Origin of the sequence: Hoylesella timonensis 4401737 = DSM 22865 = JCM 15640 (assembly GCF_000455445.1) — a bacterium.
In the GTDB taxonomy this organism is placed as follows: Bacteria; Bacteroidota; Bacteroidia; order Bacteroidales; family Bacteroidaceae; genus Prevotella; species Prevotella timonensis.
Genome location: NZ_HG417090.1, coordinates 245,172 through 302,842, shown reverse-complemented (window position 1 = coordinate 302,842; position 57,671 = coordinate 245,172). Strand labels below are relative to the sequence as shown.

The following is a 57,671-nucleotide window of genomic DNA, read 5'->3' as shown; positions in this document are numbered from 1 at the left end:
GGCGGACATCAATAAAATCATCAAGGAGATAGAGGCATGACATACATAGAACAACTACTCAATGGGGAAAACGTGGAGTGGACGGTTTTGGGAGATGCAAGGTTTATTGAGATTGCAAATAATAATAGGAAGCCTGTTAAATCTTCAAATCGAACACCTGGCAACATTCCATACTATGGGGCAAACAATATCCAAGATTACGTAGATGGTTATACTCATGATGGGACATATATTCTTATAGCAGAAGATGGAACAGCGAGTATAAACAATTATTCTGTTCAATGGGCTACTGGTAAGTTTTGGGCAAATAATCATGTACATGTAATAAAAGGAATCTCTTTTATAGACAGCCGCTTTATATTTCATTATCTACACACGGTAAACTTTATCCCCTTTTTAACTGGTGGCGGACGAGCCAAACTGACCAAAGGAAAGCTTCAAGAGATTCCAATCCCCATTCCCTGCCCCGACAATCCTACAAAATCATTGGATATTCAACATAGGATAGTGGAGATTCTTGATAAGTTCACAGAGCTGGAAGCGGAGCTGGAAGCGGAGCTGGACTGCCGCAAGCGGCAGTATGAGTATTACCGCAACCAACTGTTATCTTTCGATATGTTAAATAGTGGGGGCAAAAGTTAAATGATGTAAAGATAATGACATTGGGCGAAATAGGAACGTTTGTAAGAGGAAGCGGTCTTCAGAAAAAAGACTTTACGCCTACAGGTGTTGGCTGTATCCATTATGGTCAAATTTATACCTACTATGGCACATACGCTAAGAAAACAAAATCGTTTGTGTCTCAAGAATTTGCCTTAAAAGCAAGAAAAGCCAAACATGGCGATTTGATTATAGCAACAACAAGTGAGAACGATGAAGATGTTTGCAAAGCTGTGGCGTGGCTGGGTGATGAAGATATTGCCGTTAGTAGTGATGCGTGTTTCTATGCCCATACGATGAATCCAAAATATATTGCATACTATTTTCAGACAGAGCTATTCCAAAGTCAGAAAAGAAAATTTATCACAGGAACAAAAGTAAGGCGTGTGAATGCTAAAGATCTTGCAAAAATACAAATTCCCCTCCCCTCTCTATCCGTTCAACGTGAGATTGTGGAGATATTAGACAAGTTTGACACCTTGTGTAACTCTATCAGCAAGGGACTGCCCAAGGAGATTGAGCTGCGGAGGAAGCAATACGAATATTACCGCAACCAACTGCTGACGTTCGCGCAATAAAAGAAAAATATCATGGCTAATGAAACTACGGTTATTAGAAAGTACAAGGATTACAAAGAATTGTTTTTCTATCAAAAAACGGACACCATCTATCAGCTGACATACATCTTCTGCACAAGGTTCTTACCTAAATACGGTGACAGAACGGTAGACCAGATGGTGCAAGCGGCTCGGTCGGGAAAACAAAACATCGTAGAAGGAATTGAAGACGGGAACACTTCCTCCGAAATGGAACTAAAACTGCTGAACGTGGCTCGCGCATCATTGCAAGAACTGCGCGAAGATTACGCCGACTACTTGCATACACGCCACCTCGCACTATGGAACGAGAAGCACGACAGATACAACGCCATGCTCTCTTTCTGCAAGACGCACAACCAGCCCAAAGATTATCTGCCTTACGCCCAACGCTGGACGGCAGAAGAGTTTTGCAACGCATTGCTAACACTCTGCCATATTACAGACAAACTTATGTGTTCTTTCCTCAAGAGCTTGGAGAAACAGTTTGTGGAGCAAGGGGGCATCAAAGAACGAATGTATGCGGCACGCACGGGCTACCGAAAGCAGCAAGACGAGGAAAGGCGGCTCCTGCTGAGAGAAAATGAACAGTTAAAAGCCGAGCTAAAGGCGCTTAAAGAACGCCTCAAACGCTTAGAAGGAGAGACTAGGGAAGACTAGGAGAGACTAGGAATGACTAGGGATGACTAGGAAAGCCTAGGTAAACCTAGGGACACATAGATACACATAGATACGCCTAGATACACCTAGATACGCCTAGATACACCTGCCCCAGCTAACAACAACAAAAAAAACATCATCATCATGACCACCTACAACACCATTGCAGAATTGCAAAACTTTATTGTCTTAGATAGCTACACCAAGCTGTCACAAGCCTGCGAGCAACCCACAGGCTATCAAACAGAGGCTGCCTTAGAGCGTGAGCTGATAGAAGATTTGGTGAACCAAGGCTATGAATATCTGCCACAGCTCGTAACACCACAGGCTTTGTTGGTAAATGTGCGCAAACAGCTGCAAACGCTCAACAACACTGTCTTCACCGATAAAGAATGGCAACGCTTCTTGGACGAATATTTGGACAAAGCCAGCGACGGCATCGTGGACAAGACACGCAAGGTGCAGGACGATTATATCTACGACTTCGTGTTCGACGATGGGCATATTCAGAATATCTATTTGGTGGACAAGCAAAACATTGCCCGAAACAAGGTGCAGGTCATCAACCAGTTTGAACAGACGGGCACGCAAATGAACCGCTACGACGTGACCATCTTGGTGAACGGACTGCCCATGGTGCAGGTGGAACTGAAGAAACGTGGCGTGGCAATTCGCGAAGCGTTCAACCAAGTGCATCGCTACAGTAAGGAGAGCTTCAACAGCGAAAGCTCGCTGTATAAATATTTGCAGATATTCGTCATCTCTAACGGAACCGACACCCGCTATTTCGCCAACACCGTGAAGCGCAACAAAAACTGTTTTGACTTTACGATGAACTGGGCAAAGGCGGACAACATGCTCATCAAAGACCTGAAAGACTTTACAGCCACCTTCTTCCAAAAGAACACCCTACTGCAAGTACTGCTCTCCTATGCTGTGTTTGACACCAGCGACACGTTGCTCATCATGCGCCCCTATCAGATTGCTGCCACCGAGCGGTTGATATGGAAAATCAGAAGTTCGTACCAAGCAAAGGTGTGGAGCACCCCCGAAGCAGGAGGCTACATCTGGCACACCACTGGTTCGGGCAAGACGCTCACCAGCTTTAAGGCTGCTCGATTGGCAACCCAGCTCGACTTTATAGATAAGGTGTTCTTCGTGGTAGACCGCAAGGATTTGGACTTTCAAACCATGAAAGAGTACCAACGGTTCTCGCCCGACAGCGTGAATGGATCGGAAAGCACGGCAGGACTGAAACGGAATATTGAAAAAGACGACAACAAGATTATCGTGACGACCATTCAGAAGTTGAACAACCTCATGAAGAGCGAGGTGGCATTGCCCGTCTATGGGCAGCAGGTGGTGTTCATCTTCGACGAGTGCCACCGCTCACAGTTTGGCGAGGCACAGAAGAATCTCAGAAAGAAGTTCAAACGATATTACCAGTTTGGATTTACCGGCACGCCCATCTTTCCCGAAAACGCTTTAGGATCGGAGACCACCGCCAGCGTGTTTGGACGTGAGCTGCACTCGTATGTCATCACCGACGCCATACGCGATGAAAAGGTGTTGAAGTTCAAGGTGGATTATAACAATGTGCGTCCTCGCTTCAAGGCGTTGGAAACAGAGAAAGACGAACTGAAACTGACGGCAGCAGAAAACAGAAAACTATTGCTTCACCCCGACCGTATTAAAGAGGTGTCACAATATATCTTGCAGAACTTCAAGATAAAAACTCACCGAAGTCAAGGAAACGGCAAGGGCTTCAATGCCATGTTTGCCGTGAACAGTGTAGAAGCAGCCAAACTCTATTATGAAGAACTCAACGCTCTACAACAAGATAGCGACAAGAAACTGAAGATTGCCACCATCTTTTCTTTCGCTCCCAACGAGGAACAGAAGGCCGTGGGCGATATTCGGGAAGAGAATTTTGAACCCACCGCCATGGACAGCAGTGCCAAAGAGTTTCTGACCAAAGCGGTAAACGATTACAATGCCATGTTCAAAACAAGTTTTGGTATTGACAGCAAAGGCTTTCAAAGCTATTATCGTGACATCGCAAAACAAGTGAAGAACCAAGAGGTGGACCTGCTCATCGTGGTGGGCATGTTCCTCACAGGCTTCGATGCGCCCACGCTCAACACGCTGTTTGTGGACAAGAACTTGCGCTATCACGGATTGATGCAAGCGTTCTCGAGAACCAACCGTATCTATGATGCCACCAAGACATTTGGCAACATCGTCACGTTCAGGGATTTGGAACAAGCCACGATAGACGCCATCACACTGTTTGGCGACAAGAACACGAAGAACGTGGTGTTGGAGAAGAGCTACGAGGAATATCTCAAGGGATTCACGGACATTGCCACAGGGGAAGCGTGTAGAGGTTATGTGGAGGTGGTGAAAGAGCTGAAAGAACAGTTTCCACAACCTGACGAGATAACGACAGAGGCGGAGAAGAAAGCCTTTGTAAAACTCTTCGGTGAGTATCTGAAAATTGAAAACATCTTGCAAAACTACGATGAGTTTACAAATCTCAAAGCGTTGCAAAAGATAGACAAGGAAAATCCTGAGGCGGTGGAGACTTTCAAGGAGAATCATTTTCTGACCAATGAGGACGTGGATGCCATGATGGAGGTGGACGTGTTGCAAGAACGGACAGTACAAGATTATCGCTCCACCTACAACGATATTCGTGACTGGTTCAGACGGGAGCGAGAAGGGAAAGCCGCTGAGGAATCTAAGATTGACTGGGACGATGTGGTGTTCGAGATAGACTTGCTCAAATCGCAGGAAATAGATCTCGACTATATCCTTGAATTGGTGTTTGAACACAACAAGAAAACAAAAGATAAAGACGCATTGATAGACGAAGTGCGCAGAATCATCCGCTCGAGTATTGGCAACAGAGCCAAAGAGGGATTGGTGGTTGACTTCATTCACGAGACAGACCTTGAGTCTATTCAAGACAAGGCAGGCATCATTTCTGCCTTCTTCGATTATGCACAGCAGCGACAGAAGGAAGAGGCGGCTAACCTCATTGAGGAAGAGAAACTGAATGTGGACGCAGCCAAGCGGTATATCCAAACATCGCTGAAGCGTGAGTTTGCCAGTGAAAACGGAACAGACCTCAATGCTATCCTTCCAAAGATGAGTCCGCTCAATCCGCAATATCTAACGAAGAAGCAGAGTGTGTTCCAGAAGATAGCCGCCTTCATTGAGAAGTTCAAGGGCATTGGTGGCATCATTTGAGGCACATTAAAACAGCAATGCTGCCATGGATGATAACACGCAAAGTGCCGTATTACGTTAAAAAACATTAAGAAACAGAGGTTTCGGTTCGTTCCATCTTTACCTCTCATAATAATGTCGTAATTTTGCACCCGATTTATTTAATTCACATAAAGTCTAACTTTATTAATTTTTAAACATTTATTATTATTTATGTCAAACTTAAAGAACGTTCAGCCATTAGAGGACTTCAATTGGGATGAGTTCGAAAATGGAACAAACGTAAACGCCAACTGTGATGACTTGGCAAAGATGTACGACGAAACCTTAAACAAGGTTAGTGAACATCAAGTCACCGAAGGAACTGTCATCTCGATTGACAAGAAAGAAGTGATTGTGAACATCGGCTACAAGAGCGATGGTATCATTCCCGCTTCAGAATTTCGTTACAACCCAGATCTCAAAATCGGAGACAAGGTTGAGGTTTATGTAGAAAACCAAGAAGACCGAAAAGGTCAGTTGGTTCTTTCACACAAGAAAGCCCGTCTTACACAAAGTTGGGATCGTGTTAATGAAGCACTTGACAATGATGAGGTGATTCAGGGTTACATCAAGAGCCGTACTAAGGGTGGTATGATTGTTGACGTGTTTGGTATCGAAGCTTTCTTACCGGGAAGCCAGATTGACGTTCATCCTATACGCGACTACGACATCTTCGTAGGCAAGACCATGGAATTCAAGGTAGTGAAGATTAACCAAGAGTTCCGCAATGTAGTGGTTTCACACAAGGCACTCATCGAGGCTGAGTTGGAAGCACAGAAGAAAGAAATTATCAGCAAACTCGAAAAGGGACAAATCCTCGAGGGTACTGTTAAGAATATCACCTCTTACGGTGTATTCGTTGACTTAGGTGGTGTAGACGGATTGGTACATATCACCGACCTGTCTTGGGGCCGTGTCAGCGATCCTCACGAAGTGGTTTCATTAGACGAAAAGATTCATGTGGTAATTCTCGACTTCGATGACGAGAAGAAGCGCATTGCCCTTGGCTTGAAACAACTCACTCCACATCCATGGGATGCTTTGGATCCAAACTTGAAGGTTGGTGACAAGGTGAAAGGAAAAGTGGTTGTTATGGCAGACTATGGTGCATTCGTAGAGATTGCTCCGGGTGTTGAGGGATTGATTCACGTGAGCGAAATGTCTTGGAGTCAACACTTGCGCTCTGCACAAGACTTCATGCACGTTGGCGACGAGGTAGAAGCTGTTATCTTGACCTTGGATAGAGAAGACCGCAAGATGAGCTTGGGTATCAAGCAACTCAAGGCAGACCCATGGGAGGATATCGAAACCAAATATCCTGTGGGAAGCAAGCACACCGCTAAGGTACGCAACTTCACCAACTTCGGTATCTTCGTAGAATTAGAAGAAGGTGTTGACGGCTTAATTCACATCAGCGACCTGTCTTGGACCAAGAAGGTAAAACATCCTTCAGAGTTCACTACTGTGGGCGCAGATATTGAGGTAGTAGTTCTCGAAATTGACAAAGAGAACCGTCGCCTGTCACTCGGTCACAAGCAACTCGAAGAGAATCCTTGGGACACTTACGAAACTCTCTACACTCCTGGTTCTACCCACAAGGGTAAGATTACAGAGATGATGGACAAGGGTGCCGTGATTACCCTGAACGAAGGTGGCGAAGGCTTTGCTACGCCTAAGCACTTGGTAAAGGAAGACGGTTCGCAAGCAAAACAAGGCGAAGAACTCGACTTCAAGGTGATCGAGTTTGTGAAAGATACCAAGCGCATCATCCTCTCTCACAGTCGTACATTCGAAGATGAGAAGGAAGAAGTGAAGGCTGCACCAAAGCACACTAACAAGAAGCAAAACGATGCCGCAGCCATTAACAATGTGGCAGCTGGTACCAGTTTGGGCGACTTGGATGTCTTGGCTAAACTGAAAGCCGACATGGAAAGTTCAGACAAATAATTGTTTGACGCAATCATAACAGAGGTCGATTCTTCACGAATCGGCCTTTTTTTATCCCCCCCCACTCTCCTACACCACGTCACAACTATTTCACTGGCGCATTGGTTTTTAACAACGAAAGAAGCGAAATTCCTGTGTGAGGGTTTTTATTTTCAACAAGTCTGCGAGGAACTTGGCAAACCGTTCGCAGCAGAGGAGGAAAGATGTTAACAAAGATTAAACGTTAAAAATAATACGTTCGCCCCACTCCATAGCCGTTAACTTTTTTGTATCTTTGCATCAAATAAAAAACATACCGCTCGTTTCTGTTCTGAAACGACACTATTTCAATCAACACTTATTATACTAAAATGTATAGCAAAGACGAATTATCATCTAAGGATGTCCGAGAATTGACGGATATCGCACAAGAATTGGGTGCAAATCTTGATGCAACACAAACGCCCGAACAACTCATAGATACCATACTCGAGAAACAAAATGCAGACGATGACAACAGTGCTTCGACAGGAACGAAGCGCAAGAGAGTCCGCATTGCGAAGCACGAAATCGACAGAGTGTATTCGGTGAATGGCAAGGAGGGCGAAAACTTTGACCTAAAGAAAAACAGACCAGTCAACGAACCTATTTCCCTATTTAAGGACCAGTTGGAGGAAGAAGCCCCCGCAGATGATGAAACGCCTGCACTCTCGCCCGAAGAAGAGTTGGCTGCCATGCCCAAACACCGTGGTAGAAAAACAAAGAGAGAACTTGAACTCTTGGCGATGATTGAAGCCAAAAACAAAGAAAAGGCAGCAACAGAGCAAGAGGAAGAGAAGAAAGAGGAGAAAGCAGAGGAAGAAAAGTCTGCTGACACTCCCCTCACAGAGGAGGACAATGCCATTCCTGAAGAAAAAGAAGAAGAGGTGATACCCGAGGAAAGCGCCACTGCCGCATCTGAAGAGCCTCATAAAGAGCAAGGGATGAGCAACCTCTTGGCACAATTACAGGCGAAAGTAGATGCACACAACGAAAACGCACAAGAACACCGAGAGAATGTTTTGGACGGAATATGGGAAGGCGACCCCGGCGACGGCACCGACTTCATCATCGTGCAAGACCTGCCCATTATGGATCAAGGTGCAGTGCCTAACTTTGACATGTTAGACAATCCCACCACTCCTATCAATCCTCCCACTTCATACCAAGCCCCCACCCCCATGACCAACGCCAATCAGCCTGCATACGATTTTGCAGACCTCATACAAGCCAACGGAGTGTTAGAAACCATGCCCGACGGCTATGGCTTCTTGCGCTCGAGTGATTACAACTACCTCTCATCGCCCGATGATGTCTACGTTGCCAGTTCGCAAATCAAGAAATACGGTCTGAAGACAGGAGATGTGGTACAATGCCGTGTACGTCCACCTCACGACGGAGAAAAATACTTCCCACTCACTACTATTGACAAAATCAACGGCCGCAATCCCAACGAGGTACGTGACCGCATCCAGTTTGAACACCTCACACCCCTCTTCCCAGACGAGAAGTTTACACTTTGCGGCGATCGCGAAACCACGAATCTATCGACCCGCATCGTCGACCTCTTCTCTCCTATCGGTAAGGGGCAGCGTGCACTCATCGTGGCACAACCCAAGACAGGTAAAACCATCTTGATGAAAGACATTGCCAATGCCATTGCTGCCAACCACCCCGAGGCTTATCTCATGATGTTGCTCATTGACGAGCGACCCGAGGAGGTAACAGACATGGCACGCACGGTGAATGCAGAAGTCATCGCCTCCACCTTTGACGAACCTGCCGAGCGTCATGTGAAGATAGCAGGCATCGTGCTTGAGAAAGCCAAACGCATGGTAGAATGTGGACACGATGTGGTGATATTCCTCGACTCCATTACCCGATTGGCGCGCGCCTACAACACGGTGAGTCCTGCCTCAGGCAAGGTCTTAACCGGTGGTGTGGATGCCAACGCACTACAAAAGCCCAAACGCTTCTTCGGTGCAGCTCGAAATATTGAGGGCGGAGGGTCGCTCACCATCATTGCCACAGCACTCATCGACACAGGTAGCAAGATGGACGAAGTGATTTTTGAGGAGTTCAAAGGCACAGGAAACATGGAGTTGCAACTGGATCGCTCGCTCTCCAACAAGCGCATCTTCCCAGCGGTCAACTTGGTGGCATCGAGTACACGACGCGACGACTTGCTGCAAGACAAGACCACACTCGACAGGATGTGGATTTTGCGCAAATACATTGCCGACATGAATCCCGTGGAGGCAATGCACACGCTGCACGACCGCATGGTGAGAACCCGCAACAACGAAGAGTTTCTGTTGTCGATGAACTCGTAAACATGAACGAAGATATAGAAATAAAGGGTGCTCGTGTCAATAATCTGAAAAACATCAGCATCCGTATTCCACGCAATCAACTGATTGTCATTGCCGGACTTTCCGGCTCTGGCAAATCTTCGTTGGCCTTCGACACACTCTATGCCGAAGGTCAGCGCCGCTATGTAGAATCGCTCTCTGCCTATGCACGCCAATTCTTGGGGCGCATGAGCAAGCCCGAATGCGACTTCATCAAGGGGCTGCCCCCTGCCATTGCCATTGAGCAACGGGTCATTGCTCGCAATCCGCGCAGCACGGTAGGCACCTCGACCGAGATATACGAATACCTGAAACTGCTGTTTGCACGCATCGGCAAAACCTTTTCGCCCATCAGCGGTGAAGAGGTGAAGAAGCATTCTACTGACGACTTGGTGGACTGCATGCTGCAATATTCCGCAGGCACCAAGTTTGCAGTGGTATCTCCCCTGCACCTCATCGAGGGGCGGACACTGGAGAAACAACTCGAAATGGAGATACAAGAGGGTTATACCCGATTGTGGCTGAACAACGAGTTTGTGCGCATTGACGACCTCTTGCAAGACAAGGCGGCACTCAAGGCGATCCCCCTCGACCAGATTTTTCTCCTCATCGACCGCCTATCGGTGAACAATGACAAAGATACCATTTCACGATTAACCGATTCGGCAGAGACCGCCTTCTACGAAGGGCATGGCGAATGTATGCTCGTGTTCTTCCCTTCCAACATCACCTATCAATTCTCCACACGCTTCGAAGCCGACGGCATGAAGTTTGAGGAACCCAACGACAACCTCTTTTCCTTTAACTCGCCCTTAGGCGCCTGCCCTACCTGCGAGGGTTTTGGTAGCATTATTGGCATTGACGAGAAATTAGTCATTCCCAACACCACCCTCAGTGTGTACGACGGTTGTGTGCAGTGCTGGCACGGAGAGAAGATGGGCGAATGGAAAAACGAATTTTGTCGGCGGGCTGCCCAAGACAACTTCCCCATTTTCAAACCTTATCTGGAACTGTCGCGCAAAGAGAAAGATATGCTGTGGCACGGACTGCCCTCTGAAAAGCAAAAGGACATTCACGACCAAGTGAGCATTGATGCCTTCTTCCAAATGGTGAAGGAAAACCAATACAAAATACAATACCGTGTCATGATGAGCCGATACAGGGGCAGAACCGTGTGTCCCACCTGTCACGGCACACGTTTGAAGCAAGAAGCCAGTTGGGTGAAAATTCAAGGCATGTCTATCACCGACTTGGTGGAGATGCCCATTGTCAACCTCAAGCAATGGTTCAATGAACTGACACTCAACGAACACGACCAGCAAATAGGCAAGCGACTGCTCACCGAAATCAACAATCGCTTGCAATTCCTCCTCGATGTGGGCTTGGGCTATCTCACGCTCAACCGACAGTCGAACACCCTCAGTGGCGGCGAGAGTCAGCGCATCAACCTCACCACCTCATTGGGCAGCTCGCTCGTAGGCTCGCTCTACATCTTGGACGAGCCAAGCATCGGTCTGCACAGTCGTGACACGCAGCGACTCATCGAGGTATTGAAAAAGCTGCAAGCCTTAGGCAATACCGTCATGGTGGTAGAACACGACAAAGAAATGATGTGCGCTGCCGATACCCTTATCGACGTGGGTCCCGATGCAGGACGATTGGGAGGCGAGATTGTGTTCAATGGACCGCTCCAAGAGGTGCTACAACATCCTGCTGAAATGGCACGCAAATATCCACGTTCGCACACCATACAATACCTCACAGGCAACGAGACCATTGATATGCCCACCTCCAGACGGTCGTGGAACCATGCTATCAAAGTGGTAGGGGCACGCCAAAACAACCTGAAAGGCATTGATGTCAGCTTTCCGCTCAACGTGCTTACTGCCGTTACGGGCGTCAGTGGTTCGGGAAAATCTACACTCGTGAAGGGCATTCTCTACCCTGCATTGAAACGTCATCTCAACGAGGTGGCAGACCAGCCTGGCGAATACATCTCCTTAGAAGGCGACTGGAAATACATCCAGCACGTGGAGTTTGTCGACCAAAACCCCATTGGCAAGAGTTCGCGAAGCAATCCTGCCACTTATGTCAAAGCGTATGATGCCATTCGACAACTGTTTGCCGAACAGCCATTGGCAAAACAATTAGGTTTTTCGGCACAATACTTCTCCTTCAACACCGAGGGCGGACGCTGCGAGGAGTGCAAGGGCGCAGGCACCATTACCGTGGAGATGCAATTCATGGCTGATTTGGAATTGGAATGCGAGGCTTGTCACGGTCAGCGTTTTAAGAAAGATGTGTTAGACGTTCGTGTGGCAGGGAAGAATATCAACGACGTGCTGAACATGACCATTGCCGAAGCCATTGAGTTTTTCGATGCGCTACAACAGAAGTCAATCGTCACCCGATTGCAACCACTCTATGATGTGGGATTAGGATACATCAAATTAGGACAAAGCTCCTCTACCCTCTCGGGCGGTGAAAACCAACGTGTGAAACTGGCTTACTTCATTGGACGTGAGAAGCAGGAACCCACACTGTTCATCTTCGACGAGCCTACCACAGGACTTCATTATTTGGACATCAAGCGTTTGCTGTCGGCATTCGATGCACTGCTCAATCGAGGGCACTCCATCCTTGTCATCGAGCACAACTTGGATGTGATTCAGTATGCCGACCATGTCATCGACCTTGGACCCGACGGAGGCGACAAAGGGGGCAACTTGGTAGCGACTGGTACGCCCGAAGAGATAGCAAAATGCAAAGACAGCGTGACAGGGCAATATCTCAAGCGAGAGTTGCACAAAGCACAGTCCTAACGATAGCCAACACCAACCACCCAACGCACAGCGCAAACCTGAAACATGAATCGCACCGAACTCTCTATCCTCATTCCCACCTACAACGATTGTTGTGCAGAACTGGTGAACAGCTTGGCACAACAAGCCATGCGTTTGTCGGGTTTAAGCTATGAGATAATCGTGTTAGATGATGCATCTAACCGCCCTGAAGTATTACTTCAAGCTGCTTACATTAATGAGTTAAGAAACACGCGGTTCGTACGTAGAGAAACGAATGTGGGACGTGCCAAAATACGCAACATCCTTACTTCCATGGCACGCTATCGATGGCTCCTTTTCTTAGACAGCGACATGGAGATTGTCAGTCCTGATTTCTTGGAACGATACCTACAAGCACCCCCCGAGGCAGCGGTGGTCTATGGTGGCAACTGCGTGCAGCGTGACAGGCTGCCGCACGATGGAACCCTGAAATATCGCTATGAAAAAGCGGCTGAACAAACGCACGATGCTGCCCAACGCAACAAACAACCTTACCAGCAGTTTAACACTTCCAACTTTTTAGTGGCAAAGTGGGTCATGAAAACGCACCCTTTTGACGAGCGCATCCAGACCTATGGCTATGAGGACGTGCTGTTTGGAAAGACCTTGCGCACGGCAGGCATTCCTATTCTGCACATCGACAACCCCGTAGGCTTCGGCACGTTTGAGTCGAACCGCAGCTTTCTCGCCAAGACCGAAGAGGCAATGCACACCCTGTTTCAATACCGCAAAGAACTGGTGGGCTATTCCAACGTTTTACATACCTATGCCCACCTCCGCCGTTTTCGGTTGGCGTGGCTCGTCCGTCTGCTCTTTTTATGCGTAAAAAAAAGGATGAGAACCCATCTCCTGAGTACTCATCCCTCTCTTTTTGTCTTCAAATGTTACAAATTAGGTTTTTATGCGTCCTTGCCACACAACCAACAGCAAGGATGATGCGCAAATTTTCCGCACGATTGCACAACAATAAATAAAGATTGATATTGTTAAACAACCAATGCAACTCCTGCAACGGTAATTTTTTTTAACAACAAATAAAAAACTCGTGGCAGTCTCGCCATATTTCTTCCACAAAACTTGTCTATTTCAGGAATAATTGCCATTTTTGCACTAACAACTGCAGAAAAATGTAGATTATCACACTTTTCCGCACTTAAAAATGTAAACGCATGGAAATACGAAGAGACATCATAGACACCTTTAGGAGGTGGAAAGAAGAGACTGACAGGAAGCCAATTCTATTAAAGGGAGCAAGGCAGATAGGCAAGACATGGGCAATGGAAGCGTTTGGCAAGGAGGAATTTGACTATTGCGCCAAGTTCGATTTTGACCGTCAGCCAGAGTTAAGGTCTGTCTTTCAAACTTCCAAGAGTCCGGAGAGAATCCTGAAAGAGCTTTCGCTGTATACGGAGGTTCCCATTGTAGCAGGTAAAACGCTGATAATCTTCGATGAGATTCAGGAGTGCGAGGAGGCATTGAACAGCCTAAAATACTTCTATGAAGATGCGCCAGCGTACCATGTCATTGCCGCTGGCAGTCTGCTTGGCGTAGCGGTGAAGAGGCGCAGCATGACGGTACCGGTGGGCAAAGTGAGTATCATGCGTATGTACCCCATTACATTCCGAGAGTTTCTGCGTGCTGCCGATGAGAAAACGTTTAGCTATGTAGAAAATCTGCACGAGGCCAGTCACCTACCCGAAATTGTCCTCAACAAGTTGAAAACGGAGTACAGGCGTTACCTCGTGTGCGGCGGCATGCCCGAAGCAGTTATCAGCCTTCTTGGCAACAAAGGCATGGAGGCTGTGGAGAAGGTGCAGCAAGACATTCTTGACCTCTACGAGCTTGACTTTGCCAAGTACGCTACGCCGAGGGAGATTCCACGCATCCATGCCATCTGGCGCTCGCTGCCCTCGCAACTTGTCAAGGAGAACCGAAAGTTCATCTTCAAGATAGTAAAGCCAGGCGCAAGGTCAAAGGATTATGAAGACGCACTGCTTTGGCTGGAGGATGCTGGAATGATTTACAGGGTGTTCAACATTACCAAACCCGGACTTCCTATTTCAGCCTACGCAGATCCGTCGGCTTTCAAGGTATATGCTTGTGATTGCGGGTTGCTTCGCCGACTGGCACGGCTTCCTGCCACTGTCATCCTGAATGCCAATGCCAACTATACGGAATTTAAGGGCAGTATGGCGGAGAACGCCATCTTGCAGTCGCTCATGCCGTTGTTGAAAGACGACATTCCGTACTACTGGTCGCCCGACAGTCGTGCTGAGATAGAATTCGTTATCCAATGGGGTGAGCGTATCATACCGATAGAGGTAAAGGCAGAAAATTGTGTGAGTGGCAGAAGCCTATCTGTCTATAACGAGCGATACCACCCACAGGAACGTATTCGCTTCTCTTTTCTCAATCTACAATACAACGAGGGATTGCTCAGTTGTCCTTCACCCTTAGCAGATTGGTTTTATAGGCTTTTGCCAAATGAACAAGAGTGACGAGGAGTATGCGTCATGAACAAAAAAGAATATTGTGTACTGCAGTAGCAGCCATGGTTACGAGCAATGACGGGGCGAAACCCCAAAAGGAATACAGCCCAGGGTAACACCCTGGGTTAGCGGTAGTTAACTAATTGCGCGCTGTAAGCGCAAAAGGAGCCAGTAAAATACTCGTTCGTTTCTTCCTTTTGCTCTTTCAGAGCGCAAATTAGTTAATTCACTGTTACCCAGGGCGCTGCCCTGGGCTAATTTTCTATTGGGCTTTCAGCCCGTCTTTGCAGCAGGCAAACCCTTTGTTCAAGATAAAACAACAGAATTTCAAGCCAATAAGGCAGCGGAAATAATATTTTTATCGTAGCAACGGAAGTACACGGAACGACACTGACGTGTCGTGAAAACTCGCAAAAGTTTTATTCGTTGTTAAAAATATTGTCTTTCTAAATTTGTTGCATTCGTTGAACGCCTGCGTTCATTAAATTACCAACCATGTAAATTCGTTGCTTTTGTTTTATTCGTTGTTCAAAAATATTGTCTTGCTAAATTTGTTGCATTCGTTGAAAGCCTGCGGTCATTGGCTTTCCAACAATGAAAATTCGTTTCTTTTGTTTTATTCGTTGTTAAAAAATATTTAATTCGTTGTTAAAAACAAAAAGTATTCAATGTTAAGCATGGCTTATTTTAGTTCATGCTGAAAGAACTGTGCTATTTGTCGCATCAGGTGATGACGGGTGTTGCCGCCATAAATGCTGTGATTGCGGTTGGTGTAATAAATCTCACGGAAATCCTTATCCGCCTGCACCAAAGCCTCGGCATACTCGAACGTGTGTTGCGGATGCACGTTATCGTCTGCCAAGCCATGACACATCAGCAATGCCCCCTGCAACTGTGATGCACGCCCAATGGGATTGAGCGCATAACCGTCCGGATTCTCCTTTGGCGTGCGCATGTACCGCTCGGTATAAATGGTGTCATAGAAACGCCAATCGGTGGGCGGTGCCACTGCCACGCCTGCCTTGAACACACCACGCCCCTCGCTCATGCTCATGAGGGTGTTAAATCCGCCATAGCTCCAACCCCAGATGCCTATTCTCTCTTTGTCTACAAAGGATTGCTTACCCAACCACAGTGCTGTCTCCACTTGGTCTTTCGACTCTAAGTCGCCCAAACGCTGGTACACCACCTTTTCAAAAGCAGCACCACGACCGCCCGTGCCTCGCCCGTCGACACACACCACGACGAAGCCCTGCTGCGCCAAATAATAATCGAAAGCACCGCCTTGTCCCATTGAGCCTGCCTTCCACGCATTCACCACTTGCTGACTACCGGGACCGCTGTATTGGAACAAGATGACGGGATAACGATGAGAAGGGTTGAAATTGGCAGGCTTCACCATCCAACCATCGAGCGTAACACCTTCTGAGGTGGTGAAAGAGAATTTTTCCTTGGGAGTCCAACCATATTTCGCCGTCTTCGCCAAGAGTGCTCGGTTGTCAATGCGTGTAGAGAGTACCTTCCCTTTTCGGTCGCGAACCGTGTAAACATACGGATGATCGTAGTCGCTCCAAGTATTGATAAAATATTGATAATCACCCGAGAACAGTGCTTCGTTCCACCCTTCTTGAAGGGTGAGCCGCTCTTCCTTACCGTTGCGATGCGACACAAAGATTTGTCGGTCGTGTGGATTCAGTGCGGCAGCCTGATAATACACATCTCCTGTCTTTTCGTCGTAGCCATAAAAGGTTGTAATATCGTATTTTCCGTGACCAATGGTACGCAACAGCTGACCGTTCATGTTGTACAGATAGCCCTTCATGTACCCGTCTCTGTCGCTCGGCAACAGGAGGGTGTTCTCTCCTATTTTGATGCCTTCCATGGCTTCTTCTTTAACATAGTTGGGCACCTTTTCTTTGATCAGCAGTGTCGCCACCGTACTCGACGGATTGACCGCAAAGAGGTTCAGCTCGTCTTGATGCCGATTCATCGTATAGACAAGGATGCGATTGGGGTCATTGGTAGGCTTGATGCGTGGGATGTAGCCGTCAGCCTCTAAGGGAACTTGCAGCTGGCGCGTCTGATGACTCTTCACATCAAAGCTCCACACCGATACCTGCGCATTGTCCTGCCCCGCTTTGGGATATTTATAGGTGTACAGTCCCGGATATTCATCGTACTGCATTTGTGTGGGATGTGAGCCTTTGAAGAGTTGTAACGAATAGCTCTTCACCTTCGATTCGTCATATTTAATCCAACAAATCTTGGTGCCATCGGCATTGAAGCAGAACGAACGGTTGGTGCCAAACTCTTCTTCGTTCACCCAATCGGGGATGCCATTGATGATTTCGTTGAAGCGTCCGTCCTTGGTAACCTGACTCTCGGCATTGTCGTACAACAGCTTGATAAGATGGAGGTTGTTGTTGCGCACAAAGGCAATCTGCTTCCCGTCTGTCGACCACGTTGGCACTTGCTGCTTGCCACACTCGGAGAGCGGCTCGAGTTTGGTGCTTGCCACCGTATAGATATAATAGTTGGCTTTGAACGAGCGGCGATAAATGCGCTCTGTAGCGGTCTGTATGAGCATCTTCGTGCCATCGGGCGAGAGTTCGTAGCCGTCAAACGAATCGATGGTCGAACCCATGGTATGCTTCACGTCAAACAACACAGCCGTTTGTTTGCCGGTTTTGAACGAATATTGTACAATACGCTGCCCATCTTTGCTGATACTGGCATACTGGTCGGTACCCGGAATGGGGCGAATGCCTGTCAACCGTTCGGCAGCAAAAGCACCGTCGGTAATATCTTTCAAGGTTATCTTCTCTGTAGCTTTCGCTGTGGTAAGTGCCATTAACAATATAAGGGCACAACTCATCATCTTTTTCATTGGCTTAAAAAAATCTTCTATCATTAGCATTGCAAAGATAACGATATTTGCGTAATTTTGCAAACGATGGAACAACTATATCGTGACTTTGGCTCGTGGATTCGCGAGCAATTTCCCTTTCGGGTACAGAAAATTTCTATTGATGCAGGTTTTACCTGTCCCAATCGAGACGGCAGCATTGGTACTGGCGGCTGCACCTACTGTAACAATCACACTTTTAACCCTTCGTACTGCGACCCGCACCAGCGCATCACGGCTCAATTAGAAGAAGGCAAGCGATTTTTTGCACGCAAGTATCCCGACATGAAATACTTGGCTTATTTTCAAGCCTACACCAACACCTATGGTTCCATTGCGTCGTTACGGTCGATGTACGAAGAGGCACTCAGGGTAGAAGACGTGGTGGGCATCGTTATCGGAACGCGCCCCGACTGCATGAGTGAGGAGTTGCTCGATTATTTGGAAGAACTGAATCGGAAAACCTTCTTGTTGGTGGAATATGGTGTAGAAACAGCCAACGACGATACCCTGCGCCGCATCCGTCGTGGACACACCTTTGCAGAGAGCCAGCACGCCATTGAGTGCACGCACCAACGGGGCATCCGCACGGGCGCACACATCATCGTTGGACTTCCTGGTGAATCAGCTTCAGAAACCATTGCGCAGGCACCGCTCATCTCGGCACTGCCCATCGATATTTTGAAGATTCACCAGTTGCAAATCATTCAGCACACCCAACTGGCTCGTGAATATAGAGAAAAGCCTTTTCATGTGTACACGGTCGATGAATACATGGACGTGATGATACGTTATTTAGAGCAGCTACGCCCCAACTTGGTCATCGAACGCTTTGTCAGTCAGTCGCCACCCCAACTTCTCATTGCCCCACAATGGGGACTAAAAAACTATGAGTTTACCGAAAAGCTCTGCAAGCGTATGCGTGAGCTGCACACCTTTCAAGGACGAAGACACGAAGAGACAAGTTCTTGCTGAAACAGTACTCATAGCGCATGAGGTGACACAAGCCTACGCTTGCTCGCTTCTATCGCTCCACACTCACTACTTCAATGGTCTTTCCTCCGATGACACGAAATTTCACCTCTTTGCCTGCAAATGGCATTCCATACGTCTTCGTGTCCTCTGCATGATAAGCAGGACGGGGATCTAATGCCAATATCGCTAACAGCGTTTGTCGCTCTTCGGCAGTAAAGGCTGAAGAAAATTCCGCAGGCATCCTTACGTCCAAGTGTTTTAGTTTCGACAAATCTGTAAATCCGCTCCGTGCATCTGCATGACTATCGGTAAAGGGAAGGTAGGGTTTGATGTCGTAAATGGGGGTGCCGTCCATCAAGTCGCCCCCTAACACGTGAAGCACAGGACCGCACTCGCTCTCCCACTCCACACGTTGCAAACGCACAGACGACAGTCCTATGGGGTTGGGTCTGAAAGGCGAACGACTGGCAAAGACGCCCACCTTCTCGTTGCCGCCCAACAGCGGAGGACGCACCAACAAATGGGTAGCATCGTGTGGGTTGGCACTAAACTTCCACACCAACCACAAATAATCAAATCCCTCAATGCCTCGCAGCGCATGCACATCACGAAAGGCTGGCTCGAAAACCACCGTCCCTGCCAACTGTGGCACCACACCACTCTGTTTGGGTATGCCAAACTTGGAGGCAAAGGGCGAATGAAAATAGGCAATGGGTCTTAACACAAATTCATCATTCATACCGTCATCTTGTTTTTGCAAAGATACGATGAATCCGTGCAAAATTCAAATTTTTCGATATTCCTTTGAGAGGGTTACGGTTCTTTCATTGAAGGGCAAGTGTACCTACTATCCAGCGCGCTGTAAGCGCAAAAGGAGCCAGTGAAATACTCGTTCGTTTCTTCCTGTTGCTCTTTCAGAGCGCAAATTACTTGATTCACTGTTACCCAGGGCGCTGCCCTGGGCTAATTTCCTATTGGGCTTTCAGCCCGTCTTTGCTGTGTGCAAACCATTTATTCAAGATAAAACAACAGAATTTCAAACCAAATGAGGTAGCGGAAATAATATTTCTCATCATAGCAACGGAAGTACACGGAACGACATGGAAGTATCGTGAAATCACGTGAAATTCCTGTTGCGGAAAACAGTACATCCCATGAACCAAGAGAATATCGTGTATTGCAGTAGCAGCCATGGTTACGAGCAATAGTGGAACGATGTTCGAATAGTGCAATGTGCAGCAACCGTGGTTACGGCAAGGACGGGGCGAAATTTCAACAAAATGATAACCCCAAAGCATAGCAGCTGATGTAACGAGCAAGGACGGGGCGAAATTTCAACAAAATGATAACCCCAAAGCATAGCAGCTGATGTAACGAGCAAGGACGGGGCGAAATTTCCACAAAATGATAAATCCAAAGCATTGCATAGCAGCTGATGTAATGAGCAAGGACGGGGCGAAGCCCCAAAAGGAATACAGCCCAGGGTAACACCCTGGGTTAGTGATAGTTAACTAATTTGCGCGCTGTAAGCGCAACAGGAGCCAGTGAAATACTCGTTCCTTCCTGTTGCTCTTTCAGAGCGCAAATTACTTAATTCACTGTTACCCAGGGCGCTGCCCTGGGCTGTATTCCTTTTGGGCTTTCAGCCCGTCTTTGCAGCGCGCAAACCATTTTATTCAAGTAAAGTCAACAGAATTTCAAGCCAAATGAGGCAACGGAAGTAATATTTCTCATCGTTGCAACGGAAGGACACGGAACGACACGGACGTGTCGTGAAAACAGACACAAATTTCATTCGTTGTTAAAAATATTGTTGTCTTGCTAAATTTATGTCATTCGGTGAACGCTGGCGTTCATTGAACGCCGAGAATCGGATTTGTTGGATTGGTTAAATTTGTTGTTAAAACAAAAAACATGATTGTTGTAACAACAAATGACTTTATCAATAAAAATCCGTGTGGGACAGCATGTCCGTGTTCTTCCGTGATTTTACGTTGCTATTACAAGGCTGTTTGCTGACGCTGCAAACAATCAAACAAAACAATCCCCAACAACCAAAAAGAGCCAACCCTTTTGTGAGTTGGCTCTTTGCTTTTAGAGGATTCTTGAACAGCTGAGAATGGCTACTATCGCTGCTGCCAAGAGAAGAATGTTAATACAAAACCGTAAATAGACATTCCAAACAGCCAATTGTTTGGCTAAAGGACTCACAGACTCGTGTGCTCTTCAGCGTTCGTCTGTGACGTCGTGATCTTGTTGACTAAGAATGCCCAATACGGCTGTGGCAATCGTGATAATCAATTTAATGATGAGTTTCCAGTTGGTGTTTTTCATGGTTCTTTCCTTTCTCTATACTCGCTTATCCGTTGGTCGATGGAGAGGCGGGAGTTGCAGGTTTGGTGGTGTCCACAGCGTTCTTCGGTGCTTCTTGTACACTAAGTTTGTCCAAGAACTTGCGACTGCGTTTCATTCCCTTGCCACCGCCCTTCATCTCGGGGATGAAGTTCACGCGGAAGTTCACCACGTTCTCGCTGACGTTGAACTTAGCTGCGGTATCGGCGGGTTTGGTGCGCATACCTATTTTGAACAAGCCAAATCCATTCAACTTCACTACGTGACTGGCTTGCAATTCGTCTTGCATCACCTCTACCAATTCAGAAAGTACTGCGAGTACATCACTGCGTTTTACAGTACAGTTGCGCTGAATGCGTTCTGCCAGCACATCCGTTTCTGTCATTTGGGTATGAATGGCGCGTGCATACCACTTACCTTTAGTCTTAGAATCTTTTCTGTTGTTCTGATACAACTTGTACATTACTGCCATAATTTTGTGTGTTTTTAGGGTTAATATGATAAATGTAAATCAGTCATCTCTCTGACTGACGATGCAAAGATACAACATTTGTCTCCGCATGTCAATGATTCATGATAGGCTTCTATGTTGCAAAAGCTATCACTTATCACCTATCCCTTGTTCACACACACAACGGATAAAAATATAGGTACGCGCAAAAGGAAGCGGAAATAAGTTATAATAAGGATATTACAATCCCTTAAATACTATTTTAGCCCTTTTTGATCTCGATGACCAAAAAGGGCTAAAAGTCGTGATAAAGACATACTCCTTTAGATAGATATGTTTGCGTTATTCACTATTCTATCAACTTTCCATGTTTTCTGAGTATTGAGAGAAACTCTCCCCATTCTGTTGCTCGTTTTTCTCGTGATTCCGCAATAACCTTGTTATCTTTGGCATAGTGACTGTCGTTCTCGATGTTTCGTGGGTAGCAGTCGCTAAGATAAAACTTACCTGATTCCGAGACCAATGATAAATCTGTAAATATTTGACTATTGAGCGAAGATACAAAGGTTGTGATGTGAAGCAGCACCTTGCCATACGAATGTACTTCTATATTACGGTAAATCGGAAAGAGTTGACTTGTAGGCTCAAAATCTTGGAAGACAATCTCACGAGTCTGCACATTGAAAGAGTTGATATTCTCAAGCGTAAAAAGATAGGGCTTTGCAGCAGCCCTTGTTATGCGAGTTGTCCCAACGGCAAACAATGCCGTTTTCGCTCCTTGTACTATAGGAGTTGACGTTTGTTCATCTTCGCTGTTGCAACCAATAAATAACAACGATAAAATGAGCACTTGTAGTACATATAAACCTTTTTTCATATCAATATTATTTTAGTAGGTTTTATCTTGTTATTATGATTCTTTCAAAAGTAAGCTTTCCATTTCCGGCAACACCTTGTCAGCATTGAGAGTTATATATGCCTTCTTATTCTGCACGAGATTGACTTGCCCATTATATGCAATATTGGAAGCTTCATATTTCATATTTGGTTTGGCATAGTACACTTTCAGTTGATAATTCCCGGGGATTACTTTGCTCATCTTAAAATTGACATCATATTTGCAAATGCAATCTGCAAGCGCATCAAGGACATTGTGATACACAACAAGGGTAATCTGATTATCCTGATTAGCGATGTTCACATAAATATTTCTCACGGCGCAGTTGGCTTTCACATCTTCGAGTGCGCATTGGGCAATGCCGTCTTTTCCCAATTCAATGCTAAGGGTTGCAGGTTTTGCATCATTTTCCAAATAGAAATCTATACGAGTTTCTGTTGGAGAGAGATTTGACTTGCAAGTGGAGTTTGCCACATCATAAACTCTTAATGTCTCAAGTACGACATTCTCTGACGAGCATGCTGATAACCCAATGAGGCAAATCAGACAGTAAAATACTTTTTTCATAAATGTATGGATTTAGAATACTGTTTTATATAAACGTGATTATTCGCTATTTCTTGCTTGTGCAATTATGTATTTTTGACATGAGCGTATAAACATGCTTGACACTTTCCAGATCAAAGGCATGATCATCATCACGCTTGTTTTCAACCATGTCAGCAAACACCTGAATTTCGGAGAAGAAACCTTGTGAGATGATTTGATTATTCCCAATGGTTGGAACAAAACCATTCCTTCCGTAGAGATTTACAATGGTTGCTTTGTTTTGGAAGATTTTTTCCAAGGGGATTCCCAATATAGCAGAGTGTCTTGGAGCAAAATCAAGTCTTTCCATTCTATCCAATAGATATTGTCCATTATCTGTACTGATACTTAATTGTTCCTGTGCATCCTGCCAAGAGTAATCTGTTGATAGTTCCAGCATCCCCGTTATATTTTGATGCTCCAACATAAGAAACAAGGTCTGTCCGCCATCCTTACAGGTCATTGTTTCTACCAACTTTATCTTTGCTTCGCCAAAGAGGAATGTAACATAGTCAAGAGGATGGATGAAGAGGTCGAGCAGGGCATCTCCCTCCGGGTATAATCCCGTAAGATAGCGATAATGATAGTGTCGTTTACCCTCACTTCTCAATCGGTTTTGCAAGATTTGGGTTGCAGGGGCAAATCGTCTTTGCAGTCCGACAACGATATGTTGTGACCCATACAATTTGACCGTATCTATCAGGGAGTTCAGTTCCCTTTCGTTCTCGCATGGCGGTTTCTCTATAAATAAAGATTTCCCGGCTTTAATGACTTCACTTGCAATCTGCGAATGTGCATGTGGATTGGCAGCCACAAAGACTCCAGAAACCGTATCATCGTTCAAGATGTGCTGTAAGGAAGTAGTTCCTTTAATCCCCTTGTATTTTTGAGAAATCAACTTGGCTTTTTTCTCCGAGGTGCAGCAGATGTATTTCAGTGGCAGTTGCAGATACTGTATGACAGGCAACAGGTTGCTGACACAATGATTTCCAATACCCACAAGAGCGTATTGCTGTGTGTAGGTATGTCTCAGTTCCCTGATGCTGCGCATATTCTTGTATCTACCAATGATGTTATCTAAATAATATCCCATGTTCATTCGTTATGCGGTTATTTTCTTAAAATGCTTCTTATAGGTGGTATGCCTGTCATCTGTCCATTGGTATTTCCCGTAAAACAACTCTATCAGTCGTTTGGGCAGTATTTTTTCTAGATTCCTCAACAGGATAATATCATACTTCCGATGATAGTTGATCCAACATTGATTACATTCTTTGGAGTGTTGGCACTGAATCTTCCCTGCTTTCTTTGAGTTGAAAATCTCATCGAGCGTATTCTCATGGATGTTGCCCAAGATTACATCCAAATTTTGGCACAAAGGAACATCACCATTGGAATGGATGACCAACTCGCTGAAAATACTGTGACACCGAAGTTTCAACCTGTTATTCTTCCACTCGTCATATAGGGCAACAAAGTCAAAGTTTTCGTCCGTTTGATGTATGGAGGATGGTATCTGACCGATGAAATCCGCATCATCAGCTTCCATCAAGTCCTTGGTCGTGTCAAAAAATGACATTGTACTGTATATGCCAATACGCACGTCTATGCCATATCTTTTGGCTACATCTATCACATATTCCATGTCTCCAAAAGAATTCCAAGGAGAAAGACAGAACATCAGGGATATGGGAACAATGTCTTTGCACGCCTCTATGACTTCAATAACCTTATCATATCCATCCCTGCCACGCATATAGCGATAGGTTTCCCTACTGCCGTCGAGTGAAACATACAGATGCTTGGGGTGATGATTCTTCACAGACGAAATAACCTTATCCACTGCGAGGCAATTAGACAGCAAAGTATAGTTGGGATGATGAATGTCGAACCATCCCAATATCTTGTCTGCTTCAGGATGAAGGATAAACTCGCCTCCCTCCAAACCGACCATTGTGCGCTTTGTTACACATTTGCTGTTCATTATCTTGATGATGTCCTCTAAACTTATATTTTCCGTAGGTTTCTTCCAAATGGAACAGTGCTTGCAACGTGACTGACAGTTAGTAGTGGAATATATCATCAAAGAGGTGAGTTCCTTGTGCTGTCTGCGTACTACATTATTGACAAATACTATTCCGTTATAGATGTAGTCATAAATACTATACATTCTTTCTTTTGAGTTTTGTCTTTACTATAAAGAGCGGAAATCTATAAAAAGACTGCACTATATTTATGACTTTTCTTTCTTATCCTTTTTTCATCTATCTACCAAGTAAGCCTCAGGCCGAATGGCACCGTTATGATGAACGGATGCTCCGTGCGATAGGTTTCAAGCCCGCTACCATTCCTAAAGTAATAGAACATATTTGGTTCCAAATACAGGCTGAACGGCTTGAATAGCTTGTACTGTACACCTATGCCTAAGTTTATAGACCACTGATAGCGGGCCTTGATGTCACCCCTCAGCGTGTATGACGAGTCAGACGTTATGATATACTTCTTGTCAAGCGAACTGTGGACAGGCATCTCGAATGTCACACCACCGGTTGTATAGGCATTTAAACGCCCCTTGCTCCAGATAGGATAGGTCAATCGCAAAGGAATGCCCACATAATCAATCTTTTGGGTTTTCAACAAGGTTGCACCATTAAACTCGCTCTCAAAATCAGACTTCAACCTTGTATAGGTCAAACCCGTGCTAAAAGTCCAATGCGAACTTAATTGCTTATTAAGCGATAATCCAAATGTTTTTGGGCGGTAGTGATGCGCTTTTTCACCTAAGGATGCGTTGCCATCTGTTGCATTGTTGAGTGCTATCCATGACATTTTTGCCATCTCGACAGAATCCATCAAGGCATTGTTCCGGGCGAGATAGTTTGCATAATCATCCCATGTATATAGTTTTGCCGCAGCCCCACCGTTAGCGTAATCTACTACCGACAGGTAGTTCAGGTTGGACATGGCTCCATTTGCTCCGGCATTGGAAGAATAACCGAAGTTAAATGTCCATGGGTATTTCTTCTTATTGCGGACATCAGGCGACATTCTTTCGTTCAATGCCATCATTCTTTCTTCTGGAATTTGTGGAATACGGAACACAGAGTCTTCTATGCTGATATCCTTTACTGCCAGATGTTTTTGTAAGGAATCTACACAGATTGGTACTGTCTGCTGTCCAGATTTTACACTATCAGTTATTATTTGTGAAGAAATCTCTTCAGCAGAAACAACTATTTTTGCCAAAATATGATCATCATTCAAGTTGGTAGTTGATGGGATTGAATAGTTTGGTTGCGCTTTCTTTTGAGGGGCTGTGCCTTTTTGAGCCCGTCTTGGAAGTTCCTTATGAGTGTTTACTGCTGTTGGCTTGTCATCAGAAGTGCTGGCAGACTCGTCCTTCGTTACGAAATAGATATAGACTGGTATAAGAATAGGAAGCAAGAAGAGCATCCAATAATTAATCAGTATGGTGCGTAGCATTTTCTTTGCCCTAAACAACTGTGAAGAAGAACTGTGAGGATTGATACCAAGCAGTTCTCCGATTTCCTTGTGAGAAAGACCATCCAAAACAGAAAGTTTGAACACCTCCCTGTTCCCATCCGGTAACGACTCTATCGCCTCCAACAATAGTTTTATGTCAATATTCTTTTCCTCCTCATCTTCCTCGCTCAAGAGTTCAAGGCCCAGACTGGATAGAGGAATATCGTCTTTTTCTGTACTTTGCAGGAATCTTAGGCACAGGTTCCTTACTATAGTTATCATCCATCCCTCCAATTTTGAGTTGTCTTTCAGCGACTTGATGGAGGTGAAGATAATAATAAAAGCATCATGCAGAATATCTTCTGCCGTGCTTTCATCTGTCACATAGTGCAGGCATATCCGCAACAATCTGTCAGAATATGCCTTATATAAATTTCCGAGAGCTTCTCTTTCTCCCCGTTTGCATGCGTCTATATCAACATCTACTTTCATAGATATACTTTTCCTTTTTATTAAAAGGAGCAGATTATGGCTAAAAGACTGCACGAGTTTTAATACTTTTTTTTGAGAAACTTAAAAAACAGAGGTTAGAGACTTATTTTAATGGCTGAAGCATCATCATTTGGAAGATTTACCAATGTCTCCAATTCCTGTAAGATGGAGAATAAAAGGTCGTTTCCTAATCCTTCCTTGGTCAATTTATATGCCATACGCCTTCAGTTTTTGTGCTGCTTCGATACAACGACTGTTCCCGCTTCCTATTAAATCTGCGTAGATAAGAAAATTAGGAACCAAATTGCTATTCGTACTATCTTTCCAGAATTTCTGATAAACCTTGATGTTTCCATTATCTTGGATTCTTACTTTGTGAGTTAGCAAAAGATTGCTGATGGGTGCATCTGCATATATTTCAAATTGTTCGGGAATAAGAAAGCCATCATGTAAATAAGCTCCACTTTCTCCTCCCCAATACATATTGTTAGGAAGTTTGAGTTGTTTCCAATCTTGCTTATCCACTAATTCAAATTCTTTTATCAATAATTTCGGCTTCAACGTCCTGTTATAGTACACTTGCCATAGGTCAATCAGTTGTTCTCGATTCTTCAATACACGTTTAGAAGCCATCGTTACAATAAAATGCTCCTCAACCAGTTCTTCCACAACATTCTTTATTGTTCCCAGCGATAAGCCTGTCTGGTCGCAAATCTGGCGATAGGGTTTGGAAACATTAGTTTCATCTTGTAAAAAGAAAAATATCAATTTAATACCAGCTTCATGAAAAGCTTTTCCTCTTTTTTCCTTCTGCTCAAATCTTTTTTGACCGCTGATGTGGACAAATAACGGAGGGGCAATGATTCTACAATTACCACTTCGCTCTACTATGTTGATATTTTCTTGCTGTATCAAGTTATAAAGATCAGGTTGTACATATTGCGATATTAGTAATAAAGGCTTATCAGTTTGTGGTCGTACCTGCTGCATTGCCTGCAAAACTATAGATAAGTTTGCCTTTATAACATTGTTTTGAACAATGCAAAGAAAGTCTTGTCCTTCTATCTGAATATCGTAGAAGTCATTTCCTATAGGAGATTTTTTATAAACAACCTTGTTTAACTTAGCCAAACCTCTCAAATGGTCAATGGCATCTGAAATTATAGCTTTGTTTTTATTCATATAGTTCACTCATTTAACAGTGTTCATTCGTATTGAACGCTTCAAATATAATGAACATTTTTGTTAATTCCAAATCTAATGTTCATTAATTATCTCTTGTTCATTAGTTTTGAACATTACTCATTTTTTGAACACGATTATAAAGGAAGAATTATCGTTAAAGTTGTAAGACTTAAATATTAAAACTTTTGTTATTGCAAGAACATATAAAACTCAACTCTAAACTCTAATCTCTAAACACTAAAAAAAGAAAATCTCCCCCCTCTCTTTATTCAGCATAACGCAATGAGTATGGAGCAGAGAGGAAGGGAGTGGGTGTTACCTTGAACGATCTTCTTACCGTTAGAATAACCATACCCAATATAAAAGAGGTGTGTAGAACACAGCACTTATTTGTCGGTTTGTCGTTAGATGCGAAACTGTCCGCACGATAACCTGCTGCGAGATGCGAAACTGTCCACACGATGACCTGCTGCGAGATGCGAACGAGTGCGCACCGACAAGACAAGTATCCTTACGAACTTGACCATACACAGTGATGCACAATACCTCCAAGCTTGCTTTTATGAAATGATGTTGTTTTTCATCAAGGTACTTTTCTCGCCAATTAGATTATTTTCTCAAAGATAACTAAATTTTCAATACATCACAATCCTTTTTGAAAGAAAATTTTATCCGTCTCCATGATAGATGATCCCGAAATGTAAGAACAAAAAGTTTATATGATTGATAATCAATCTGTAACGATTTATCACTAATAACACACCCTCTAAGTTGTTAATATTTTTTAACTTCGGAGAGATGCAAGAATCATAGGAATTTGGTGTTTATAAGACAAAGAATATTTCAAATTTAATCCATTAAAATCAAAAAAATGAAAAAGTATTTCAAAACATCATGGGCATCACTCTTCGTTGTAGGATGTCTTGCTTTCAGTTTAACAGCTTGTCTGAACGACAACGAAGACAACACGAAAAGGATTACCAAAGAAGAGGTGCAACAGGCATATCGCACTGTGGCAGGCGCACACACGGGTAAGTTGGTGTTTCCTTTGAGTTACCCATTGACAGCAAGCACCAAAACCGACTCGCTCGATATCTCATGGGACGTAACGAGCGACTCTACGCTGCTCATTAAACAAGTGCCTGCCAAGGCTTTCGTGCCAAGCGTGCAGGATAATGATGTGAAAAACTTGCTGATGAAAGCAAAACCACAAGACTTGAAGTGCAACATCGGATTCTACAGTCTCATGCCTGTTGCGTTTGTGATGCAACCCAAAATACTCGAATATAAGGTAGAGGAAAAGGGCAAACAAAGCAAGATTGAGGTGTTATTCTACTTCAACGTGCGTGGAGCGGCTGGTGTGTATGAGGTTGGCAAAAAACGCTTCTTGGCACAACTCGTTGGTGGTGCGGTGAGAGTGGACGGACAACTGAAAGCCGAGTTCCGTCACGGACTGTATCTCCAATTGGTAGAACAAAAGAAGTAGCACCAAACAGACAGGGAGCCATGCTTGCAACTCCTTGTGACAAGAACGAAAGAACCCAACTAACCCTGAAAGATACAAGGGGTTAGCTGGGTTTTTCGGTGTTCTATGTTATTTTGGCTGGTTCTATAAATTACCACCGCACATCGTCATCAAATGCTTATGAAATACGTTTTTAGCATTTCGCCAATGCCTGTTGGATGTCTGCCAACAAATCGGTCACATCTTCGATGCCCACCGACAATCGAATCAATGTGGGGTCGATGCCCGAGGCACGCAACTGCTCGTCGGTGAGTTGTCGGTGCGTATGACTGGCTGGATGCAGCACGCACGTCCTGCTATCGGCAACATGGGTAGCGATGTTGATGAGCCGAAGCGAATCCATGAAGCGAATAGCGGTGTCCCGATTGCCCTTCAAGCCGAAGGCAATCACTCCACACGAGCCATTGGGCAGATATTTCTGACCCCGTGCATAGTGTGCATCGTTCTTCAGTCCGCAATAGTGAATCCATGCCACCTGCTCCTGTTGCTCCAAGTATTCGGCAATCTGCTGCGCATTACGACAGTGCTGTGCCATGCGTAGGTGCAACGACTCCAATCCCAAGTTGAGCAAATACGAGTTGTGTGGCGATGGTATCGACCCAAGGTCGCGCATCAGCTGTGCCACCAATTTTGTGAGATACCCCATCTTGCCAAACGCCTTTGTGTACGTCAGTCCATGATACGACGCATCGGGGGTGCAAAGTCCGGGATACTTCTCCGCATGCGCCATCCAGTCAAACTGTCCGCTGTCTACCACAGCACCGCCAACAGTGGCAGCATGACCGTCTAAATATTTGGTGGTAGAGTGCGTCACGATGTCACATCCCCACTCAAAAGGACGACAGTTCACAGGGGTAGCGAAAGTATTGTCCACAATCAGTGGCACCCCATTGCTGTGGGCAATGCGGGCAAACTTCTCTATATCCAAGACATGACAGCCCGGGTTGGAAATCGTTTCACCAAACATCACACGCGTATTGGGACGGAAGGCTTGCTGTATTTCCTCGTCCGATGCCTCAGGATTGACGAAGGTACAGTCGATGCCCATCTTCTTCATCGTCACACCAAACAGATTGTACGTGCCACCATAAATCTCGGTAGAAGCTACAATATGACTCCCTGCCTCACAGATATTGAAGACAGCAAAGAAGTTGGCAGCCTGTCCGCTCGAAGTGAGCAAGCATCCTACGCCCCCTTCCAACTGTGCAATCTTCTTTGCCACCACATCGTTGGTAGGATTCTGCAACCTGCTGTAGAAATAGCCCTCCTTTTTTAAGTCAAACAACTGCGCCATCTCCTCGCTATTATCATATTTAAAGGTGGTACTCTGCACGATAGGCGGCTCTACTGGCTCGCCATTTTTTGGTTCCCAACCCCCACGAATACAGAGGGTTGACCGTTTCAAATTTTTCTCCATAACTATTTATCTTAAAAATATACGTTGTGCAAAGGTATATGTTTTTAAAAGAAATCTATCATTTAGGTCTAAGTAATTGGCTATGAACAGCCTTATGAGTTATGAAATGCAGTAGGTAATGATTTAGCGACCTATCTTCAACAGTGATATACAACGCTTTGCACAACTCGAATAACCTATTGCAAAGATAAGGGTATATCGTGAGAAAAAAGAATTTTCTCCAAATTATTTTCGTAGAGCCGTCCGTTGGGGCGGCTTTTTGTTTTCTGTGTATTCCGTTTTATGATAAGATGCAGTCCTCGAAAACTGCGTTTTTTGTTTTCGCCCCGCTTCTCCGTCTGCACATCCTCCACTTATGCCCGTGTATTATGTCGGGATCGGTTGTTCGTTGTCAGCGGCAAAGGTAGTTTCGGGCTTTCACTGACAAAAAAGGTCGGGGCGGCAAGCCGTTTAGACGACAATCTCCACACTTCCATTTCATTGCAGGTAGTATTCTCGCCGTAAAACCTTGTTTGTCCTAAGCCCTACCTTTTTACGCCACTAAAACTAAAACGACCGACCCGACGGAAAGACGCATAAAAAATGTCGGATATGCGAGAAGCAAGGAAAAAGAAAAAGTTGAAACTCAACTCCCTCCCTCTGGAATCCGCATAAAATCAAAAATAATCATTCAAGAAGAACAGATGAAGTAAAACGGTCGGCAGATTTGCCGACCGCTCCTTTTCTTTCTTATGCTTCGGGCGGACAAAGTCCCCCAATGAAAAACAGTTCGTTACTTTTGACAGTGAGTTGATACGGCTCAAAAGTAACAAAAAGCCATTGCTAAATGCCTCACAATAGCTTCTTGAATTTTATCTCTGCCAATCTGTTGATTTCATCTTTGTAGGTCTCAAGATGATAGATGATGATGTTTTCCACATAGATACCGATGGTCATATCCCTATTTCTCATAGACATGACTATCTCCGCCAGCGTGTCCTGCAACTCTTTGGCAATATAGATGGTCTTGCGGTTTCTCAAGGTGTTGCGACAGATGAAAAGCGACTCGTAATCACCTTTGTCAGACTTTCGCCTTTCTCTTCTTGGGACTCTTGAAAAATCCTTTGATATTGGTTCGTCATTGGGACGTTCCGATTCAACACACTGCGCTTCCGGTTGAGAGCGTTTCATCTCACTCTCTTTTCTTTTCATAGGAATACCCTGTGAAATAAGTTCTCGGATGGCAACGGGATCTACCTTGCCGTTTAGATTCTCTGTCATACTTTCTTAATTTTTATTATTATACAATTCATTGTTCATTTCGTTGTCAGTATATTTACTGATGAAGATGAATATATCCGCTATCGAAGATATGCCCAATAATCGGCTTGTATCAGCAGGGCTACAACCTTTCATTTATACCCTTTTTGTGGAGATTTTCATTATTGTCCATCAATATAATCGTTCGATTGTATCTGCTTTCGCACATTTCTACGTTCTAGTGAAAGAATCAAGGATATGTTCTTTGACATACACCCTCGCCTATATCGCTCATCGAAACGTGATGTTATCGAAGACACATACCCTCACCGACATATTCGACAGTGCAAATATATGGCCCGGTGATGCTGTAATCTGCGTGATTTTCTTTAGTGCGTACTTGTGGCTTCGATTTGGTTATTTGTGGCTTCATTTCACCCAATGGCTTTGGGGACAAGAGGTAGTAACTTTGCAGCAAGCGATAAGTCGGTATTTCATGGCTCTGAAAACATACATTTCGAGAGAATAACATATTGTTCTTCAGAACGAATTTATTTGCGTCCGTGCAAATAGCAAGGTATGTCTTGCGTTACCCGAAATTATTTCGCTAACTCAAAACCCTTGTTCTTAGCAGAGGGCAGAACACCTCCGAAGTCGGTGTTCTTGAATAGAAGTTTTCGTTGTCTTGATTGGTTATTTTATCGTGAACGCTTTCTGATGGATTTCAATTGTGTTTAGCACATTCGATTTCCAGAAGAAGAATTACAAACCATTAAAATCCGAAGTAATGACAAAGAGAAATGTGGGACGACCTCCCAAGAATGAACGAGCCAACCATTGTTGTATGGTTCGATTTACGGACACCGAGTTTGCTCGTTTCCTGACGCTGTTCAAGCAATCGGGGCTTCAAAATAAAGCCACTTTCATCAAGGCAAGGGTCTTTAACGAGACCTTTCGGGTGATAAAAGTGGAGCGTTCCCTGCTGGATTATTATCAGAAACTGACGACTTTGTACGGGCAATTTCGCAGCGTGGGAGTGAATTATAACCAGACAGTTGTCGCTTTGAAGAGCAACTTTACCGAGAAAAAAGCCTTCGCAATGCTCGCCAAGTTGGAGAAACTGACGCTTGAATTGGCTATTATCGGAGGGGAAATCGTACAACTTACTCGTGAGTTTCAGGAGAAATGGCAACATCGGCAATAGCCTTTTACTGTGTATTGTTATTCCTCAATGAAAGAAAATCAAGCTTCCCGAAATGAGAGGAAAGCCTGATTAATCTTTTGAATGCAATTACCGTTTCTTGAACTTGCCACCTTTCAGGTCGCTCTCCACCATACGCTTATTGAGTTTCTCACGGAGTTCATCAAGGAAATAGGTACGACTGTCATCCTTGCGACGCTTCATATTCATATAGACGTTGTAGCAGTTCTTGATTTCCACACCGAAGATTTCAGAAAGTGTGTCTGCCAACTTCTCTACACCTATTTCTCCGTTGTTGATACAGTCGCAGGTGTCGAGAGAATAAAGGAGTTCAACTAAATCTGTTGCTTTGCCTGTCCAACAGAGTTTCTTGGCGGGTTTGACGGGCAAAGCAGGAAGAAGTCCCTGCATTCGCATCTTCACTAATTCCAGCTCCGTGTCAATGACAAAGAGCAGTTTCTTTACATTTTTTCCCCTCTCCTTCCATTGAATCCCCCTTTTGCAAGGGTTGCAGGCAAAAGCGTGTGTAACGGAGGGTACGAAACAATGAAACCGAATCTCCTTCTGCATCACATAGGGCAATAATCCTCAGAATAAAGTTGTCTGACGCTTTTTGTATCTGTCCTTTTGTAGAGCATAAAGAGATTATTGTCTTAAAGTCTTCCGTTTGAGTAAGTCTTAGCATAATCATATCTTTTATGTTCAACATTGTAGATTCTCTGTTGTGAGATGTGATTGATGGCTTATCTCCCTGTGAATTCGGACGGCAAAGAACAGTGTCATCAAAGTTGCAAAGATGTCGGCGACAGGCTGGGCATAAAGCACACCATTCAGTCCCCAATATGATGGAAGCAGTAATATGGCAGGGATAAAAAACAGCCCTTGTCGTCCGATATTGAGCAGAAGGCTCTGCCTTGCTCTTCCGATTGCCATATATAGCGTGGAATACACAAATTGAAATCCAAAAGTGAAGAATATAATCGTATTGGCTCGAAGGGCTATCCTTGCAATTCCCTGCATAGTTTCGTCTTTGCCGAAACAACTGATGACAGGAGAGGTAAATCCCATTATGAGTATGCTCCAAAGCACACAAAACGAGGTTGTAAGTATCAGGGAACAGCGCACTGCTTCCTTTAATCGTTGGAAGTTGCCTGCTCCGTAGTTATAGCCAGTCATCGGTTGCAGTCCTTTGACAAACCCGAAGACCACGTTTGTTCCCAATGTTACAATCTTCAGAACGATACCCACCGCTGCGACAGCCTCCGCTCCATATTTCACGGCAGCCCTCTGCAACAGACTGATGGAAAGGGTCTGGAGCAATTGCAGAAAGAGCATCGAGATGCCTATTTTGATGATGTCCGCATACATTCTCATCGTGGGAGCGAACAGGGTAAACGATACTTTCACCTCTGCTTTCGAGAGGAAGAAGCGAATATAAATGGCTGTCGTGATAATTCTTGAAAGAATGGTTGCCCATGCCGCACCTTCCACGCCCCAATTGAAAGTGTAGATAAACAAGGGGTCTAATGCAACATTGACGATAGAGCCGATAATCATTGCCATTGCAGATGTTTTCGATGCACCTTGTGAAACAATGATGTTGGACATCGACACATTCAATGCCCCTATGACACAACTGATGATGAAGAGTCTGCCGTATGCTTCTGCCAAGTGCATCATACCCTCGTTTGCTCCCATAAACAGCAGGATGTCCGGCAGGAACGCATTGCACATAAAGGCAATGAGGGCAGCCAAAATCACAGAAGTAACCACTGAGACGGAAGCGACCTGACTTGCCTTGACAATCTGCTTTGCCCCCAACAGACGGGATACATACACTCCGCCGCCGACACCGAACATCAGCCCTATCCCGAGAAACAACAGCGACAGAGGAAAAACAACCGATACGGCGGCAACGGGAAGAGTTCCCAGACGTGCAACCCAGAAAGTGTCCACCACATTGTATATTGCCATAATCAGCATTGCGATGACAATAGGTATCCCCAACTTTGTCAGGGCTTTCATCATACTTCCTTCTTGTAGAATATTTACAGCGTTGTTCATCTTTATAATCTGTATCTTTTTAAGTGAATAAATTCCGCTGCAAAGGTACGGAGGGATACAGGCTGTTGCAATAGACGGACAACGGTGATAATAGCACTATTCGTGGTAATTCTTTCTGAAAAGCGTGGGAGAGACTCCTGCGACCTTAGTAAACAGTCGTGTAAAGTAGGAGTAATCGTCAAATCCCAGACTATGCGCTATCTCCTTGACGGAGGCTGTCGTATAGACCAACTTCCGCTTTGCCAACAAAATAATCTCGTCTTGAATATGACGGCTCACGCTTGTCCCCAGAACAGCATTTACCGCCTCATTCAGGTAGGCAACGGTAATGTTCAGCCGTCCGGCATAGAATGATGGCGAACGGTTAATTCGAATATTGTTTTCCAGCAAATCCCGAAATTCCCATACTATTTCCTTGTGTCTGGTCATAGTACTCTGAAATTCGGATTGAGCTATCATTGTATTCGCAACGTTATCCACGACCAATCCCACGATGACGGTGGTCAGTCGCTGAACTATTGCTTTGGCAGATGGATTTTCCATACAACCCAATTTGCGGTCAAGAAGCGATAGTAATAGTTTCAGTTCCGATATGTCGGATAGTTGTCTTTGGGGACAACCATATCTCTCAAGCGTTCGTTTTTCCTCCTTATCCACCAGTACCGAGTCGATAATGAGAAATTTTGCAGAAAGATTGGAAGCATCAATGATGCGATGCACCTGTCCCGGACGGATGATAGCCAAACTTCCTTTCCCGAAAGCGTATTCCTTGAAATCAATATCCAGACGGCATTGCCCATCCTCTATGAATCCAAAGAAATAATAATCGTCAGTATGGGAGAAAGCGTATCTTTCCGAAGGTGCCGATGTCTGGGAGACGACACTCTTAAGATAGACTCCGAAATCTGAGAGCTGTGAACTTCTATGGATGGGTAATTGGGACATTTCTTGTACTTATTTTATTCTTGACAATACACTCTCAATGTCTATCCTGCCATTGTTGAAACTTGCTCATCACGAAAAAAGCAGAGAGTAAGCTAAGCACTGTTAGGATAATCCCAACAACTGACCATAAGAACATCTGCAAAGGAGATAGAATGGAAGTCTTTGCCAATTCAACAAAGGCATAGACACAATAAGGCAAAGTCAAGATTGTGGTAATGATAACAGGTATATATTTTCGGTATATTGCCCATTGAGCAAGATGTACTATAAGATGGAGGGAATACCCTGCAAATGCAGCAAACCACCATTGATAAGCATCCAACCATACGGTACAGAAAGAAATGAGGGAAATCAGAATGAACTCGTGGACAGTCCCAATAGCAAATGTGGCTGTGGAATAATCAAAATGTCCCCTGCGTGCAAGAAACTGCTCGAATTGAGGGAAACGCCTTTTCAATTCGTCCCTATTTCTGTCAAGCCAATGCCTAAACATGATAATCTCTTCGTATTCGTGAAGCATGAATACAACGGGGAGAAGTATCATTATCAATTTTAATTTCGTCATAATGGTTTCCAAAACTCTATGGTCATCCTTTTTTTAACACATTCCTTAAATCTCTGACATACCGAGCTTGCCGATATTTCAAATAAATCTTTACAAACGGAATCATAAACCATTTCTTAGGCTCAATGTGTTCTGTAAAGTCAATCGTAGCATTCTTTTCATTGCCACTGAAAACACCGACCCAATGTCCTTTCATATTGTCATTCTTCATGTCAAACTCCCATCGACAACAAGGTTCTTGTCTTGTTGCCGTGAAAGTTGTTTTATATCCTCTTCGTTATTTCTACAAATTGCGTGTCTGATATGACCTCTATCTTTTCAACATCACTTCTCCACGAATAGTCTGTTAGCGATGTTACGACTTGCCAAACGCTCTGTAAATTGCACGGAAACGTGGCTTTTATGTTTGACATTACGATCATAAAGTTTAGTATTTCAGAAAAATAATTTTATCTCACAAATCCGTTTTTATAGAAATCATACCATGAAGCAATGTTTTCGGGAGTATTGGCTTCCAGCAATAGAAGCATCTCTCGAGTGAATTCCAAATGTCCGACACCATTTGCCGTAACAATATTCTTGTCACTAACAGCTTGTGCTTCCACATAATTCTCTGCGTTAGTGTAACCGATTCCATCCCATTGTTTAAGTTGGTCGAGACCGTTGCCCGTATGTTTTACGTTGTTTAGGAAACCATGCAAACATAGAAACGAAGCCCCGTTACATATCGCCCCGATGATTTTACCTTTATCCAAAGCCTCCTGTACCAAAGGTACGACAAGTTCTGCTTCAGGCGAGTCCCAACGGTTGCCGCCGATAAGCACTAATGCGGCATAATCTTTCGGCATATTCTCAAAAGAATAATCGGGCAAAGTTCTGAAACCTCCAATGGAACAGACTGTGTCCGATGTCGGGGCAACGGTATGCACTTCATACTTTATTTCACCGCCCGGTATCACGCCCACGTGAAGAGCTGTGGAGAGAAAAGCTCCCTCCCAATCCGTGTATTCATTCAATATGATAAATAATACTTTCTGTTTCATTGATATATCTTTTTTACTTTAATAACTTTGCTGCAAGTTTGTAAGTGAACATAATTCGAGGATTGGATAAATCCCATTGCTGCACTTCCTGCCGTATCAATTCTGTGTACTTCTTGCTTATATCCCTTAAAGCGTTTCCAACGGATTTCCGAAGATATTCGCTTTCGTGTGCTTTGTGCTTACTGATTAGGGCAATGGCAACCGATGGGTTCTCTTTGAAGAATGGGCGACTTGTCCAAATCCTCAATCCCTCCGTTACTGCACGGACAACATTCGGATTATCACTATTTATCCACTCTTCGATGAGTGGCAAGGACGCTTCATATCCTCTGTGTTTGCATACTTCATCAAAAGCCTTTGCAAGCATTTCCTGCACACGCCAATTTTCATCAGTGCTTACCTGTTCTTTCAGAAAATGAAGTGCATCATTATTCGCTGTCGCCAATCTGCCCAATATTGTTGTTGCCAACATTCGGGCTTGATAGGCTTCGTGCTCAAACAATTCAACGGCTAGTTCAAAGCAAAGTTCCTTTGAGTGTGCAGAAAGGATTTCATCAGCCCCATCAAGGATATGTTGAAATCCGTGTTCGATAGCTACAATATCGCTTAATATCTTATCTATGTGCATTACTGAATCAATAAATTATTTAAGACTTTGGTAAAATTTTCCGCTACCAACATTTCGTTAGGAATCTCGGAAAATGCTAAGGGCGTTAATTCTTTCCGATAATTAGGACTAAGTTTCATCCATATACCCTGAAAATCTTTAAACAAAGGAGAATCCTTGACAGTTTTTATACACCACCCGTTAGGCTCGGAAAATTGTTGTTGGTCGTGTATAAATAACTCTTGGAAATCGCTTTGGAAAGCTGTCGATTGAATATAATCATAGCATTCATCATCGTTTATCAAATAATACAAATCATAGAAATGACGAATTTTCGAAGATAAAGACTTAATGGTATCAGCCTCAAATGAGAAACGAAACAGTGAAACCAATTTTTCTACAATAGTCCTCCGTTTGTCCAAAACATTGACTGAGAAAGGTTTCAATTTGTATTGTTCTATCAAATCTATCCTGCCGATAGTTATAAGATACTCTGTCAGAAACGAACTCATTTCCTTATTGATGTATGGATATGGGTTCGCATAAGTATTGACCTCAATTAGAATCTGTCCTGTTTTCACAGCGGAAGAAGTTAGTCCGACCAAGTTTGGATATTGATAAATTGCCTTGTAGAAGCGAGAACCTTTACTTGTTACATTGGGTACGACAAGTTCATTTAGGTCGGCAGACATATCCTTAGCAAGTCGTTTTATAAATGTTTTTAGTTGATTCCCAGAAAAAGAATCCGCATCAATGACAGCAATATCTATATCCTCAGAAAAGCGATTGGTTAGACGGTATGCCTTGGAGAGGGACGTTCCTCCTTTGAAAACGACTTTCTCAGCATTGACATTTTGAGACATTCTCTGTAACGCACGAGTAATCCAATAGTCTTTCTCGATAAATTCGGGTCTTATATTCAGGACGTTTGCTGCAAAATTGAGTAATTGGGCAAACAGTGTTTGGTTTTCGTGCAGTCTCATCTTATATTCCATTTCTTTTGATTAGGCAATACTTCTTGCGGAATTGATAAATTATAAAATGTCTGGTAGTTAAGCGACGTTTGCAATATTAGAACATCTTCGTTCGGATTCAACACTTCAAGCATTGCGCCCAATAACGCAATTGTCTGCGGAGTGTATTTTAAAGCCAGTTTTTTTATTTTGTTGCGTTGAATTTCGCTCAACTTAGATAATAGTCCCAAGAGTTTTTTACAGTTACCTTCAGGGTTAGTGTCAGGAATATTTTTGAAGAAACGAAGGCAATCGAGCAATTGTAAAAGAGGGATATTCTCTTTTGTAATCGTATTCCATTGCTTCACAAATTTTATCCTGTAATAACCACGCTTTGTGCTTTTCTTATCTTTGATAGTTCCTATCTGCAAAATGGCAGAAACTTGTGTAGTTAATCCAAGTTCATTAAAAATTTGATATCCTGTAATATAACCAATCAGTTTGCCGTTCTCTTCCAGTAAGTCCTTTACAATCTGATAACTACTTGGTATGAGCTCACCAAACTCTGTCATTTTGGTTTTATAATATCGCCCTTTTGACAAACGTCTAATTTCACCAGCTTTAGTCAAGTTTTCCAAGACCTTGTTTACTGATTTTTGCTTGGTAACTTCAACAGGAAAATCGCTTGCGGAAAACACGATACCATAATCCGTTTTCTCTATTTTGTTTCTTACTATTTCTGAAATATTTTCGTTCATAAATTCGTTTTTACTCCTATAAAAACACGAATATCTTTTCGCACAATTCAATCTTCATCTTTATAATACACCTTGTAAAATTTTCCACGCTCATCTTCTCCCTGTTCTACATTTTGGCGATTGCCAGCAATGACGATTTGGATTTTCTTATCCAAATTGATAACCCGTTTATAGGAACGTTGCTGCTTTTTACAAGCAGATTCGGAAATTTCGAACTGATTATCAATGACAATATCACTTTGAGTCTCATACTCCTGCTTATACTGATGAAATCTTTCAATCACTTCGGGTTGAGCAATTACTTCATGGGCAAAATCATTAATATCAAAAGTTTCTTTCTCTTTGAAAAAATCTAATGACTTGTTAAGCAAATCAATTTGGTCTGCTTTGGAAACTTCAAATTCCTTAGGCAATTCTTTGGTTACAAAGGTTTTTGCTAACGCCATAAAATTTTGTGTATTAGCATATTTGTCTTTACGTTGGCGGACATGCAGGAAATCGTCAATCCAGTATTGAGCTTCTACGCCCTTGTTGGTATTATCAACCACAGCAACTACATATCCGTTTTCTCTGTCCTTATTGAAAATTAGGCAGCCTTTGTCCAACTTTTTAATATTGATACCCTTATCGCTCTCCAAGTTGAAATTGCCATTTTCGCGCAATACTTTCAAAAAAGTATCCTTATTCTCAGACTTGAACAAGCCCACCGCATCAAGAGTTTCTCCATCTAATATACAGTCTTTAAAATAGACAGTATAAAACTCTCCGCCTTTGATTTTTGGGTGGGTGCTTTGCTCATACAAATGTTTTGTCAGATTTACCGATTGTTCATAAAGTTGCTCAGGCTCATCGAAAATTTTGGAGACATAGGTATAAACCTCATTCAACACCAAATCACTCTCGTGATAGAGTTGATAATATTCTTCGGAAGTAAAAGAAGAGAGGAAATAGTTTAAAAGAAGATCTTTTATTTCATAATCTATCATCATTATAGATTTTGAAATCACAAAATTTTCGTTATTTGTTTTATTGCCAACTAAATGTAAAGCTATATTTATTATTGCTGCTGACATGAATTATTGCTGTTAAGTATAATAAACAATATTAATAGTACTATTGGGATAAACCAAAGAATTACATTAATAATAATGAATCTACATTTTTGTTTTTTTGTGCTTTTTCTACAATTAAAAATCGCTCTAGCAACAGTTTATTATTTTTACCATTGCTAAATAATTGCTTGAACTCATCAATATTTTCGTTAATAAACTTCAATATCGTGTATTGGTTATTAATAAATAGTTGTATTAAAAGTGCAAAAACAAAAAGACTTATTATGGTCACATAGTTTTTTGGCGATTGTGATTTTTCAAAATCCATAGCTAATGCCGCTAATACAAAAGCAGAAGGAATTGCTATTAATCGGCTTTGGGCTTCATTGATTACAGATTGTATTTTTTGAGTAAACTCTATTGCTTTTGAATCAATTTCAAACTTTAGTTTATTGGAGGAATAATTACTTATATAGAAAGAATATGCACTTTCACAATTATTATACAAATCATCAATATTTACGAGCAAAATATCAATTTTATCTGTTACATTTCTCTGCATAAAATCAATGATTTCATTTGTGAAAAGATTACGTTTCTCTAAATTATCTCCATCTAATGTCTTAATTATCAAATCTATTTTCGATAATCTATCAGTATCAATTGAGAGAAGTGCATCAGAAGAATAATCAAAAGATATTATTACAGATAACTTTTCATTTGAGATAATTGCATTTTCTATTTCAATATCAAGAAACGTATGTTTTGCAACTCTCTTTATTGATGATATCAGGTTTTGTATTGATGTATATTGTTTTATGAAAATATGGCTATCGGTATCAAATGTTTTTAGCTCATAAATATAATAAGGAGTGTCAGGTCTTTCGTATCGATTCTTTAAAATAAAATATTCGCATGAATCGTAAAAACCAATTTTTGATAATTCAGAAATAGATAATTCAAGACTAACAGAACTATTGATTTTAATATCATCAATAAATATGGATTGTTCAAAACAGTTATGCTTATTTAAATCAATCAAAATCTGATTATCAGTAACAATCCAATCGCTACAAAACAATGTTCCACCCTTTATTTCACATCTGGAGTTGTCTATAATATCAACAAGTTTTTTTAGCATCATTTCTCTAATTCATTAATTAGTTTTTCTGGTAATTTCTTAAATGTCAATTGTTTTGTTTTCTTGTTATAAAAAACGGTTTTATCTAATTGGTCATTATCAAAAATGATAGTTAGATTGTCGCTTTTATAATACGTGTATCGCATTTTTCGCAATTGTGTTTTATCACCACTAATTATTTCACTGACACCGTTATCTTCTTGCGCAGCATACTCTTTGAATTCGTCGGGATTTTCGTTATCTAATAATGCCGAAATTGCATTTAGTTGTATTTCTCTCCTGTTTGTAATACAATCTAAACAATACTCAAAAACATCATTCTTTTTTCTTATAGAAACATCTCTATCATACCTCTTTAATTTGCAATATGCATCAAGCGTTTTTACTAATCGTTTCGTAGATTCTGTGCTTGTTGTGTTATCATTGCAATCAATGAAAGCCATAAAATATTGACTAACACTTTTGTTACCTCTTACAAAAGATAAATAGGTTTTTGAATAGGTATCTTGACTATTTGTTATATTACTCCATTTTGTAATATTAATCAAACATGCTACATCGATTTTATTTAAGTCGAGGCTTTTTATATCTTTAATATTCAGGTTGTCATCTATCGCAAATCCCTCTTTGTTGTTTGTCGTCAATACTAATAAGTATTCGTTTTTTTCATTTATATTTGAGTAATGAATATAGATAATATGTCCTCCTGTTGCAGGAGAAACGCGAGAAATAATAACTTTGTAATGCTGTGTGGCCTTTTGCGAGAATTCGTGAAAATGGATTTTATTTTTACAATATTCTTGAAGCAGATCCTTGAATTTCGTATCGTTTTCCCCAAAAATACCATAGGTCGGTGAGGATTTTTTATAATATGCCTCCTTTATGTTTGCAACAAATATCTTTTCTTTATCAGTAGGGGATATTGGTTTATCAGCAAGTTTTAATGAACAAATCTTTGAATGTGCTTCTTTGATTACTTGATGAATAACAATTCCTTTAATATTAATATCATGACCTTTTTTCTTTAAATCATTCATATCATTATCTTTTAAATTTACATTCTTCCTTGAGGTTTTATTTTTATTATTGCAACGATTCTTACTATTTAATGGATTTTGAGTATCGTACCACGAGTCGTAATATCATAGCAATAAAGTATAAAAAACATATTTAGTTTTCGCAAAGGTACAACTTTTCGTGTTTTCACCAAAGAAAACACGAAATTATTTTTATGATATAAGTATTTATTATATCACTCTATTTCGCAGAATAGTTTGTCACGTAGATAAAAACTAATACGTGAGTATATACCCTCTTAGTTCTGACATCACCTCTTTGATGGAACACTCTTGTTCCTAATGGCTGAAAGTAGAAAGCTAACACAATGATGAATCCCATGTCGGATAATTTCATAAAACTAACCTTATGGAGGGGGGCATTTTCTCTGTTTCAAGAGAAGTGTTCTTCTTTGAATATCGTTTTGATTTGTGCGTTCACCTTGCCGGAGAATGCCCCGAGCAGGTCGGCAATCTCGCAAGTTGACATTCAAACGGCAGTCGCAGGAACTTGTACACTTCCGTTCTCTCCAATGGTTATGATTTCTCTTTTCATAAACATTCCTCCTTATTATATGGTGATGCCGCTAAACTGTTCTATCCGGCTTAACTTGTCGGAAAGGGTATTCATGTCCCGGCTTTCCTTTTCATGGGTGATTTTGGCATAGATTTGTGTCGTGCGGATATTGGTATGCCCGAGCATCTTGGAAAGCGTTTCGATGGGAACGCCGTTTGTCAGACAAATTTCCGTTGCCATGGTATGGCGACTGGTATGCCACGTTATGTTCTTCTCTATTCCGCAAAGCCCGATGATTGTTTTGAGGTTCTTGCAGGCGGTAATGTACTGCGGAACGGGCAGGAGATAATTTTCCTTTGCCATGCCGTCATACTTTTCGATAATCCTCATAGGAATGTCCATCAGCATGATGTTGGATTCCACGCCCGTCTTCTGTCGCTTGGTCATAATCCACAACTTGCCGTCGAATGAAGTCTGCATATTGTCTTTAGTCAGGTTCTTCATATCGGTGAACGACAAACCGGTAAAGCAACAGAAAACATACAGGTCACGCACCAACTCCATAGACTTGCGGCGAAACTTCAAATCCATCATTTGGCGTATCTCATCTTTGGTCAGATAATCTCTTTCCGTACTCTCGGCAGAGATGCTGTAATCCACGAACGGGTCTCGAACAATCCAGCCGTGATTTTGGGCAATGGTAATCATTCGGCGCAAAGGCATCATGTAGATCCATACGGTATTGTGGCAGCACTGCTTTTCCGTGCGGATGAAAATCTCAAAGTCTGTGATGAATGCCGGAGTAAGCTCTCGCAGGGCAAAATCGCTCAGACGGTAGCGTGTCTTGATGAATTCTTCCAAGTGCTTGTAAACGGTGCAATACTTCTGGTATGTGGAATCGCGGCGCAGACCAGCAGATACCTGCTTGGCAAAATCTTCATTGTGTTGGGCATAGACCGTAAGCAGTGTCTCGTGCCGCATCTCCAGACCCAAGAAAGCATTCTTTACTTTCTCCGCCGTTACATAGTTATCCCTTTCGGCAATCTCCTTGTATTTGGCATTGATACCCACCCGAATCTTGTCCAAGAAGCGGTTGGTTTCCAATGCCATGGCACTCTTACCCGAAGCCCGGTTGCTCTTGACATCCCAAAGATTGGGGGAAATGCCACATTTGCAACTGAACTGTGCAATAGTTCCGTCGATGGTGATACGGCACATCACGGGAACGGAACCGTCTTTCTTCGGGGCGTTCTTTTTGAGGTAGAACAGAACCTTAAACGTACTTCGCATAACTCTGGCTTTTATAAGTTACAAAACTATTTATTGTCAGGTTATCCGCTGATACGCAATTCATTGTACTTTGACGGGAAAGATTCCAAGCATTCATTTTTTTGCTTTTTTTCTTCCCATTCTCCCTTTATTGGGCTATCTTTGCAGAAGATTTCAGTGGGGATTAGCCCATTCGTTACCGTTTTTGCCATTCCTTCCTACTTGGATATAGGGTAATGTTTTAGTAACGCTGCTCTGTCCAAAGTTGGCAAAAGTCCGTCTTTTGGCGGGCTTATCCCCGATTAGTCGAATATTCAGAACTGGCTGACTCACAAATCATTTACTATGTCCTCTCATTTTTTGACCATTGAGGATAGATTTTTGAAAAAAATATCGCCTGTTTAACGTGTTTTTAGTATATTTGCAGCTGGATTAAATTAGAAATATAGAAAACTATAAATCTAAAAAACTCAAAAACTCAAAAAAAACTCGTCAACTCGTAAATTTGTCAACTCGTCAACTAAAAAACTAAAAAACTCAAAAACTCATCAACTCGTAAACTTGTCAACTCGTAAACTTGTCAACTCGTAAACTTGTCAACTCGTAAACTAATGTCCACCCACTACTCCCTCCCCGGCTCGCTGCTCCTCTTAGCACTGCAAGCCACCGCACAAAATCATCAACGCCACAACATCCTCTACATCATGAGCGATGACCACGCCTACCAATGCATCAGTGCCTACGGTAGCAAGGTGTTTCGCCAAACGCCAACGCCCAACATCGACCGTATTGCTCGTGAAGGCATGCGCTTTGACAGGGCATTTGTAGAAAACTCCATCTCTACCCCGTCCAGAGCCTGCCTCATCACCGGACTCTATAGCCACCAAAACGGACAGCGACAATTGGCAGAAGGCATAGACACCACAAAGACATTCTTTAGCGAACTGCTGCAACAAGTTGGTTATCAGACTGCAGTAGTGGGTAAATGGCACATGATATGCAACCCGAAAGGTTTTGACTATTACCAAATACTCGATGATCAAGGTCCCTACTTCAACCCCGATTTCCGCAGCAACCGCACCCATAATAAATATGTTCGCGAGCAAGGATATACCACAGAACTGATTACCAAGCACGCCATAGAATGGCTCGACAGTCGAGACAAGCAAAAACCCTTCTGTCTCATGGTGCATCACAAAGCGCCCCACCGCAACTGGATGCCTGCCATACAAAACATGGGAATGTATGACAACGTCACCTTCCCTTTGCCACACTCATGGAACGACGACTTCAGTACCCGAGGTAGTGCCACCCGAACACAGCGCATGGACATTGGACGAGACATGACCCTACAGTCGGACCTCAAGGTAGACACCAAGCACTTGGACAACCCCGACGGTAGTAGAGTGTTCGGAGAATGGTACCGACTGAACGACGAACAGAAACCTGCCATACAACAATACTACACACAGCGAAGCCGAGACTTTGCTGCCGCCAATCTGCAAGGCGAAGCCCTCAGACAATGGAAATACCAAACCTACCTGCGCGACTACATGGCAGTGATACACTCTGTGGACGAAAGTGTGGGCGAGCTGCTCAACTATCTTGACAAGAACGGACTGCTCGACAACACCATCGTGGTGTACACCTCCGACCAAGGTTTCTATATGGGCGAACACGGCTGGTTCGACAAACGCTTCATGTACGAAGAAAGTTTCCGAACACCCCTCGTTGTGCGCTATCCCAAGGAGATAAAACCCGGTAGCGTGTCGCATCAACTCGTGCAGAACATTGACTACGCTCCCACCTTCCTCGATTATGCTGGCGTGAAGAAACCGAAGGAAATGCCGGGACGCTCGCTCAAACCGCTCTTCAGAGCCGACTCCACCCGTTGGCGACACGACCTGTACTACCATTATTACGACTACCCCGCATGGCACATGGTGCGCAAGCACGACGGTGTGCGCACCGAACGCTACAAATTGGTGCACTTCTACGGAAAAGGAAGTGAGCGGGCAGTGGCAGAAAACAAATACCAGCGCATACCGGGCACACGCGAATACAACGGATACATGGGCATGCTGCACAGTGGATATATCGGCAACGACCCCGACATCAATTACGATGAACTGTACGACCTGCAAACCGACCCATTGGAACATCACAACCTCATTGACGACCCACGCTATGCCAAGGTGAAGAAGCAACTGCAACGAAAACTCGACAACTATCGCAAAAAGCTGAAAATAGACGAATATTAAGCAAGCCGAAGATAGTACACCATAAGTCTCATCCGCTCTACGGAGCTGATGAGGCTTTTTTTTGTACGCTCGGCAGGGTATGCCACTCGAATGGGGTCGTATCTCGAATGGCACACGGCTCTTTCATTTAAGAGGTCGTTTATTGTCAAAAACTATCATGTTCTTTTGTTTTAACAACAAATTGAACAAAAGAAACAAATCCGATTGCTGGAATCAATGAACGCTGGCGTTCTTCGAATGAAACGAATTTAGCAGAGACACACAACATGTTGATGTAGAAAGATTTGTTTCATTCGCAGAACGCTTGCGTTCATCGTCTTATTTCGTTGATTTGTTTTATTGGTTTCATTCGTTGTTAAACAACAATGTCCTTAAATGAAAGAGCCGTGTTTCTCCAAGAACGGTGTACACGTCTGCTGCCGCTTTTCATCTGCGAAGCCTATTGATTTCGTTCTCTCAGCTATCAGGAAAACACTACCTTTGAGTTGATATTAATAACTCAAAGAAACCATGAAAACACAACAACTGAGCAAGCATTTCTCGCTCCACGAACTCGTAAACTCGGCAACCGCCGACAAGTATCACATCAACAACATGCCCTACGGTGCCACGATGCGAAACCTGCGCATCCTCTGCCAAGAGGTCTTAGAACCTTTGCGCAAGGAGTTTGGTCCCATTTTCATCAACAGTGGCTATCGCTGTCCGCTCCTCAACCAGCTGCTCCACGGTGTGGGCAACTCGCAACATATGTATGGACAGGCTGCCGACATCCGTCTGAAGAGTGAGCAACAGGGGCAGGCTTACTTCGATTTCATCCTGACACACTGCAACTTCGACCAATTGCTCTTCGAGCACAGCAAGTTTGGTGTCATCTGGCTACACGTGAGTTGCAAGCCCAACAAGGCGCAAAATCGACACATGGCACTACGACATCTGCGTGCTTAACATCGCTCGCAGCTAAGGCTGCAACTGATCGTTGTGCCAACGATGAAAATCGTTGCGCGTCTTTCGGCCCTTCTGGAGCAATGCCAGAAGGTGCCTCTTCGCATCCTCCTCATCCACAATGGGTTTCCCCTGCGAATGCCGAATCATACGAAACCACTGCAAACAGTAATATCGGGTCTTGGCACTGCGATACACACAAAGTCCCGTGAGACTCTGCAAGCTCATCATGAAAGCGGCATCTCCGTACAAATGGTTCAAAATATCTTGCTCACATTTTTGCAACTTCGCCTTCTTTTCGGCTACTTCGTGGGAGGTTGAAGCATGTGGATAAGCGTTCAAAGTCATTGCTTTAACGGACTTATTACATGCATTTAGTCGCCTTAACTCATGTTGACAATCGGCAGCAGACGGTGGTGCGGCAGGGCGTGGCGAAACATTCGATGCCGAGACCGCTTGCTCTGGTGGCGAGACTGGCTGCTTTGGTGCGGCGGCAGCTTGTTTTGGTGGCGAGGGAGGCATGGGGGCAGCGGTTTGTTGTGGCGTGGGCTGAGCGATATGATTTTTATTCTTCTCGTCGTCGGCGTCGTCTCTTGCGCGCATCGTCGTCGGATGATTGATATTTTTGATATTATTGATATCATTGATATTATTGATATTATTGATATATAGGGAGGGGTGCTGATTATCAACCACTTGCGAGGGGGTAAATTGAACGGTTCTCTCACGGTTCTCCAACGGTTGTTCGTTGGAAGTGTCACCATTCTCCACTGTTGACTTGTTATTATTCTTGATATTTTGTAATGTTTTTTCCAGATATGGACAATAAAAATATTCGTTGTCCACGGTGGTAAAAACTTCATAGTCGTTGATGATATGCAGCAAATAGTTTTTCGACTTCTTACAGGTTCGCGCAATATTTCTCAAAGCCGCTTGGCATCCCATACCTTCGGGACAAACGCGCAGATAGCGTATCAGCTCGAGCACGCAGCCCTCGCCAGCGCAGCCTTCTTTTTCGCGAAGTGTGATAAACTTAGGGTTTTCAAAAAAATGTAATTCTAATTTGATATATGCTTTCATGGATGAGTTTTTTAGTTTGTTAGTTTGTGAGTTTATAAGTTCTTTAGTTGACGAGTGCACGAGTTCACAAGTTCACAAGGTGACGAGATTTTTAGTTGACAAGTGCACGAGTTCACAAGTTCACGAGGTGACAAGTGCACGAGTTGATAGTTCAGCGAATCACTCCCCTTCCCTTTCGGGAGGGGGCGGGGAAGGCTATTCCCCACTTGGGGAGGGGGCGGAGGAGAGGCTTTTTTCTTCCTTGATGAATCTTGCCAACGGCTCTTCGCCCTGCTCCATGAGGTGCTGACAACGCACAATGAGCATGCGATCGTAGTTCTTGCGGTTTCTGATGTTGTTCATCACGGTGTTGGGCTTGCGCGGTGCACGCAGTCCCAAACGCTCACAAAGTCGGTTGACCGAGGTGGAGAAGTTGAGCACCTGTCCGTGTTCATCGATCGTTAAGCCGTCGTACCACATCATGTGTACTAGCTCTACCAAATCTGACACAGTACCCAACCATCGCACCTCGCCAGCTGCGGGTAACAGCATCAACCTACAAAACGTGTTTTTCATGGCATCCTTTGCCTCTTTCTGTGTAATTTCCATGGTCTGATTATTTTTATTTCGAATTAAACTAACGCAAAGATACAAAGCAAAAAGGCAACATCAGTTCCATTTACAGAGATTAAGTCCGTTAAACCTTAAATAATGTGCAAAGTCTACCCTCATCAGCTACTTCGCCCACAAACTTCATGCAGAACTTTGAAACACAAAGCACAATGCGCCCTATTTCAAGAAGTTATCAATCGCACACTGTTTTCTTTTTGAACTGATATTTCCAAGGTATAGTGAAAGAGTGTGAAGAAATTCACTTTTGTTTGATGATCTCAAAAATTGATGCAAACATATTTCTCTTTTTTTGCGCGCATGAACTTTGTTTATTTCAGAAAAACCGTTAAATTTGTCTCCATATCAACAGAAAACTGCTCCCCCACCACCTTATTTAAGATACTAAGGAGGCAGCTCGTAAAGAAAGCAATATGATAGACGACATTTTAACATTTAACAAACAGTTCGTGGCAGAAAAGCGATACGAAGAGTATATCACATCTGGGCAGCCCAATCGGAAGTTGGCAGTGCTCACCTGCATGGACACCCGTCTCACCGAACTCTTGCCCAAGTCAATGGGATTGAAAAACGGCGATGCCAAGATTATCAAGGTGGCAGGCGGCACCATGATTTCGCACTACGACTCGGTGATGCGGTCGCTCTTGGTGGCGGTGTACGAATTAGGATGCGAGGAAATCATGGTGGTGCATCACTCCGATTGTGGACTGTGCCACATGGAGGCGCACCATTTCGAAGACCTCATGAGAGAAAAAGGGGTGACAGACGAAGCCTTAGAACAAGCAGCACAGTTTGTCAACCTCGACGAGTTCCTCCACGGCTTCGACGACATCGAAGCGGATGTGCAACGCATGGTCGAGGCTATCAAGCAACATCCGCTCATGCCACGCAACTTTGTCGTGAGGGGATTCATGATAGATTCGCTGACAGGAGAACTCACCGAAGTGGTGTGACAAGCAAAACTGCTTAACAATATATAAGCGTGCCACTGCTTGTGGACTGCCGATGTCACCCTTGTTTTGGTATCGGAGGGACAAGTGGTGGCACGCTTTTGTTGTCATTATTGGATAACAAGACGCATAATTATCTTATCCAAGATAAACAAAAGAAGAAACAAAGATAACGGAAATAAAATAAAAGTTTTCCAAAACTTTTTATAACTCATTGATTATTTGATAGTTAACTTTTATTAACTCGCAAAAAGTTTTCCAAAATGATTTTTCAATGAAATAATTATTATCTTTGCAAAGAAATCAACGAGATAGCAAGCAAGCACAAGGTTTTCAAAAAAGAGCCTTCTTGAAAATTAGAAAGTAGAAATCCTAGGAAAAACTAGGAATACTAGGAAAAACTAGGAAGTCCTAGAAAACCTAGGAAAACCTAGAGAACCTATAAATCCTAGAGAACCTAGTAATCCCTAGAAAGCTTAGAAAAAACCTTGTCAACTCGTTAACTCGTCAACTAAAGAACTAAAAAACTCATCAACTCATCAACTCATCAACTCAAAAACTCAAACATGATTCAAACCATAGTGAAGCGCGACGGACGCATAGTAGGCTTCAACGACCAAAAAATCATGGCTGCCATCCGAAAAGCCATGCTACACACCGAAAAAGGTGAAGACGAACGACTCATACAGCAAATCACCGACCACATCTCGGTGCACGGAAAACCGCAAATGTCGGTAGAGGACATCCAAGACGCTGTAGAAATGGAACTCATGAAGAGTGCCCGCAAAGACGTGGCACAGAAGTACATCGCCTATCGCAACCAGCGCAGCATTGCACGCAAGGCAAAGACACGCGACGTGTTCTTAGACATCGTGAACATCAAAAACAACGACGTGACACGTGAGAACGCCAACATGAACGCTGACACACCAGCAGGCATGATGATGAAGTTCGCCTCGGAAACCACCAAACCCTTCGTAGACGACTATCTGCTGTCAGAGCAAAGTCGCGAGGCAGTGGCACACAACCTGCTACACGTACACGACAAAGACTACTACCCCACCAAGTCGCTCACCTGCTGCCAACACCCATTGGATAACATCCTGCAACATGGGTTCACCGCTGGACACGGCTCTTCCAGACCAGCCAAGCGCATCGAGACAGCCGCCGTGTTGGCGTGCATCTCCTTGGAGTGCGCACAAAACGAGATGCACGGCGGACAAGCCATCCCTGCCTTCGACTTCTATCTCGCCCCCTTCGTGCGCTCCTCGTATATAGAAGAGGTGAAAAATCTGGAAAATCTCTATGGTGACAACTTCGAACACCTGTACCAAGCTGAGATAGACGACTACATCGACCGCCCACTCAATGGACTGAAAGGCGATGCACGCATCAAGCAACATGCCATCAACCGCACCGTGGCGCGCGTTCACCAGTCGATGGAAGCCTTCATCCACAACATGAACACCATCCACTCACGTGGAGGAAACCAAGTAGTGTTCTCGTCCATCAACTACGGTACGGACACCTCTGCCGAAGGGCGTTGCGTGATACGCGAACTGCTCAACAGCACCTACCAAGGCGTGGGCAACGGCGAGACTGCCATCTTCCCCATACAGATTTGGAAGAAGAAACGGGGCGTGAGCTATCTGCCCAATGACCGCAACTACGACCTGTACTGTCTGGCGTGCAAGGTGACGGCACGGAGATTCTTCCCCAACTTCCTGAACCTTGATGCCACCTTCAACCAACATGAGCTGTGGCGTGCCGACGACCCCAAGCGATATATGTACGAAATGGCTACCATGGGATGCCGCACACGCGTGTTTGAAAACAGATACGGCATGAAAACCTGCGTGGGCAGGGGCAACCTATCGTTCTCCACCATCAACATCGTGCGGCTCGCTATTGAGTGCATGGACATCAAAGACAAAGAGCAACGCATCGCCAAGTTCTTTGCCAAGCTCGATGACATGTTGGAAATCACCGCCAAGCAACTCGACGACCGTTTTCAGTTCCAAAAGACAGCCTTCGCCAAGCAGTTCCCCTTGCTGATGTCAAAACTGTGGGGTGGCTGCGAACAGCTGGAACCAAACGACACCATAGAGAGCGTCATCAACCAAGGCACCTTGGGCATTGGGTTCATCGGATTGGCAGAATGTCTCGTGGCACTCGTAGGAAAACACCATGGAGAGTCGGAAGAGGCACAGGCGTTGGGCATCAAAATCGTGACCTACATGCGCGACCGCTCCAAAGACTTCTGCGAGCAGTATCAACACAACTACAGCATCCTCGCCACACCTGCCGAAGGACTGGCTGGAAAGTTCACCAAGAAGGACCGCAAGGAGTTTGGCGCACTGCCAGGCATCACCGACCGTGACTATTACACCAACTCTAATCATGTGCCCGTGTACTACAAGTGCAGCGCACGCCACAAGGCTGAGGTAGAAGCTCCCTACCACGACCTGACACGTGGTGGTCACATCTTCTACGTGGAGATAGACGGAGACGCCACTCACAACCCACAAGTCATCATGAACGTGGTAGACATGATGGATCGCTACAACATGGGCTACGGCAGCGTGAACCACAACCGCAACCGATGCATGGACTGCGGATACGAGAACGCTGACGCACACCTCGACACCTGTCCTAAGTGCGGCAGTCATCACATCGACCGTCTGCAACGCATCACAGGCTACCTCGTAGGTACTACCGACCGCTGGAACGCTGGCAAGTTAGCAGAGCTCAACGACAGAGTGACGCACGAGTAGATGCTATCCATCCTATCCATTCTCGAAGACACCACGGTAGACGGACCGGGCTTTCGCACCACCGTCTACTGTGCGGGATGCCCTAACGCCTGCCCGGGTTGTCACAACCCACAGACATGGGACATCCACAACGGACAGTGGATGCAAGTAGAAGACATCATGCGTGTGATAGAAGCCGACCCCTTTGCCAACGTCACCTTTTCGGGAGGTGACCCCATGTTTCAAGCAGAAGGATTTGCAGAATTAGCACACGAGATAAAGACACGCACCAACAAAAACATCTGGTGCTACACGGGCTTTACCTTCGAAGCACTCATCAAGAATCCGCAACAACGCCAACTGCTTGAACTGGTAGACGTGTTGGTAGACGGTCCGTTTGTGGAAAAGCTCAAAGACCCTGACCTGCTCTTTCGTGGCAGCTCCAACCAACGCCTTATCAACGTGCCACTATCGCTTCAGCAAGGCAGGGTGGTGCTGTGGGAGCAAGGAAATGACATGTAGACACGATAACAAAAACGGCGGGCGCATACCTTTCCATTAGCGTATGTTGAGAGTAAAACGTATATATACAAAAAAGCCCCACGCATTTGAGCATCGTTGAGAGGCTTGGTGGGAACTGACATTACAAAGATACGAATAATCATTGATAATACAAACTTTTTGGCAAGAAAAATTATGCCAAAGACAAGGCTCTTTCATTTAACGATAACCTTTGCTGCCATAAATCTTTCATCCTTTACTAACTTCGCCCTCAAATTTACCGATTAAATGAATATAACATCATGCGTACCAATGAAAATGCAGCATGATATCTCATCTTTTAACAACGAAAAACACGAAAGAATCTAAAAAACATTGCCGCAAAAGCCATTTCACGAAAGAACGTCCCGTTCTGTCTAAAATAACGAAAAACATGGTTGCAGTATTTCACTTTTGACAAAAAACGGAGAAAAATCACAACGCATTTCTTTTCGCTGTTTTCGTCAGAACGTCTACGTTCTTTGGTTTCTTCATATCACTCGCACATTTTCGTGTTTTCTGTTTATTTCGTTGTTGATTTCTTCTACGTTGTTTACAACAACAAAATATACCATTTCTAAATGAAAGAGCCGTGCCGAGAGGAAGCCTTTTTTCTCAATACCCTTTAATTATTGGATGTTATTTATTAACTTTGCAAACATAATCAATCATCTAAGGCGTATGAAACATTACCTATTCCTACTTGTTGCAATACTCTTACTAGTATCTTGCAAGATGCCCCAGCAGCATAAGCCAAAAGAGTCAAACCCTATGGTCGAGTTGTTGAAGTCATACAATGATAAACAGTATGACTATCCAAACGACATTGCTAAAAAAGAAGCGTTGAAAAATCGTGAGGACAGCCTTAAACAATTGCAAGACAGTCTATGCATCTTTACCAATATTAAGGGTTCTATCAATGACATTTCAAGTGAAGAATCAGAGGATGGCAAATCTATAGTTTTGTCATACGATATCAAGATTGCTCCTGACAAATACTTTGAGGTAACCTTAAACTGCACAAGAATTATTTCCAAGGATAGCTTGGAAAACGATTCTATATACAAATTCGTCAAAGCTCAGGATGAGTTCAGTCAAGTTTATGTAGATGGAATATTAGCAATCAGTCCTGCAGAAAACAAGTTTTTTGACGATCCTCTAAATTATGATAGAGAATTGGCCTTCTCATACCCAAAATATGTTTTCAATGTAGTAGATATACGTGCTAAAGAATCGACGCTCAGCAAAAACTTGATGACAAGCATCAAACTTTTCAAAGATTCGTACGATTATCTTCTTAAAGACATGCGTCATGAAGTCTACAAAAAATCTATATTCGATGAGAAAACGGCCAAATGTAATAAAAGTGCAGATCTGCTGACAAAGCCTGAATTTAATTATTTGGGAAGATATATAGAAGCCTGCATGATGGACTTGTATAGATAGAAGTTCATTTACACATATAGAATGGGCGTTTCTTAATTCAGAGATGCCCATTCTCTTTTTATTGGTCTTTCGTATCTCCTAATTTTTCTATTACTGTCCGCTAAACATAGAAAGCGAATCAACTAAACAAGACGATGAACGCAAGCGTTCTGCGAATGAAACAAATCTGCCGACATGAACATAATGAGTGTTTTCTTCAAATTCGCATTCTATTCGTTGTTGATACTAAAGAACATGATAGTTTTTGACAACAAACGACCTTTTAAATGAAAGAGCCGTGCCTCCAGCGTTTGCCAAAGGGTATATATATAATAGGTGGAAAGAAAGTGACAAGATAAATGCAGGAACGGTGAAGAAAACCTGATACTGCAGATTGACCTTTCTAACATATACCAGCCGATCACCGCAAAATACTTACTTTTAGGTATTGCAAAACTTGTGCACACCTCGTACCTTTGCAGCAAATAAATAAAAGAATATGATAAAACGAAAGTACCATATTATATATATGGATATACACCCCTCGACTATTGAAGCGCACTGTTCAAGAAAAGAACAGTGCGTTTTTTTTATGAACAAAATAGAACATCGTTCACTATTAACCCTTTACCCTCATCATGCAAACTCTGAAAGATGACATTCGGCAGCGCATCATCGCTACCGCCCGTGCAGAATTTATCGAACATGGCGTACGCTGCACCTCCATCCGCACAGTGGCTCGCAAGTCAGGTGTCGCTGTAGGAAACCTATACAATTACTTTAGCAGCAAGGACGAACTGTTTTGCGAGGTGCTGCGGCCTCTCACCAAGGCGTTGAACAAACACATCCTGTCGCACAATGATGAAAAGTTCCTGTCCATAGACGTGTTCAACATGCGGCAACACCAAATAGATTACATCTTTGCCATGCTCGCCATCATCAAAGACTTCCGCCCAGAGCTTCGACTGCTCCTATTCAACTCGGAGGGTACGTCGCTACAAGGATATAAAGACAAGATGGTGGACAGACAGATGAAGGTGGGCATGGAATACCTGAGACTGATGAAAGAACGCTATCCACATCTCAACGCCAACATTTCGCCATTCTTGGTTCACATCAATTGCTCTACATGGATAACCGTTTTCTGCGAGATTGTAGAACACGAAGATTACAGCGACGAGGATATCAAAGTTGCCATGGAGCAGTACATGGACTTTAGCATGGCTGGTTGGAAAGCATTACTGAAACCATAAGGACTAAATTTTAAAAGACAATAATATATGATGAAAACTCTCAAACGTTTAGGAGCTTACATGGGAGGGCGCAAATACTTGCTGCCATGCTCCGTAGCACTGTCGGCAGTCAACGGACTGCTGTCGCTTGTCCCATTCATACTTTTGTGGCTCGTGGTGCGCACACTACTTATCGCCAAGGGCAACCTCTCAAACACACCCCTTATAGACTATGCCCTGTGGGCTTTTGTCATATCGGTGGCAAACGTGTTGCTCTACTTTTTGGCACTGATGCTTTCTCATCTTGCAGCATTCCGTATCGAAACCAACATGAGGCGCAAAGCGATGCAACGGCTAATGCG

At 43.7% G+C, this 57,671-nt stretch carries 50 protein-coding genes (2 of these 50 cut by a window edge); 22 read left to right on the top strand and 28 right to left on the bottom strand.

What is annotated here, in order from left to right; all coding sequences use genetic code 11:
- From BN35_RS01305 to BN35_RS01265, 10 genes are all read left to right on the top strand, one after another.
- Nucleotides 1-40, top strand: partial view of a type I restriction-modification system subunit M gene (locus BN35_RS01305; protein WP_028900733.1) — the end only. The gene continues 1,508 nt to the left of window position 1, outside the view; 40 of the gene's 1,548 nt are visible here — the last part of the coding sequence; its start codon lies off the left edge, out of view; its stop codon occupies nucleotides 38-40.
- Nucleotides 37-642: a restriction endonuclease subunit S gene (locus BN35_RS13570; RefSeq protein ID WP_081411399.1), complete on the top strand. Its 606-nt coding sequence runs from the start codon at nucleotides 37-39 to the stop codon at nucleotides 640-642. Before BN35_RS01305 ends, BN35_RS13570 begins: the two co-directional genes overlap by 4 nt.
- A 14-nt stretch (nucleotides 643-656) precedes the next feature.
- Nucleotides 657-1,238 carry a restriction endonuclease subunit S gene (locus tag BN35_RS13565; protein WP_081411400.1) on the top strand — a complete coding sequence of 194 codons (582 nt, stop codon included), beginning with the start codon at nucleotides 657-659 and terminating at the stop codon, nucleotides 1,236-1,238.
- 12 nt (nucleotides 1,239-1,250) lie between these two features.
- Nucleotides 1,251-1,916, top strand: a complete 666-nt coding sequence (locus tag BN35_RS01295) for a four helix bundle suffix domain-containing protein (RefSeq protein ID WP_025071828.1) — start codon at nucleotides 1,251-1,253, stop codon at nucleotides 1,914-1,916.
- Nucleotides 1,917-2,060: 144 nt separating this feature from the next.
- On the top strand, nucleotides 2,061-5,168 hold the full coding sequence (locus BN35_RS01290) for a type I restriction endonuclease subunit R (RefSeq protein WP_025071829.1): 3,108 nt from the start codon (nucleotides 2,061-2,063) through the stop codon (nucleotides 5,166-5,168).
- A gap of 192 nt (nucleotides 5,169-5,360) precedes the next feature.
- Complete coding sequence (gene rpsA / locus BN35_RS01285; RefSeq protein ID WP_028900734.1) at nucleotides 5,361-7,136, top strand: 30S ribosomal protein S1; 1,776 nt, start codon at nucleotides 5,361-5,363, stop codon at nucleotides 7,134-7,136.
- 350 nt (nucleotides 7,137-7,486) lie between these two features.
- On the top strand, nucleotides 7,487-9,487 hold the full coding sequence (gene rho, locus BN35_RS01280; RefSeq protein WP_025071830.1) for a transcription termination factor Rho: 2,001 nt from the start codon (nucleotides 7,487-7,489) through the stop codon (nucleotides 9,485-9,487).
- A 2-nt stretch (nucleotides 9,488-9,489) separates the two neighbouring features.
- Complete coding sequence (uvrA, locus tag BN35_RS01275) at nucleotides 9,490-12,327, top strand: excinuclease ABC subunit UvrA (protein ID WP_025071831.1); 2,838 nt, start codon at nucleotides 9,490-9,492, stop codon at nucleotides 12,325-12,327.
- Nucleotides 12,328-12,372: 45 nt separating this feature from the next.
- Entirely contained in the window at nucleotides 12,373-13,284 is a 912-nt protein-coding gene (locus tag BN35_RS01270; protein WP_028900735.1) for a glycosyltransferase family 2 protein, read from the top strand.
- A gap of 233 nt (nucleotides 13,285-13,517) precedes the next feature.
- The gene (locus tag BN35_RS01265) at nucleotides 13,518-14,846 is read left to right on the top strand and encodes an ATP-binding protein (protein ID WP_028900736.1); all 1,329 of its coding nucleotides are present in this window, start codon (nucleotides 13,518-13,520) and stop codon (nucleotides 14,844-14,846) included.
- A gap of 673 nt (nucleotides 14,847-15,519) precedes the next feature.
- Here the strand turns inward: BN35_RS01265 and BN35_RS01260 are convergent.
- Nucleotides 15,520-17,724 (bottom strand): S9 family peptidase, encoded by a 2,205-nt coding sequence (locus BN35_RS01260; RefSeq protein WP_025071832.1) that lies wholly within the window; start codon nucleotides 17,722-17,724, stop codon nucleotides 15,520-15,522.
- 66 nt (nucleotides 17,725-17,790) lie between these two features.
- Between BN35_RS01260 and BN35_RS01255 the strand changes: the two genes are divergently transcribed.
- Complete coding sequence (locus BN35_RS01255) at nucleotides 17,791-18,717, top strand: TIGR01212 family radical SAM protein (RefSeq protein WP_025071833.1); 927 nt, start codon at nucleotides 17,791-17,793, stop codon at nucleotides 18,715-18,717.
- A gap of 49 nt (nucleotides 18,718-18,766) precedes the next feature.
- On the opposite strand, the gene tsaA is transcribed toward BN35_RS01255, so the two are convergent.
- The 10 genes from tsaA to BN35_RS13870 form a co-directional block, all read right to left on the bottom strand.
- A complete protein-coding gene (gene tsaA, locus BN35_RS01250; RefSeq protein WP_028900737.1) occupies nucleotides 18,767-19,456 on the bottom strand; it encodes a tRNA (N6-threonylcarbamoyladenosine(37)-N6)-methyltransferase TrmO in 690 nt (229 codons plus the stop codon).
- Between the two features lie 1,487 nt (nucleotides 19,457-20,943).
- The gene (locus BN35_RS13660; protein WP_154653941.1) at nucleotides 20,944-21,051 is read right to left on the bottom strand and encodes a smalltalk protein; all 108 of its coding nucleotides are present in this window, start codon (nucleotides 21,049-21,051) and stop codon (nucleotides 20,944-20,946) included.
- A 25-nt stretch (nucleotides 21,052-21,076) separates the two neighbouring features.
- Nucleotides 21,077-21,541, bottom strand: coding sequence for an HU family DNA-binding protein (locus tag BN35_RS01245; RefSeq protein WP_025071835.1), 465 nt, complete (start codon nucleotides 21,539-21,541; stop codon nucleotides 21,077-21,079).
- Between the two features lie 328 nt (nucleotides 21,542-21,869).
- On the bottom strand, nucleotides 21,870-22,397 hold the full coding sequence (locus tag BN35_RS01240; RefSeq protein ID WP_025071836.1) for a hypothetical protein: 528 nt from the start codon (nucleotides 22,395-22,397) through the stop codon (nucleotides 21,870-21,872).
- Nucleotides 22,398-22,430: 33 nt separating this feature from the next.
- Nucleotides 22,431-22,985 (bottom strand): hypothetical protein, encoded by a 555-nt coding sequence (locus BN35_RS01235; RefSeq protein WP_025071837.1) that lies wholly within the window; start codon nucleotides 22,983-22,985, stop codon nucleotides 22,431-22,433.
- A 46-nt stretch (nucleotides 22,986-23,031) separates the two neighbouring features.
- Nucleotides 23,032-24,099: a Gfo/Idh/MocA family protein gene (locus BN35_RS01230; RefSeq protein WP_025071838.1), complete on the bottom strand. Its 1,068-nt coding sequence runs from the start codon at nucleotides 24,097-24,099 to the stop codon at nucleotides 23,032-23,034.
- A gap of 9 nt (nucleotides 24,100-24,108) precedes the next feature.
- Nucleotides 24,109-25,176: a radical SAM/SPASM domain-containing protein gene (locus BN35_RS01225; protein WP_025071839.1), complete on the bottom strand. Its 1,068-nt coding sequence runs from the start codon at nucleotides 25,174-25,176 to the stop codon at nucleotides 24,109-24,111.
- Between the two features lie 98 nt (nucleotides 25,177-25,274).
- Complete coding sequence (locus tag BN35_RS01220) at nucleotides 25,275-26,981, bottom strand: sigma-70 family RNA polymerase sigma factor (protein ID WP_025071840.1); 1,707 nt, start codon at nucleotides 26,979-26,981, stop codon at nucleotides 25,275-25,277.
- Between the two features lie 95 nt (nucleotides 26,982-27,076).
- Nucleotides 27,077-27,199 (bottom strand): hypothetical protein, encoded by a 123-nt coding sequence (locus BN35_RS14030; RefSeq protein WP_257009399.1) that lies wholly within the window; start codon nucleotides 27,197-27,199, stop codon nucleotides 27,077-27,079.
- Complete coding sequence (locus BN35_RS13870) at nucleotides 27,189-28,163, bottom strand: type IV toxin-antitoxin system AbiEi family antitoxin (RefSeq protein ID WP_025071841.1); 975 nt, start codon at nucleotides 28,161-28,163, stop codon at nucleotides 27,189-27,191. Before BN35_RS13870 ends, BN35_RS14030 begins: the two co-directional genes overlap by 11 nt.
- An 874-nt stretch (nucleotides 28,164-29,037) precedes the next feature.
- Between BN35_RS13870 and BN35_RS01210 the strand changes: the two genes are divergently transcribed.
- Entirely contained in the window at nucleotides 29,038-29,652 is a 615-nt protein-coding gene (locus BN35_RS01210; RefSeq protein ID WP_025071842.1) for a DUF4840 domain-containing protein, read from the top strand.
- Nucleotides 29,653-29,824: 172 nt separating this feature from the next.
- Here the strand turns inward: BN35_RS01210 and BN35_RS01205 are convergent, their stop codons facing one another.
- Entirely contained in the window at nucleotides 29,825-31,108 is a 1,284-nt protein-coding gene (locus BN35_RS01205) for an O-acetylhomoserine aminocarboxypropyltransferase/cysteine synthase family protein (RefSeq protein ID WP_028900738.1), read from the bottom strand.
- Between the two features lie 831 nt (nucleotides 31,109-31,939).
- Entirely contained in the window at nucleotides 31,940-32,368 is a 429-nt protein-coding gene (locus tag BN35_RS01200) for a DUF3408 domain-containing protein (protein WP_025071843.1), read from the bottom strand.
- 61 nt (nucleotides 32,369-32,429) lie between these two features.
- Between BN35_RS01200 and BN35_RS01195 the strand changes: the two genes are divergently transcribed.
- Nucleotides 32,430-32,876 carry a hypothetical protein gene (locus BN35_RS01195; protein WP_025071844.1) on the top strand — a complete coding sequence of 149 codons (447 nt, stop codon included), beginning with the start codon at nucleotides 32,430-32,432 and terminating at the stop codon, nucleotides 32,874-32,876.
- Between the two features lie 258 nt (nucleotides 32,877-33,134).
- Entirely contained in the window at nucleotides 33,135-33,551 is a 417-nt protein-coding gene (gene mobA / locus BN35_RS01190; protein WP_025071845.1) for a conjugal transfer protein MobA, read from the top strand.
- Nucleotides 33,552-33,638: 87 nt separating this feature from the next.
- Here mobA and BN35_RS01185 read toward each other — a convergent pair whose 3' ends face one another.
- The 13 genes from BN35_RS01185 to BN35_RS01125 form a co-directional block, all read right to left on the bottom strand.
- Nucleotides 33,639-33,965, bottom strand: coding sequence for an RteC domain-containing protein (locus BN35_RS01185; RefSeq protein ID WP_025071846.1), 327 nt, complete (start codon nucleotides 33,963-33,965; stop codon nucleotides 33,639-33,641).
- Nucleotides 33,966-34,250: 285 nt separating this feature from the next.
- Nucleotides 34,251-35,612 carry an MATE family efflux transporter gene (locus BN35_RS01180; RefSeq protein ID WP_025071847.1) on the bottom strand — a complete coding sequence of 454 codons (1,362 nt, stop codon included), beginning with the start codon at nucleotides 35,610-35,612 and terminating at the stop codon, nucleotides 34,251-34,253.
- Nucleotides 35,613-35,708: 96 nt separating this feature from the next.
- The gene (locus tag BN35_RS01175) at nucleotides 35,709-36,557 is read right to left on the bottom strand and encodes an AraC family transcriptional regulator (RefSeq protein ID WP_025071848.1); all 849 of its coding nucleotides are present in this window, start codon (nucleotides 36,555-36,557) and stop codon (nucleotides 35,709-35,711) included.
- Between the two features lie 34 nt (nucleotides 36,558-36,591).
- On the bottom strand, nucleotides 36,592-37,122 hold the full coding sequence (locus BN35_RS01170) for an HXXEE domain-containing protein (protein WP_025071849.1): 531 nt from the start codon (nucleotides 37,120-37,122) through the stop codon (nucleotides 36,592-36,594).
- A 22-nt stretch (nucleotides 37,123-37,144) separates the two neighbouring features.
- Nucleotides 37,145-37,333 (bottom strand): hypothetical protein, encoded by a 189-nt coding sequence (locus BN35_RS14025; protein ID WP_257009397.1) that lies wholly within the window; start codon nucleotides 37,331-37,333, stop codon nucleotides 37,145-37,147.
- Nucleotides 37,334-37,571: 238 nt separating this feature from the next.
- Complete coding sequence (locus BN35_RS01160; RefSeq protein WP_025071850.1) at nucleotides 37,572-38,165, bottom strand: type 1 glutamine amidotransferase family protein; 594 nt, start codon at nucleotides 38,163-38,165, stop codon at nucleotides 37,572-37,574.
- A 13-nt stretch (nucleotides 38,166-38,178) separates the two neighbouring features.
- Nucleotides 38,179-38,793 carry a DNA alkylation repair protein gene (locus BN35_RS01155; RefSeq protein ID WP_028900741.1) on the bottom strand — a complete coding sequence of 205 codons (615 nt, stop codon included), beginning with the start codon at nucleotides 38,791-38,793 and terminating at the stop codon, nucleotides 38,179-38,181.
- Nucleotides 38,793-39,767, bottom strand: coding sequence for a nucleotidyl transferase AbiEii/AbiGii toxin family protein (locus BN35_RS01150; protein ID WP_036893081.1), 975 nt, complete (start codon nucleotides 39,765-39,767; stop codon nucleotides 38,793-38,795). Before BN35_RS01150 ends, BN35_RS01155 begins: the two co-directional genes overlap by 1 nt.
- On the bottom strand, nucleotides 39,752-40,483 hold the full coding sequence (locus BN35_RS01145) for a DUF6088 family protein (protein WP_025071852.1): 732 nt from the start codon (nucleotides 40,481-40,483) through the stop codon (nucleotides 39,752-39,754). The genes BN35_RS01150 and BN35_RS01145 overlap by 16 nt, the downstream gene beginning before the upstream one ends.
- A 47-nt stretch (nucleotides 40,484-40,530) precedes the next feature.
- Complete coding sequence (locus tag BN35_RS01140) at nucleotides 40,531-41,556, bottom strand: nucleoid-associated protein (protein ID WP_025071853.1); 1,026 nt, start codon at nucleotides 41,554-41,556, stop codon at nucleotides 40,531-40,533.
- 61 nt (nucleotides 41,557-41,617) lie between these two features.
- Complete coding sequence (locus tag BN35_RS01135; RefSeq protein ID WP_044071060.1) at nucleotides 41,618-42,679, bottom strand: hypothetical protein; 1,062 nt, start codon at nucleotides 42,677-42,679, stop codon at nucleotides 41,618-41,620.
- Nucleotides 42,676-43,713 (bottom strand): nucleoid-associated protein, encoded by a 1,038-nt coding sequence (locus BN35_RS01130; RefSeq protein ID WP_028900742.1) that lies wholly within the window; start codon nucleotides 43,711-43,713, stop codon nucleotides 42,676-42,678. Before BN35_RS01130 ends, BN35_RS01135 begins: the two co-directional genes overlap by 4 nt.
- A 589-nt stretch (nucleotides 43,714-44,302) precedes the next feature.
- Nucleotides 44,303-45,538 carry a site-specific integrase gene (locus BN35_RS01125; protein ID WP_028900743.1) on the bottom strand — a complete coding sequence of 412 codons (1,236 nt, stop codon included), beginning with the start codon at nucleotides 45,536-45,538 and terminating at the stop codon, nucleotides 44,303-44,305.
- 590 nt (nucleotides 45,539-46,128) lie between these two features.
- Here BN35_RS01125 and BN35_RS01120 point away from each other — a divergent pair.
- Nucleotides 46,129-47,778 carry a sulfatase family protein gene (locus BN35_RS01120; RefSeq protein ID WP_044071058.1) on the top strand — a complete coding sequence of 550 codons (1,650 nt, stop codon included), beginning with the start codon at nucleotides 46,129-46,131 and terminating at the stop codon, nucleotides 47,776-47,778.
- A 510-nt stretch (nucleotides 47,779-48,288) separates the two neighbouring features.
- Nucleotides 48,289-48,723, top strand: coding sequence for a D-Ala-D-Ala carboxypeptidase family metallohydrolase (locus BN35_RS01115; protein WP_025072603.1), 435 nt, complete (start codon nucleotides 48,289-48,291; stop codon nucleotides 48,721-48,723).
- A 12-nt stretch (nucleotides 48,724-48,735) separates the two neighbouring features.
- On the opposite strand, the gene BN35_RS01110 is transcribed toward BN35_RS01115, so the two are convergent.
- Nucleotides 48,736-49,800 carry a DUF4373 domain-containing protein gene (locus tag BN35_RS01110; RefSeq protein ID WP_025072602.1) on the bottom strand — a complete coding sequence of 355 codons (1,065 nt, stop codon included), beginning with the start codon at nucleotides 49,798-49,800 and terminating at the stop codon, nucleotides 48,736-48,738.
- Between the two features lie 195 nt (nucleotides 49,801-49,995).
- Nucleotides 49,996-50,388, bottom strand: a complete 393-nt coding sequence (locus tag BN35_RS12710) for a hypothetical protein (RefSeq protein WP_051275162.1) — start codon at nucleotides 50,386-50,388, stop codon at nucleotides 49,996-49,998.
- Nucleotides 50,389-50,822: 434 nt separating this feature from the next.
- Here BN35_RS12710 and BN35_RS01100 point away from each other — a divergent pair, with 434 nt between their 5' ends.
- From BN35_RS01100 to BN35_RS01075, 6 genes are all read left to right on the top strand, one after another.
- Entirely contained in the window at nucleotides 50,823-51,362 is a 540-nt protein-coding gene (locus tag BN35_RS01100; protein WP_025064926.1) for a beta-class carbonic anhydrase, read from the top strand.
- 563 nt (nucleotides 51,363-51,925) lie between these two features.
- Entirely contained in the window at nucleotides 51,926-54,133 is a 2,208-nt protein-coding gene (locus BN35_RS01095) for an anaerobic ribonucleoside triphosphate reductase (RefSeq protein WP_028900744.1), read from the top strand.
- Nucleotides 54,134-54,634, top strand: a complete 501-nt coding sequence (gene nrdG, locus BN35_RS01090) for an anaerobic ribonucleoside-triphosphate reductase activating protein (RefSeq protein WP_025072600.1) — start codon at nucleotides 54,134-54,136, stop codon at nucleotides 54,632-54,634.
- Nucleotides 54,635-55,333: 699 nt separating this feature from the next.
- Nucleotides 55,334-56,098 carry a hypothetical protein gene (locus tag BN35_RS01085; protein WP_145992911.1) on the top strand — a complete coding sequence of 255 codons (765 nt, stop codon included), beginning with the start codon at nucleotides 55,334-55,336 and terminating at the stop codon, nucleotides 56,096-56,098.
- Nucleotides 56,099-56,715: 617 nt separating this feature from the next.
- A complete protein-coding gene (locus BN35_RS01080; protein WP_025072598.1) occupies nucleotides 56,716-57,330 on the top strand; it encodes a TetR/AcrR family transcriptional regulator in 615 nt (204 codons plus the stop codon).
- A gap of 27 nt (nucleotides 57,331-57,357) precedes the next feature.
- Nucleotides 57,358-57,671, top strand: partial view of an ABC transporter ATP-binding protein gene (locus BN35_RS01075; protein ID WP_025072597.1) — the beginning only. It continues 1,474 nt past the right edge of the window; only the first 314 of its 1,788 coding nucleotides appear in the window; the start codon lies at nucleotides 57,358-57,360; the stop codon falls past the right edge of the window.

Excerpts from the sequence above, each read along its gene's own strand:
- BN35_RS13570 (WP_081411399.1), top strand. The coding sequence starts at position 37 with ATGACATACATAGAACAACTACTCAATGGGGAAAACGTGGAGTGGACG.
- BN35_RS13565 (WP_081411400.1), top strand. The coding sequence starts at position 657 with ATGACATTGGGCGAAATAGGAACGTTTGTAAGAGGAAGCGGTCTTCAG.
- BN35_RS01295 (WP_025071828.1), top strand. The coding sequence starts at position 1,251 with ATGGCTAATGAAACTACGGTTATTAGAAAGTACAAGGATTACAAAGAA.
- BN35_RS01290 (WP_025071829.1), top strand. The coding sequence starts at position 2,061 with ATGACCACCTACAACACCATTGCAGAATTGCAAAACTTTATTGTCTTA.
- rpsA (WP_028900734.1), top strand. The coding sequence starts at position 5,361 with ATGTCAAACTTAAAGAACGTTCAGCCATTAGAGGACTTCAATTGGGAT.
- rho (WP_025071830.1), top strand. The coding sequence starts at position 7,487 with ATGTATAGCAAAGACGAATTATCATCTAAGGATGTCCGAGAATTGACG.
- uvrA (WP_025071831.1), top strand. The coding sequence starts at position 9,490 with ATGAACGAAGATATAGAAATAAAGGGTGCTCGTGTCAATAATCTGAAA.
- BN35_RS01270 (WP_028900735.1), top strand. The coding sequence starts at position 12,373 with ATGAATCGCACCGAACTCTCTATCCTCATTCCCACCTACAACGATTGT.
- BN35_RS01265 (WP_028900736.1), top strand. The coding sequence starts at position 13,518 with ATGGAAATACGAAGAGACATCATAGACACCTTTAGGAGGTGGAAAGAA.
- BN35_RS01260 (WP_025071832.1), bottom strand. The coding sequence starts at position 17,724 with ATGAAAAAGATGATGAGTTGTGCCCTTATATTGTTAATGGCACTTACC.
- BN35_RS01255 (WP_025071833.1), top strand. The coding sequence starts at position 17,791 with ATGGAACAACTATATCGTGACTTTGGCTCGTGGATTCGCGAGCAATTT.
- tsaA (WP_028900737.1), bottom strand. The coding sequence starts at position 19,456 with ATGAATGATGAATTTGTGTTAAGACCCATTGCCTATTTTCATTCGCCC.
- BN35_RS13660 (WP_154653941.1), bottom strand. The coding sequence starts at position 21,051 with ATGAAAAACACCAACTGGAAACTCATCATTAAATTGATTATCACGATT.
- BN35_RS01245 (WP_025071835.1), bottom strand. The coding sequence starts at position 21,541 with ATGGCAGTAATGTACAAGTTGTATCAGAACAACAGAAAAGATTCTAAG.
- BN35_RS01240 (WP_025071836.1), bottom strand. The coding sequence starts at position 22,397 with ATGAAAAAAGGTTTATATGTACTACAAGTGCTCATTTTATCGTTGTTA.
- BN35_RS01235 (WP_025071837.1), bottom strand. The coding sequence starts at position 22,985 with ATGAAAAAAGTATTTTACTGTCTGATTTGCCTCATTGGGTTATCAGCA.
- BN35_RS01230 (WP_025071838.1), bottom strand. The coding sequence starts at position 24,099 with ATGGGATATTATTTAGATAACATCATTGGTAGATACAAGAATATGCGC.
- BN35_RS01225 (WP_025071839.1), bottom strand. The coding sequence starts at position 25,176 with ATGTATAGTATTTATGACTACATCTATAACGGAATAGTATTTGTCAAT.
- BN35_RS01220 (WP_025071840.1), bottom strand. The coding sequence starts at position 26,981 with ATGAAAGTAGATGTTGATATAGACGCATGCAAACGGGGAGAAAGAGAA.
- BN35_RS14030 (WP_257009399.1), bottom strand. The coding sequence starts at position 27,199 with ATGGCATATAAATTGACCAAGGAAGGATTAGGAAACGACCTTTTATTC.
- BN35_RS13870 (WP_025071841.1), bottom strand. The coding sequence starts at position 28,163 with ATGAATAAAAACAAAGCTATAATTTCAGATGCCATTGACCATTTGAGA.
- BN35_RS01210 (WP_025071842.1), top strand. The coding sequence starts at position 29,038 with ATGAAAAAGTATTTCAAAACATCATGGGCATCACTCTTCGTTGTAGGA.
- BN35_RS01205 (WP_028900738.1), bottom strand. The coding sequence starts at position 31,108 with ATGGAGAAAAATTTGAAACGGTCAACCCTCTGTATTCGTGGGGGTTGG.
- BN35_RS01200 (WP_025071843.1), bottom strand. The coding sequence starts at position 32,368 with ATGACAGAGAATCTAAACGGCAAGGTAGATCCCGTTGCCATCCGAGAA.
- BN35_RS01195 (WP_025071844.1), top strand. The coding sequence starts at position 32,430 with ATGAAGATGAATATATCCGCTATCGAAGATATGCCCAATAATCGGCTT.
- mobA (WP_025071845.1), top strand. The coding sequence starts at position 33,135 with ATGACAAAGAGAAATGTGGGACGACCTCCCAAGAATGAACGAGCCAAC.
- BN35_RS01185 (WP_025071846.1), bottom strand. The coding sequence starts at position 33,965 with ATGCGAATGCAGGGACTTCTTCCTGCTTTGCCCGTCAAACCCGCCAAG.
- BN35_RS01180 (WP_025071847.1), bottom strand. The coding sequence starts at position 35,612 with ATGAACAACGCTGTAAATATTCTACAAGAAGGAAGTATGATGAAAGCC.
- BN35_RS01175 (WP_025071848.1), bottom strand. The coding sequence starts at position 36,557 with ATGTCCCAATTACCCATCCATAGAAGTTCACAGCTCTCAGATTTCGGA.
- BN35_RS01170 (WP_025071849.1), bottom strand. The coding sequence starts at position 37,122 with ATGACGAAATTAAAATTGATAATGATACTTCTCCCCGTTGTATTCATG.
- BN35_RS14025 (WP_257009397.1), bottom strand. The coding sequence starts at position 37,333 with ATGAAGAATGACAATATGAAAGGACATTGGGTCGGTGTTTTCAGTGGC.
- BN35_RS01160 (WP_025071850.1), bottom strand. The coding sequence starts at position 38,165 with ATGAAACAGAAAGTATTATTTATCATATTGAATGAATACACGGATTGG.
- BN35_RS01155 (WP_028900741.1), bottom strand. The coding sequence starts at position 38,793 with ATGCACATAGATAAGATATTAAGCGATATTGTAGCTATCGAACACGGA.
- BN35_RS01150 (WP_036893081.1), bottom strand. The coding sequence starts at position 39,767 with ATGGAATATAAGATGAGACTGCACGAAAACCAAACACTGTTTGCCCAA.
- BN35_RS01145 (WP_025071852.1), bottom strand. The coding sequence starts at position 40,483 with ATGAACGAAAATATTTCAGAAATAGTAAGAAACAAAATAGAGAAAACG.
- BN35_RS01140 (WP_025071853.1), bottom strand. The coding sequence starts at position 41,556 with ATGTCAGCAGCAATAATAAATATAGCTTTACATTTAGTTGGCAATAAA.
- BN35_RS01135 (WP_044071060.1), bottom strand. The coding sequence starts at position 42,679 with ATGATGCTAAAAAAACTTGTTGATATTATAGACAACTCCAGATGTGAA.
- BN35_RS01130 (WP_028900742.1), bottom strand. The coding sequence starts at position 43,713 with ATGAATGATTTAAAGAAAAAAGGTCATGATATTAATATTAAAGGAATT.
- BN35_RS01125 (WP_028900743.1), bottom strand. The coding sequence starts at position 45,538 with ATGCGAAGTACGTTTAAGGTTCTGTTCTACCTCAAAAAGAACGCCCCG.
- BN35_RS01120 (WP_044071058.1), top strand. The coding sequence starts at position 46,129 with ATGTCCACCCACTACTCCCTCCCCGGCTCGCTGCTCCTCTTAGCACTG.
- BN35_RS01115 (WP_025072603.1), top strand. The coding sequence starts at position 48,289 with ATGAAAACACAACAACTGAGCAAGCATTTCTCGCTCCACGAACTCGTA.
- BN35_RS01110 (WP_025072602.1), bottom strand. The coding sequence starts at position 49,800 with ATGAAAGCATATATCAAATTAGAATTACATTTTTTTGAAAACCCTAAG.
- BN35_RS12710 (WP_051275162.1), bottom strand. The coding sequence starts at position 50,388 with ATGGAAATTACACAGAAAGAGGCAAAGGATGCCATGAAAAACACGTTT.
- BN35_RS01100 (WP_025064926.1), top strand. The coding sequence starts at position 50,823 with ATGATAGACGACATTTTAACATTTAACAAACAGTTCGTGGCAGAAAAG.
- BN35_RS01095 (WP_028900744.1), top strand. The coding sequence starts at position 51,926 with ATGATTCAAACCATAGTGAAGCGCGACGGACGCATAGTAGGCTTCAAC.
- nrdG (WP_025072600.1), top strand. The coding sequence starts at position 54,134 with ATGCTATCCATCCTATCCATTCTCGAAGACACCACGGTAGACGGACCG.
- BN35_RS01085 (WP_145992911.1), top strand. The coding sequence starts at position 55,334 with ATGAAACATTACCTATTCCTACTTGTTGCAATACTCTTACTAGTATCT.
- BN35_RS01080 (WP_025072598.1), top strand. The coding sequence starts at position 56,716 with ATGCAAACTCTGAAAGATGACATTCGGCAGCGCATCATCGCTACCGCC.